The organism is Halorubellus litoreus, assembly GCF_037081675.1.
Lineage (GTDB): Archaea > Halobacteriota > Halobacteria > Halobacteriales > Natrialbaceae > Halorubellus > Halorubellus litoreus.
The window spans coordinates 1,144,415-1,197,788 of the sequence record NZ_JAZAQL010000002.1; the positions used below are offsets into that span (position 1 = coordinate 1,144,415).

Here is a 53,374-nt window from a genome sequence, read left to right on the forward strand (position 1 = left end):
TCGCGGACGCCGTATGCTCGCGCGGTCAGTTCACGCAGAAACGGCGTCCTCGCGGACGCCGTATGCTCGCGCGGTCAGTTCACGCAGAAACGGCGTCCTCGCGGACGCCGTATGCTCGCGCGGTCAGTTATTCGAACTTCTCGAACGGTTGCTCGCAGCTGTTGCAGTAGTGCATGGAGCGGCACAGCGACGGGCCTTTCGGGTGTTCGCGTTCGGTCTCCGTCGACCCGCAGTACGGGCACTCCGCGCCCTCCATGTCGCCGCTCGTCTGGACTGAGGGGTCGAGTCGTCGACTCATGCTAGACGCTCAGGCCGAAGTCGTTCAGGTCGGCCTTGCCCTGTTCGGTCACCATCTCGAGGCCCCACGGCGGGTTCCACACGAGGCGGAGATTCACGTCGTCGACGCCGTCGACGCTCGCGACGCGCTCCTCGACCTCGCTCATCAGCATCTCGCGAGCCGGACACCCCGAGTACGTCAACGTCATGTCGACCTCCGCGTGGCCGTCCTCCACGGTGACGCCGTACAGCAGGCCGAGGTCGACGATGCTCACGGGCATCTCGGGGTCCTCGATGTCGTAGAGCTCGTCCCAGACCGCGCGCTCGACGCCGTCGGCGTCGGCGCCCGTCGCCGGGAGCTCCTCGGTGGTCGGCGCGTCGACGTACTCGTACTCGGTGTACGCGCACGCCGTCGCAGCGGGCTCGTCGCAGTCGTCTGGTGATGCGTCGACGTCCGTCGGGACGTCGCTTGGGTCGTAGGGTACGTCACTATCCATCGTGTGGTATCTCTCTCAGTTGATGACGAGACGTCAGGCCTCGTCGGGGTCCTTCATGATGCGGTTCGCCTCGTGGCGATCGAGCTTCCGGTACGTGTGCGTGAACTCCTCCTGGAGGTCGAACCACGCGTCCGTGTGGGACTGGTCGCGGCCGACGTGCTCGGGGAGTTCGAACTCGCTGTGGTGGACATCGTACTGCTCGGGGAGTTCCGCGTCGTCCACGTTCACGCCGAGGTCCTGGAAGAACGGGACGACGACGTCCAGCCACTCCTCGCGCATGACGTCGAGCGGTTCCGTCCGCAGGCCGAGGTCGTCGATGCGGTCCTCGACTTCCTCGTCCGTCGGCGCGAACAACGTGAGCGCGTACGGGAACAACCGGTCGAACGCCTCCTGGAGTCGCTCCAATCCCTGTTTCTCCTCCGCGAGTCGACTCATCCAGTTCTCGGCGTGCTCGCGGTGATAGTCCTCCTCCTGAACGATCTTCGGGACGCGGTCGCGGATGCGCGGGTACGACGACTCCTCGAGCGCCTCCAGGCGGATGTACTCCGCCTGGTCGTAGAGGTACGACCGGACGATGGCGTCCGCCCAGTCGCCCTCCGCGAACGGCTGCTCGACGAGCGTACTGTGACGCCACTCGCCGGGGTCGCGCTCCCAGACGAGCTCGCTCTCCGTGTACCCGAAGTCCTCGAGGAGGTCGTACCAGAGGCGGGCGTGCCCGAGTTCGTCCTGCGCGATGTTCGACAGCGCCAGGTCCGACTCCAGCGTCGGGGACCGCACCTGCCACTCCGTGTACCGCTCCGCGATCACGAACTCGTCGTCCGCGAGCCGATAGAGGAGGTGCTCGACGGCCTCCTGTTGCTCGTCACTCAACTCGTCGGGCGCCGGCAGTGACTCTTTGACCGCCATCAGTCACCACCTTGCGCTTCCTGCTTCTCCTGCTGGACCTTCCGACGGCGCTCCGCTTCGACCTGCTCGTCGGTGGACTCCGCGACCTCCGACGCCGCCGCCTCGAAGTCGTACGTGGACGCCCACCGGTAGGACTTGTCGGTCGTCCCGCCGAACTTCGCGTCCTCCGTGTCGACCTCGCCGATCTCGTCCTTCGGCGCGACCCACAGGCTGTTCGTCGGCTTCCGTCGTGCGTGCTGGACCTCCGCGAACATGAGCGCCATCTGTCGGTCGGGCGCGTGCACGTTCCCGCAGTGCTCGTGGTAGTCGCCAGCGTTCTCCTGGCGGAATACTTCCCAGATCATGGTCTTAATCAGCCGCCTGCTGTTGCGTGCCACCGAACTCGCGAGCCTCGTGCTCGTCGAGGACCTCGCGGACCCAGTCGACGGCCTCCTGTGCGGCCTGCCGGCCGTTTATCTGCTGGTGGCTGCCGTCGTAGTCGTTCTTCGCGATGGTGAAGAACTCGTCCCAGTCCAGGTCCTCCTCGACGACCTCGTACGTGCCGTCGTCGTTCTCGCGGATACGCGGCTCGTCGGGGATCTCGAGGCCGTACTTCTTCGCCTTCGGGATGTACGCGTTCAGGAACGCGTTCCGGAGCTCGTCGTTCCCCATCTGCTTGAGGCCGACCTCGCTCGCGAACCCGTGGTGCGTGGACTTGTCGTTCGTCGGCCCGAAGAACTGGATGATGCGCGGCCACCACTCCTCGAAGGCCTCCTGGGTCATCTCCTGCTCCTTCTTCGAGCCCGTCATGAGCTCGTGGAGGATGGCTTCGCCGTGCTTGACGTGGAAGCCCTCCTCGAAGCAGACCTTGTCCATCGCGTGGGCGTACGGCTCCCAGCTCGTGCGCTTGAGCGTCGCCTGGCGTCGCATCGCGGCGCCGTCGACGAAGAACGCGATCATCGGCGTCTCGACCCAGTCGTCCATCGGGTAGTGGAAGCAGTTCAGGAACTTCCCTTCGCCGTTGGCGAGCTCGTCGAGCATCTCGTCGCGCGTCTTCAGGCCGAGGGACTCGGCCGCTCGGTAGAGGAGTTGGCCGTGCCCGATCTCGTCCTGGACCTTCGCGCTGCACGCGAGCTTGCGGTCGAGGCTGGGGGCTTCGCGGATGAAGGGGCGTTCGAGGTACGCGCCCATGATCTCGGAGTTCGCGTGGAACTGGATCATGCGGGTCGCGGCTTTCCGGTACTCCTCTGGCAGGTCGTCTTTGGGGCTGAACTCGCGCGGGCCCGCTCGACGTTTGACCTCCTCGATGTCCATAATGGTTCATCATCACGTAGCACGTCCAGCGACAAACGAGTACACCACCACATGTACGGGCCTTAAGTACCCGTGGGTGGTAGTGGCTGTCGTGATGGTCGCGTGATAGAGGAGTGTCTCGTCGTCGAGTTCCGCGTCACCGGCGACGACTGCCCGCTCGCCGCCGCCACGCGCGAGACGGAGACCACCGTGGACGCGAACCCGCCGCAGTTACGCCAGGACGGGAACGTGCTCCTGCAGTGCTCGGCGAGCGCGAGCGATGCGGACGCGCTCGCGGACGTCCTCGACACCGACGACCGCCTCCGGTATCTGCACGCGGCGCGCGTCGACGAGCGCGTCAACTTCCGGTGTCTCTCGAAGCACCCGTGCGTCGTCCAGCGACTCACCGACGCGGGGTTCATGGTGGAGTCGCTGCGGTACGACGAGGGCGAGGAGCGTTACACGGGCGCGGTCGTCGGCCGGGACGTCCTCGAGGGGGTGATGGCGGCCGCGGGCGAGACCGTCGGCGTGACGCTCCAGCGCATCTACCCGCTCGGCTCAGAGGACGACCAGGCGGTCGCGGAACGCTGGCCGTTCACGACCGCACAGGAGGAGGCGATGCGGACCGCGTACGACCTCGGGTACTTCGAGGTCCCGCGGCGCGTGGACGCGGGCGAGGTCGCCGACGCGCTCGGCGTCAGCAAGTCCGCGTTCCTCGAACGCCTCCGCCGCGGGCAGGCCGCGGTCTTCGACCAGCTGTTCGGGTGAACTCGCGGCCGCTCCCGGAGAGTTCAGTCGTCCGCCTTTTCCCCGGTCACGTCGCTCGGCGCGCCCGACGCCGCGCGGTCCCGCTCGCCGGCGACGGCGACGACGAAGCGCGCGCCGCCGGCGTCGCTCTCGGTGACAGCCACCGACCAGTCGTGCGCGTTCGCGATGGTCTCGACGATCGCGAGCCCGAACCCGGTCCCGTCCTGTCGGGACGTGACGCCGGATTCGAACACCGAGTCGCGTTCGGCCGGCGGGATGCCGTCGCCGTCGTCACCCACGGCGAACGCGACGACCGCCCGGTCCTCGGGCGTGTCCGAAGCGTCGCCGTCGTCTTCGTACTCGACGTCGACGGTCACCGAGACGTCGCGACCGCCGTGCTCCACGGCGTTCCGGAACAGGTTCTCGAGGAGTCGCTGGAGCCGCGACCGGTCGGCTTCGATGGTCGCGCCCGTGCTGGCGTCGAGCGTCGCCTCGGCGGTCGCGACCGAATCCCAGGCGTCCTCGACGACCGAATCGAGCGACACCGTCGTCACGCCTTCGACGGAATCGCCTTCCCGAGCCAACGCGAGCGCGTCGTCGATGATCCGCTCCATGCGTTCGTGCGCGGCCGCGACCTCGTCGAGCGCGTCGAGGTCGCCGTCGCGCGCCATCTCGAGGTAGCCGTTCCCGACAGTCAGCGGATTCCGGAGGTCGTGACTGACGACGCTCGCGAACTCGTCCAGGCGCTCGTTCGTGCGTTCGAGTTCGCGCTCCCGGCGGTTGCGCTCGGTGACGTCCCGCGAGTTCAGGACGACGCCGTCGACGACCGGGTCGTGGACGAGGTTCGACGCGAACGTCTCGAACACGCGATACGAGCCGTCGGCGTGCCGGATGCGGTACTCGACGCGCGTCTCGTACCCCGGGTCGTCGACGCCGTTGCGGAACTCGGCGACGATGCGGTCGCGGTCGTCGGGATGCAATCGCTCCCGGCCCTCGCGTCCGACCCACTCGTCCTGGTCGTACCCGAGGAGGGACTCGATGGCGGGGCTGTCGTACTTGATTGTGCCGTCCGCGGCGAGGACGGTTATCATGTCCGAGGAGTTCTCGATGAGCCGCTGGTAGCGTTCCTCGACGCGACGACGCTCGGTGACGTCGCGGAGGAGGACGAGCCGCGTCCCGTGGTCGGCGTCCGAGAGCGACTGCACGTTCACGTCGAAGTGCTTCGTGTCCTCGCCCGCGTCGACGGTCACCTCGTCCGGCGTCTTCACGGCGGGGGAGACGGCGGGTTCGAGGAACGGGAACGCGTTCGTCGCGTTCTTCCCCACGAGTTCGGAGACGTCCGGCGTGCCGAGCGTGGCGACCGCGGGGTTCGCGTCGACGATGTGGTCGGTGTCGTCGACGACGACGACCGCGTCCTGCATGTCCTCGATGACGGTGTCGCGAGCGACCGGCGAGATACGCAGCAGGTCGTGCCGGGAGACCGCGTACCAGAGCGGGAAGACGGCGAACCCGAACCCGACGACGGTGAGGTCGACGTTGTTCTGCGGTCCTTGTCCGAGGAACCAGACGACGTTCATGAGGAACGGGAGGGTGACGCCGACGACGACGGCGAGCGATTGCGCGCGGAAGAGACTCTCCGACCGGATCGCCTTGCGAACGAGGAGGCTGATGGACGTCACGATGACGAGGTAGGAGACGAGCACGTGTGCGCGAGCGGCCGGTCCGAGCGACCGTTCGAGTTGAACGACGCCCGCGATGGTCTGGGTGTCGACGGCGACGACGTAGAGCTGGTGGTACCGCGGGCTCGTTAGGAGTAACGCGAAGATGGCGATGGCTTCGACGACGAGCGGACCGAACGTCCACCGGTTCACCCAGCGGTCGTTGTCGGTGTACGCGAGCGCGAACGCGAGCAACCCGAGGGTGCCGCCGGCAGCACCGACGTACTGGACGGCGAGGAACGCTCGCTTCGCGGCGAGCGTCGTCGCGCTGAGCTGGAGGACGTCACCGAACCCCCACGCCGCGATGGAGAGCGTCAGGAGGACGAACGCGCGGACGACCAGCAGATCGAGTTTCCGTCGACGGATCGTGACGATGTACGCGAACAGCGCGAACGAGAGCGTCGCGGAGACGGCGGTCGGGATGACGTACGGCGTGAACTGCCAGGCCATGGCGACGAGTATAGATGGAAACGTCGCTGCGCGTTCTTTAGTGTGATGGGCACAAGGGCGGTCATCGCCGACGGTGCTCGTCGTTCGCCGTGGTTCGGTGGGTCGAGGGGCGCCGTCACCGTTCGAGCGACGGCGAACCGATACCGGTCGTTATCCAGTCTTGTAGACGCTGCGGATAGGCGAGCATCCGGCGGCCTCCAGGCCGCCGGTTCCGTTATCCAGTCTTGTAGACGCTGCGGATAGGCGAGCATCCGGCGGCCTCCAGGCCGCCGGTTCCGTTATCCAGTCTTGTAGACGCCGCGGGCGTCGGCGACGAGGGTGTCGTCCTCGACGGCGAAGACTTCGACGTCGACGGTGCCGACGTCGCCGCCGACGCGGACGACGTCCGCTTCCGCGCGCAGGTCGCCGGTGCCGGCGTCGAGGTAGTCGATGCGCATGTCGATGGTGGGGACGGGCTGGTCGACTTCAGAGACGAGCGCGGCGCCGCCGACGGTGTCGGCGAGCGTGAACGTCACGCCGCCGTGGGCCATCAGGCGGTCGGCGTTCCACGACAGGTCCTCGCGCATCTCCAGGTATCCTTCGGCGTGGCCGTCCGCTGCTTCGGTCACGTCCACGCCGAGCAGGTCGGCGAACGGCATCTCCTCGAAGAACGCTTCGATGTCCATACCGGCCCTCCGGCCGGCGGCGAGATAAAACGTGGTGGGTCGGCGCGGTGACTGACGTACCGAGTGGTGGACGGCCGCTGGTCTATCGCGTCGCGGGTTCGGCCTGCGTGCTGCCGTCGCCGTATGCCTCGACGAGCGCGACGACCGCGTAGACGAACGGCGTGTCGACGAGTGCGACGAGGAGCTTGAAGACGTACTGGCCGACGATGAGCGAGAGGATGACGTTCGTCGGTGTGGCCCCGCCGGTGCCGAGGACGGCGGGCGCGATGGCGAACGCCACCGTCACGAAGATGACGGTGTCGAGGAACTGGCTCGTGGCGGTCGACCCGATGTTGCGGAGCCAGAGCTTCTCGCCGTCGGTGTAATCGCGGATGCGGTGGAAGACGTAGACGTCCCAGTTCTGGCTGACGACGTACGCGAGCAGCGACCCGAGGACGATGTTCGTGCTCGCGCCGAGGACGGTCGCGAACGTCGACGGGTCGATGGGCTGGTCGGGGAGCGCCGGCGCGTTGATCGTCGACCAGACCAGCAGGAGGACGACGAAGTTCATCGCGAACCCGACGTTCACCATCACGGTCGCCGCCTTGCGGCCGTAGAGTTCGGCGTAGCAGTCGCTCGCGAAGAACGTGAGGGCGTACGCGAGCGCCGCACCCGGGAGGATGATGGCGGCGCCGGTGACGGGGAGCGAGAGCGGGAGGCCGAACATGAGGAGTTTGCTTGCGGTGAGCTGTGCGGTCGCGAGTGCCGTGACGAAGAGTCCGATGAGCGCGACCTGTCCGATGGCGGCCGCGTCTCCGGCCCGAGGCGCCCGTGTTGCCATGTCGGATAGCCGTGCGCTCGGGAAGGTTTTGAGGGTTTCCATCCGGTACGGCCGAATCCGGTGAGAGCACCCCGTCGGTTCGTCGAGTCGTACCGAACGAGCCCTCGGGGGTGGTCGCGGTCTTCCTCGAAGGCTACCGGCGTGGTCCGGGCGCCGGTCGTCGGGACGGTGACTCCCGTGGTGACCCCCGAACAATTAAGCACCAATGGAGAGTTCAACGAGGTATGCGAGTAGCAGACGAAGACGGCGTGCGGACGATAACGTTCGACCGACCGGGGATGATGAACGCGATGGACATCGAGGTGGCGGAGGAACTCGCGGACGCGGTCGACGAGGCGTCCGTCGAGGAGCACGACGCGGTCGTCATCACGGGCGACGACCCGGCGTTCTCCGCGGGCGGGGACATCCAGGCGATGAAGCAACGCGAAGAGGGCCCCCACGAGGCCTACGAGCGCGTCGCGGACTCGTTCAACCGCGCGGCGGCGACGATCATGCAGTCGCAGGTGCCGGTGGTGGCGAAGGTGAACGGCGACTGCGTCGGTGCGGGCCTGGCCATCGTCGCGGCCGCGGACTTCGCGTACACCGTCCCGGACGCGACGTTCTCGTGTGCGTTCATCCGCATCGGTCTCATCCCGGACACGGGCGCGACGTTCACGCTCCCGAAGCTCCTCGGGCTCCGGACCGCGAAGCGACTGACGATGACCGGCGAGTTCTTCGACGGCGAGGAGGCCGAACGCATCGACCTCGTGAACGAGGCGGTCGACCCCGAGGACCTCGACGAGGCGGTCGACGCCATCTGCGGGAAGCTCGGCCGACGGCCGACGCGGACCGTCGGGATGACGAAGCAAGCGATCCACGAGAACCTCGACAACGACTGGCGGAAGGCCCTGGACTACGAGAACCACATGCAGGTGCAAGCGTACATGATGGACGAGCACGAGGAGGGCGTGGACGCGTTCCTCGAGGGCCGCGACCCCGAGTGGGACTGAACGACGGGGTATCTACGCGTCCGCGGTGAGGAACCGACGGATCGCGCCGTCGAACGCTTCGGGGTGTTCGATGACCGCGTCGTGCCCGACGCCGTCGAGGAGCGCGAGCCGGCCGTCCGGGAGGCGGCGGGTGGCGTCGCGGAACCCGCGCTCGTCGAAGAACGGGTCGTCGGTGCCGCCGACGACGAGCGTCGGGACGGGCACGTCGTGGAGGGCGTCCCGGCCGTCGTGCGCGAGACTGGCGTCGACGGACGCCGTGAAGTCGCTCGGATGCCTGGGAGTCGCGAGCAGGTCGTAGCCCGCGCTCCCCGCCTGGAGGAGTTTCGCGCGCAATCCGGTGGCGACGAGTCCGTACGCGTCCCGGTAGATCGGCCCCCAGCGTTCCCCTCTGGCGAGTGCACGCCAGCGCTGGAGCCTGGTCTCGCCCGCGGTCGACAGCTCGGTGCCGGCGAGGCCGAGTATCGCGCGGTCGACGCGGTCCGGGCGGTCCGCGGCGAGGTGCTGGACGACGAACCCGCCGAGCGACAGCCCCAGGAGGTCGACGCGCTCGACGCCCTCCGCGGTCGCGAGCGCGTCGAGCGCCGTCGCGTAGTGCCCGGCCATCTCGCGGGTCGTTCGCGCACCGGCGAGTCCCGGCGGTCGCGACAACATGTAGACCGTGCGGGCGTCCCGGTATCGACGCAGATAGAGCGCCATGAGTCCCGCGAACCAGCGGGCATCGCCGACGCGCTTCAATGGGTCGTTCAACCCGGGGACGACGACGAGGACGCCGTCGGCGTCGCCGCCACCCTGGACGCGAACGTACGAATGGCCGTGTATCGACCCGGTGGCGACGACTCCCATCACGCTCCCGGTAGCGAGCGCACGGAGAAAAGGCGGTCGACTTCCCCGCGTCCACGGCCGGTCGGCGACGACGCCGTCGTCGGCGAGGAGGACGAGGCGCTCGCGAGCGCGTCAGCCCTGGCCGACCATCGACTCCTCGCCGTCCCACTCCCGCTGCCGGAGCTCGTACTTCTGGACCTTCCCGGTCGCGGTCTCGGGGAGTTCCTCGACGAACTCGACGCGCGTGATCCGTTTGAAGCTCGCGACGCGGTCGGCGACGAAGTCCTTCAGGCCGTCCGCGTCCACGCTCGCGTCCGGAGCGAGCACCACGAACGCCTTCGGCGTCTCACCCCACCGGTCGCTCGGCGCGGGGATGACCGCGGCCTTGGACACCTCGGGGTGCTCGTAGAGGACGTCCTCGAGTTCGATGGTGGAGATGTTCTCGCCGCCGGAGATGATGATGTCCTTCTTGCGGTCCTGGATGGCGACGAACCCGTTCTCGTCCCACGTCGCCAGGTCGCCCATGTGGTAGTAGCCCTCGCGGCGTTCGCTGAACGCCTCCTCGGTCGCCTCTGGCTTGTTCCAGTACTTCTCCATCACCTGGTTCCCGCGGACGACGATCTCGCCGATGGTCGACCCGTCCCGCGGGACGTCCTCGCCGTCCTCGTCGACGACGCGGACTTCGGTTCCGAGGTACCCGATGCCCTGGCGTTTCATGAGGCCGAACCGCTCGTCGTCGGACTTGTCCGCGAAGTGCCGCGGCGCGTGCGAGGTCGTGATGAGCGGCCCGGTCTCGGTCGCGCCGTAGACGTGCATGAGCGTCCACCCGAACTCGCCCTCGACGGTGCGGAGCGTGGACTCCGGCGGGGCGGCGCCCGCGGTCGCGGCGCGCACGGGGTTCGCGCCCGTCGTCGCGACGTCGCCGTCGTGCTGGTCGTAGTAGTCCATGAGCATGTTCAGGACCGTGGGGGCCGCGCAGAGGTACGAGACGTCCTCGGTCTGGATGGCGTCGAAGACGTCGGCGGCGTCGACGCCGCGCGTGCAGACGTGCGTCGCGCCGTTGCCCGTGATGGAGTAGATGTGCCCCCAGCCGTTGACGTGGAACATCGGGAGCGTCCACAGGTAGACGTCGTCGTCCGATATCTCCTGGTGGGCGGTGACGAGGTACGAGTGGAGGGTCTCCGCCCGGTGCGTGCGGCAGACGCCCTTCGGGTCGCCCGTGGTGCCCGAGGTGTAGTTGATGGTGACGACGTCGTCCTCGGCCATCTCCGGGCGCTCGTAGTCGGCGCCGGCACCGTCGGCGTCGAGGCGTGCGTCGAGTTCGGTCTCGACGTCGCGCCAGTCGCCGTCGACGGCGTCCGGGTCGTCCGTCACGAACAACTCGGTGGGGACGTCGTCGCGGACGGCCTGTATCTTCTCGGCGTACTCGTGGTCCGCGTAGACGACGTCGACGCCGGCGTCCTCGAGGATGTACGCGTAGTCGTCGGGCGTGAGCCGGTAGTTCAGGGGCGTGTGGACGGCGCCGAGCTGCATGATTCCGTACGCGGCTTCGAGCTGGTAGTGCGTGTTCGGGTCGAGGACGGCGACGCGGTCGCCCTTCGCGACCCCTTCGGTCTGGAGGAACGCGGAGAACGCGTCGGCGCGCGCGCCGAGTTCGCGGTACGTGTAGCGGTCGCCCGTCGTCGCGACGACGGCCGTCTCGTCGGCGTAGTGCCGGCGGGCTCGGTCGAGGAAGTCCGTGACCAGTAGCGGCTTGTGCATCAACGATGATTACGTTCAGGGGCGTTCAATAATCCCGGGTTGATTCAATAGTTACCGGAATTCCGAGCCGAGCGAATCGTCGCCCGACGCCCCCTCTCTGCATATTCGTGACGCTTCCCGAAACAGTGACGCGTGCCTCAGAGCCCGAGGAACTCCTCGGCGTTCTCCCAGAGGAGCTTTCGCTGGACCTCCTCGCTGTACTCGAGGTTCGCGAACTGCTCCATCCACTTCTGGGGGTCGAGCATCGGGTAGTCGGTGCCGAACATCACCTTGTCCTTGAGGACGGTCTTCGCGTAGTGCAGGACCTGGTCGTCGATGTACTTCGGCATCCACCCGGAGAGGTCCATGTAGACGTTGCCCTTCTGCTGGCAGATGGCGAGTTGCTCCTTCTCCCAGGGGAACGCGGGGTGCGCGATGAGCATCTGGAGGTCGGGGTGGTCGGCGGCGACGTCGTCGAGCAGCATCGGGTTCCCGTACTTGATCTTCAGGCCACGGCCACCGGGCGCGCACGCGCCGAGCGTCGAGTTCCCGCCGTGGAAGACGCAGGGCACGCCGAGGTCCTCGATGGTGTTCCAGAGGTCCTCGTGCTCGGGGTCGCTCGGGTCGAACCCCTGCGCGATCTGCTGGAACTTGAACCCGGAGAGGTCGAGGTCCTCGACGCAGCGGATGGCTTCCTCGACGCAGTCGTCCTTCAGGGGGTCGACGCTCCCGAACCCGACGAAGAAGTCGTCGTGCTCGTCCCGAACCTCGGCGACGTAGTCGTTCGGGACCGGCGGATTCCCGGTGTTCGTCTCCGCGTCCCACCCGAGCAGGACCGCTTTCGCGATACCGGCGCGCTCGTACTCCTCGCGCATCTGCTCGTAGTCGTTCGGCACCATCTCCTTCCCGAAGCGCTCCGCGGCGTCCTGCATCATCTCGCCGCCGGCGGTGAACAGGAACTCCTCGGTCGGCTGGTGGGCGTGCGTGTCGATAGCCCGCGGTTCGTCCGCGAGCACGTCCGGGAGACTCATACGTTGGCCTGGTACTGCCACTCGCAAAAACGTACCCATCGCTGGACCCGCGACGGGTCGCGGTCAGAACGCGAGCGCGGCGAACGCGACGAGCGCGACGCCGACACGTCCGCAACGCCGACGCGTCGGCGACGACGCCCGCGTTGCCGTTGGACTCAGCCGACGAGGAACCAGTTCGCCGGAATCGCCGAGAGTCCCGCGACGACGAGAGCCACGCCCAGCAGGACGTAGAGCCGCCAGGGTCCGCCGCCCGCGTCGACGGCTTCGGGGGCGGCCGTGGAAACGACCGCGGGGCCGTCTCCGGTGACGACGAGGTCGCCGTCGCGGCGCTCGGCGGTGCCGAGGACGTACACCTCCTCGTCGGGCGTGACGAGGCCCTCGCTGTACCGGCGCGTGCCGTCCCTCCGCTCGGTATCGAGCACGTTCAGGTTCGACCCTCGCTGTTCGGGGATGCCGTCGGTCTTCGTCTCGAAGACCTTCACGGCTCGCGGCGGCGAGTCGTCGGGCGCGACCTCGTGTCGTTCCCGCATCCGGTCCGGGTCCACGGTGACGTCCGCGTCCTCCGAGAAGTCGATGGCGACGGTTCCGGTGTCGTCCTCGAGGACGAACGGCACGGCCTCGTGGCCGGTAGCGAGCGTCGACCACCGACTGCCGCTGTCGCTCTCTCGCCACTCCTCGACCGTCCACCCGGCGACGAGGTAGCTCCGCGCGGAGAACGGGGCGCGGTTCCCGGTGAAGTCGGGTTTGCGTGCGACGCCGTGCAGGGCGACGGGCCCGGGTTCGGTGAGCGCCTCGACGTCCGACACCGGCGTGTTCGACAGGGCTCGGGCCGTGACCCCGGACCGCCATCCGTACCCCGCGACGAGCGCACCGAGGACGACGGCCAGGCCAGCGACGGGCATAGGCACGGCCATACTTGGTTTCACTCCTGTCCGCCTGGACACAAGGTCGTTCCGGTTGCGGTCGGGTCGGCAGTACCGACGCGAGCGCGGCCGAGGACGGCCCGTCGCGGTCAGAACGCGAGCGCGGCGAACGCGACGAGTGCAACGCCGACGACCGCCGCGGGGAACGCGAACCCGGAGTGAACGAGGAGTTCGGTGCGGCCGCGGTCCGAGAGCACGAACGGCCCGGAGTCGCGAGCGACGACCGTTCGCTCGCTGCGGGCGTCGGTGTCGACGTCCACAGCCGTCCGGGTCACCTCGCCGAGCACGAAGACGTCGTCGCCGGGTTCGAGCGTCGCCTCCTCGTGCTCGCGCTCGCCGTCCTCGGCGCCGGGCGAGAACGGGACCTCGATGCTCTCCTGTTGGCCGCTCGCACCGGCGGCCTCGGCGGCGGTGACGTCGAACGACTTCGGCGTGTGCGCCTCGAACGACGAGAACGACACGACCGTCTCGCCGTCCGTGACGCTGTTCCCGAGCGTTCCGGTGGCCGCGACGCCAGCGGGTTCGTTCCTGACGTTCGCGCCCGCGTCGACGAGCACACGTCCCGTGTCGTCGCGAACGTAGAACGGCGTGGAGCGATACCCCGTGGAGACCTCCTCCCAGTTCTGGCTGAACGTCTGCCCGTCGTCGACGACGTCCGTCGGACTATCGGTGTGCTGGCGGTGCGTGCGGAACTCCTCGGTTCGCCAGGCCGCGACGACGGCGTCGTCGTCCTGGAACTCCGGGCGGACGACCGCGTCGTCGTCGACCAGTTCGACGGTGCCGGAGACCGCGACCCGGTCGCCCGGCTGGGCGTCGGCCGCGTCCACGACCGGCGTGCCTCTGATGAGCGAGAACATCGCGCGGCGGCGGAGCGCCCACGCGACGGCGAGGACGCCGACGCCCGCGATGGCGAGCCGAAGCCAGAGCGTGTACGCCATATCGTTCCAGAACTCACGCAGCCGTACAAAGTCCTGCCGGTCAGATAACTCGTTTCGCCGGGGTGAGCCAGTGACGCCGTTCGGGATTCCCGGAACCGGTCAGTCGGAGCCCTCGACGTCCGTGGACGAGGGATCTTCCTCGCCGCCAGTTCCGGCCTCGGCCGATTCGAGCGAGCGCGAGGCAGCCGAGAGCAAGAGTTCGACGACGAGGAACGCGCCCACGGCAGCCCAGAACTCGTCGAGGACGGTGCTCGTCGCGACGTGCGCGACGAGGACGACGACGAGCGCGGCCGCACACGCGCCGACGGCCCACGCGACGCCGTGCCAGCGCGCGTCGTGCTCCGGCCACGACCGCGAGTACGTCCGCGGCACCGACACCCCGAGAACGAACATCGTCAGGAACCCCAGTGACTCGTTCCCGACGAGGTCGGTGACGAAGTAGCCGGTTGGGATGGCGACCGCGATAGCGGTGACGACGACGACGAATCGCGTCGACGAGAGGTACGACCGAACGTCCATGCGCCGTACTCCCCGGCGCGGACGCAAAACGCTTCGCACTCGCTGTAACCCTGCTTCCAGGAGCGAACGATCAGAGGCCGACCGCGTAGAGCACGCTCGCGGCCATCACCATCGCACCGACCACCATCGCGGGGAGTCCGTACCGGGCTTTGCTCAGTAACTCGTCCTCGCTGCGCGTCGACAGGATGAACTCGTCGTCGCCGGCGGGCGTCACGACCGCGTCCTCGGGCCGCAGCCGTCGGTCGGGGTGCGCGTCCCCGTCCGTCGGTTCGACCGTCCCGAGGAGGTACACGCTATCACCGGGCTCGACGACGCCTTCGCTGTACTTGCGTTCGCCGTGCGCGTTCCCGAAGTCGATCGCGTTGAACATCGACCCCGTCTGCTCGTCGATACCGGGTGCGCGAAGCTCGAACTCCTCGACGCGCGCGGGCTTCGGGTCGTCGGGTGCGACCTGATGGCGGACGCCGAGCGTCTGGAAGTCGAGCGTCTTCCCGTCGACGGAGACGCTGTGGTCGAGGTCACCCAGCGAGACGTTCGACGTCCAACTGCTCGAATCGGCGTCGGCACCGGGTTCGACGCGTATCTCTGCACTTCCGTCGTCGACGCGGAACGGCACGGAGTCGTAGCCTTCGGCGATGGTCCGCCAATCGCTGTTGTCGCCGGTCTCGTCCCACTCCTCGACCTCCCAGCCGGCGGCGACGCAGGCCGTTCCGGAAAGTGGTGCCTGGAGTTTCGAGTTCCCGTCCGCTGCCTCGACGACCTCGCCCTTTACCTCGACGAGTCCGGGTTCGTCGACGTCGAGGATTCGCGACGTCGGCGTCCCCGCGATGGCCTGATGGTAGGCCCGACGCTTGTACCCCCACGTGGTCGCGAACCCACCGAGGACGAACGCGATGAGAGCTACTTCAATCGACATATCGCACACACGACGACAGAGTGACAAAAAACCAGACGGTTCGGTTCCCGTCCAACGGGTCGTAGCGCGAGGCGGGGGTCGTCGCCGGAATCGACGCTCAGGGCGAGTCGGGGTCGTCGCCGGAATCGACGCTCAGGGCGAGTCGGGGTCGTCGCCGGAATCGACGCTCAGGGCGAGTCAGGGTCGTCCTCGTACGCGGAACGCTTCTTGAACATGAACTTCATGTCGCCCTCGAGGAGGACCTCGTCGTCCTGATTCCACGTGGTGCCGTCGATGACGACGAGGCCGGCGTCCTCGCGGCTCTCGAAGTCCTGTTTGTCCGTCACCTCGAACTCGGCGTTGATGGTGTCGCCGATGGTGAGGGGGTTCGGGACGTCCATGTAGTTCATGCCGAGGAACGCGATGACGGTGCGTTCGACGAACCCGCAGCGCTGGACCATCCCGGTGGTGAGGATGAACGTCATCGGACCGTGCCCGATGCGTTCGCCGAACGGGCCGTCCTCGCTGTACTCTGCGTTCGTGTGGAGTTCCGTCCAGTCGTCGGCGAACATCGAGTGGAAGACGAAGTCCGATTCGGTGACGGTGCGTCCAGCGCTCTCGAACGTCTTCCCGACCTCCATGTCCTCGAAGTAGTGGGGTTCGTAGCTGTAAGCCATACCGGGCCTTCGCAGGGTGTCAGTAAAAACGATGGTGGTCGTCCGAGTGGGTCAGTACTCGGTTCGGTCGTCGCGCTCCCGAGCGAACGCGTCGTCGCGTTCGTCGTCGCCTTTGTCGTCGGCGTGGTCGTCGACGTGGTCGGGTTCGCCGTCGTGGGACCCGGTTCGCTCGGTCGGGCGCGGGGTGGTGTCGAACCGACGGTCGTCTCTCGCGGCGAGTTCCGCGCCGAGCCAGCCGCCGAGCGCGCTGAGCACGACGTGGTAGAGGACGGCGACGACGACGACGAACGCGACGACGATCCACGCGAACACCGGGAGGCCGAGCGCGACGCCGGGGCCGCCGCCGCTCGAGGCGACGAGACCGACCCAGCCGACGGTGAACAGGGACCCGACGAGGCCGATGACGAGGAGTGCGGGTATCGCGGCGAGCAGGCCGGCGAGCGCGCCGACGCGGATGCCGCGCCGCGAGACCGACCGCGTCGCGTCGCGTTCCCCGGCTTCGAGGTAGCCCGAGAGCGCGCCGCCGACGACGGGCACGAACGGAATCCAGCTGAAGACGACCATGACGACGGCGCCCAGGAGGGCGTTGACGAACCCGCTACGGGACCGGCCGGCGTCCGGGGTCGTCGAGTACTCGTTCATACACCTCCTACGACGGCGGAGATAGTAAACCAGTCCCCGCGTCTCACGGGCTGAGAACACTGTTTTGGTGCGTTCGGTCGTCGGTATCCGTCTCGGCGTACGCTCGGGCGGTCGTTTCAGCATAATTCAAGGTGGAGCCTCCGACCTCAAGGAGCGAGCGTAGCGAGCGAGTAGGTCGGAGAGGAAACCGACACGGGACGACACTACCTACGCTCGATGGGTGGCCGACTCCCCCACTGAATCGTCACTAATATAAAAACATAGGTCTACATCTGAAGTACGGATGGAGGTACGGCGCACTGTTCCGGTCAAACTCGACGTAACCGACAGCGACGCTGCCAGCCTCCACGAGACCATCTCCGAGTTCCTGTGGGCCGCAAACTACGTCGTCGACCACGCCTGGCAAGGCGAGTACAAGACCACGAGCAAAGCCGAACTCCAACGCGAAACCTACGACGACGTGCGAGCCGAGACGCGGCTCCAAGCGAATCTCGTCCAGAACGCCCGCAACAAGGCCGCCGACGCCGTCCAGAGCGTCGTCGCACGCTGGAAGCAAGGCGACCACGCGGGGAAACCACGGTTCACAGCCCCGACGCTCGTCTACGACAAGCGGTGCGCGACGTTCAACGACGACCACGCGACGCTCTCGACCGTCGACGAACGCATCACCGCCGAGTACGTTCTTCCCGACGAGAGCCGCGAGACGCCACACTCGGAGTATCTCTTCGACGACGACTACGAAGTGACGGGCGCGGAACTGCACTACCGCGACGGCGAGTTCTACCTTCACGTCCGAACAAAGGCGGACGTGGAGTTCGAGACTGCCGACGACGGCAACGACGAGCACAGCACAGTCCTCGGCGTTGACCTCGGCATCGAGAACGTCGCCGTCACATCCACAGGCGAGTTCTGGAGTGGGTCAGAGTTGAACCACTGGCACCGCGAGTTCGAGAAGCGACGCGGGTCGCTCCAACAGCGTGGCACGCGGGCTGCCCACGAAACCATCCAGTCGGTCGGACGTACCGAGACGGGACGCTACGACCACTTCTTACACACTGTCTCGAAGGAACTCGTCGCGGAAGCCGTCGAACACGACTGCGACGTGATAGCGTTCGAGAACCTGACTGGGATTCGTGAGCGGATGCCTCGCGCCAAGCAGTTCCACGCATGGGCGTTCCGACGCCTGTTCGAGTACGTCGAGTACAAGGCTGAGATAGTCGGTATCTCGATTGAAGAGGTGAATCCCGAGTACACCTCTCAACGGTGTTCGAAGTGCGGGACGACACTCCGAGAGAACCGCCAGACCCAAGAGCGGTTCTGTTGCCAGAAGTGTGGGTACGAAGTGAACGCCGACTACAACGCGGCGAAGAACATCGGTCTGAAGCAGCTCCGCTCGGCGCAAAAGTCGTCGAGCGGAGGCGCACCCGTAAACGTGCGCTTGAATCGCGGGACGTTGAACGTGAATGGCGATTACGAGCCTGCCGCTGACGGCGGCCAGAACGGGAGTCCACGCGAAAGCCCTACCCTCAACGAAGCGAACGGCGATAGCGCGGAACGAAGTTCCGCGGACCATTCGAGCGGGCCTTCGGCCCGCGAGAAGAAGCCGTGAGCGAGTAGGGTAGGGTAGTTTACAACTGGGTGTCGTCGAACTGGTCGTCGCGCGTTCGCTGACCGTAGCTGTCGCCGGTCGTCGACGGCTCCTGCGTGCGCTGGTACGCGACGACGCCGAGGTAGCCGCCGAGCGCGCCGAGCCCGAGCGTGTACGCGACGCCAGCGAGCCCGAAGAGGACGACGACGAACCCGAACGCGGCGGGGATGGCGCCGAGGAGCGTCACGCCGAGCGCGACGGTGAATATCGCCCAGAGGACGAGTACCGTCGGGAGCGAGAACAGGAAGCCGGCGAGTGCGCCAGCGAGTGCGCCGCGGCGCCCGTTCTCGCGGAGGAGCCACCCGGCGACGGCACCGCCGAGGAGCGGGGACCCGGGGACGAAGCCGGTGAGGAACGCGACGAGCGCGCCGACGACGCTGACGGCGGGGAGACTGGTGCCGGTGGCGTCTCGAAGCGGCTGGAGCGGGTCGTCGCGGGAAGAACCTGTTGACATACCGTGTGCTTCCGCGTTCTCGGTGAAAAGTGGTGGGTCGGGCGACGGCCGCGACGACACCTGCTAGCAGTCGATTCACGCGACGACCGCGACGACACCTGCTAGCAGTCGATTCACGCGACGACCGCGACGACACCCGCTAGCACTCGATTCACGCGACGACCGCGACGACACCCGCTAGCACTCGATTCACGCGACGACCGCGGCGACGCCGGCGAGCATGGACGCGCCGAACCCGAGGAGCGCGAAGACGCCAGTACCGGTGACGAGCGACAGGGTGCCGAGGAGGACGGCGAAGAACGCGGCGACGAGCCCGACGAAGAGCGTGCGATAGCGCGAGATGGTGCTGACACCGGCGAGCTGTGCGAGGACGGCGCTGACGACGGCGAGCGGGCCGACGCCGAGCAACAGGACGCTCCCGATGGAGCGCAGCGTCGCGCTCAACACGACCGCGAGCGCGAGCAGGCCGACCACCCAGAGCCCCAGGACGACCCGTCCCTCCAATCGTTCGTACTGCAGCAACCCGATCCCCATGCACTCTCGAACGGGATGAAATAATGTCAAGGTTCCTCTTCGGCCAGCGGTTCCCGGAGTCGTCCGACCGCTGCCGCGAGCGGTTCCCTGAATTATATGCGCGCCGCCAACGCAGGTCGGAGTATGCGCGATGCTTACGTGGTCGGTGCGGGCCAGTCCGACTTCGGCTCGTTCCCGGAGGAGAGCTACCGGTCGCTGTTCGCGACCGCGTACGAGGCTGCCGTCGAGTCCGTGGACGGCGAGTTCGACCCGGATGCGGTCGACGAGGCGGTTCTCGGGACGCTCGGCGTCGGCGGCCGCCAGATCGGGCTGTCGGGACCGGCGGTCACCGAGCACGTCGGGTTGCACGGCGTGCCGACGACGCGCGTGGAGAACGCGTGCGCGGCGTCGGGCTACGCGGTCCGGCAGGCGGTGCAAGCCGTGAAGTCGGGGATGGCGGACCTCGTGCTCGCTGGCGGGTACGAGGTGATGACGGACGCGTCCGGTGACGCGACGCGGTACTGGCTGGGCGTCTCGGGGGAGACGGAGTGGGAGCGATTGTCGGGGACGACGTTCGCTGGCGTGTACGCGCAGATGGCGAGCGCGCACGTCGCCGAGTACGGTACGGACCCCGACGCGCTATCGGAGGTCGCGGTGAAGAACCACAGTCACGGTGCGCTGAATCCCCACGCGCAGCTCGGGTTCGAGTGCACGCTCGAGGACGCGCGGGACGCGCCCGTCGTCGCGGACCCGCTCACGCTCTATCACTGCTGTCCGACGACGGACGGCGCGGCCGCAGTCCTCGTGGCGAGCGAGGACGTCGCGAGCGAACTCAGCGAGGACCCGGTCCGGGTCGCGGGCGTCGGTGCGGCGTCGGACGCGGTCGGGCTCTTCCAGCGGGACACGTACGCGGGGGTACCGGCGTCGGCGATGGCGGCAGAGCGTGCGTACGACCGCGCTGGCATCGACGCGGACGAGGCGGGCGCGGTCACCGACGCGCTGGACTTCGCGGAGGTCCACGACTGCTTCGCCATCGCGGAACTCATGGCGTACGCGGACCTCGGGTTCTGCGCCCCAGAGGACGCCGGGGCGTTCGTGGCGGACGGCCGGAGCGACCACGGTGGCGACGTGGTCGTGAACTCCTCCGGCGGCTTGAAGTCGAAGGGCCATCCCATCGGGGCGACCGGCGCGGGGCAGGTCGTGGAGGCGTACAAGCAACTTCGCGGGGAAGCGGGCGAGCGACAGGTCGCGGACGCCGCGCGCGGCGTGACGCATAACGTCGGCGGGAGTGGTGGTGCGGCCGTCGTGCACGTCCTGGAGCGGGCCACGGAGGTGAGCGCGCGATGAGCGACGAGTCGCCGAGCGTCGACGGTGGTGCGGCCGCGGGTGCGTCGAACGGGATCCGTGCAGTGGGTGCGTACGCCCCCCGGAATCGCCTGCCTGCGAGCGAGGTGGAGGCGGCGTGGGGGTCGGTGCAGGCGTCGGGCGTCGGCGAGAAGGCGGTGCCGGGTGCGGACGAGGACGCGCTGACGATGGCTCACGAGGCGGCGACGAACGCGCTGCACGCGGACGGAACGGACGCGAGTTCGATAGGGCTGCTGGCGTTCGCGTCCACAACGCCGCCCGTCGAGGAGGAGGACGTCTCGGTCCGGCTCGGGTCGACGCTCGGCGTCCCCGAGACCGCGCGCCACGAGTCCTTCGGTGGGAGTACGCGCGCCGGAACGCGCGCGCTCGCTGCGGGATTCGACGCCGACCTCGCCGACGGCGAACTGGCGCTCGTCGTCGCGAGCGACTGCCCCAAGGGCGAGCCAGCGGGCGAACGCGACCAGACCGCGGGCGCCGGTGCGGTGGCGTTCCTCGTCGTGAACGACGGCCCCGCGAAGGCGCTCGCTCGCGGCACGTACGCGCGCGCCAGTCCGGGAACGCGGTTCCGCGAGCGCGGGAGCGAGCGCGTCGACGGCCTCGGCGTCACGTCCTACGACCGGGCGACGTTCACGGAGACGCTCGCCGGCGCCGTCGACGACCTCGACGCCGGAGTTAGCGACGAAGACGCGGACGACGAGGCCGCGGGCGACGACGGCCTGGACGTGGACGCGGCGGCCGTGCAGGCGCCAGACGGCGCGATGCCGTACCGGACGACGGGCGCGCTCGGCGTGGATACGGAAGCGATACAGCGTGTCGCGACGGTCCACGACCTCGGCGATACCGGCGCGGCGAGCGCGCTCCTGGGGCTCGCGCGAGCGCTCGACGACCCGGACGTCGGGCGCGTGCTCGTCGCGGGATACGGGAGCGGCGCGGGCGCCGACGCGTTCGTCGTCGACACGACCGGCGCGGTGCCTGCGGCGCTCGTCCTGGAGCGCGACGACGAGCGCACGCTCTCGTACGCCGAGTACCTCCGCCTCCGCGACGAGGTCGTCCCGGAACCCCCAGAGGGCGGTGGTGCGTACGTGAGCGTGCCGTCGTGGCGGCGGACGCTCCCGCAGCGGCACCGCCTCGTCGCGGGGCGGTGCGGCGAGTGCGGGTCGTTCGCGTTCCCGCCGGAGGGTGCGTGCGGCGACTGCGGCGCGATGGCGGCGTACGAGGACGTCCAGTTGCCGGGGACGGGCCGGATCGAGGCGGCGACGACGATCTCGCAGGGCGGGGCGCCGCCGGAGTTCGCGCAGCAACAACAGCGCGACGGTGACTTCGACGTGGTCGTGGTCGCGTTCGACGCACCGACTGGCGACGGGACCGTGAGCGCGCCCGCGCAGGTGACCGACGCCGACGGTGGCGCCGTCGACGTCGGCGACGACATCGTCGCGACCGTCCGCCGGATCTACACGCAGGAAGGCGTCACGCGGTACGGGTTCAAGGTCCGACCCGCCGGGCGGCGCTGAACGCATCGACGACGCCTCCGTTCTCGGCACCGTCGTCGTCCCGAGAGCTTCAGACGAGAAGGTCGGGTGCGTCTCCGGGGACGACCGCGAGACAGATGGCGGCGACGACGACGTGCATCGTGACGAGCGCGAGCACGCCGAGTACCGTCGCGGCCGGGTCGAAGACGAGGAGCGCGAGGTCCGGAACGAACGAGACGGCGAGGACGGCGAGCGCGACGGTCCTGAACAGGTCGTCGCCGGCGTCGGTGCGCTGGTCGAGGAACGCGTACACCAGTCCCGCGCCGACGACGCCGAGTACCGTCAGGAAGACGATGGGGGCGACCGAGAGCGGTCGGAATCCCGGTGCGAACTCGAGCAGGAGGGCGACCGCGAGGACGAGGAGGTTCGCGGCGCTCGCCGCGACGGCCGCGGCGGCGACGCGGACGCGGAACGGCTTGCTGGCGACCCCTTCGACCGACGCTGCGACCGTCGACGACACAGACATACACCACCGTACGCGATGAGAGATGGTAACTGTTGGCGGTCCGGGGTCGGGGAGATGCCGGCAAGACGGCCAGAACGGGCAACGCTTACCTGCCAGGCCGTCGCGCGTTCTGGTATGCGAATCTGCGTACTCGGAGCTGGCACGATGGGTCACGGCATCGCGCAAGTGAGCGCGATGGCCGGCCACGACGTCGCGATGCGCGACATCGACGAGGACGTCCTCGCGGACGGCCTCGACGCCATCGCTGACAACCTCCAGGGTGGCGTCGACCGCGACAAGGTCACGCCCGACGAGAAGGAGGCGACGCTCGACCGCATCGCGACGACCACCGACCTCGACGCCGCGGCGGCGGACGCGGACCTCGTCGTCGAAGCGGTTCCCGAGAGCATGGACCTCAAGCAGTCGACGTTCGAGGACGTCGAGGCGGTCGTCGACGACGACGCCATCGTCGCGTCGAACACGTCCTCGCTCTCGGTCACCGAGATAGCGAGCGTCCTCGACGACCCGTCGCGCGCCGTCGGCCTGCACTTCTTCAATCCCGTGCACATCATGGGGCTCGTCGAGGTCGTCGTCCCAGAGCAGGCCAGCGAGCGCACCGTGCGGTTCGCGACGGACTTCGCGGAGGACCTCGACAAGGAAGCGGTCGTCGTCCGGGACTCCGCGGGGTTCGCGACGTCGCGGCTCGGCGTCACGCTCGGCGTGGAGGCGATGCGGATGGTCGAGGAAGGGGTCGCGAGCCCGCGCGACATCGACACGGCGATGGAGCTCGGGTACAACCACCCGATGGGCCCCATCGAGCTCGGTGACGTCGTCGGCCTGGACGTCCGCCTGGACATCCTCGAGCACCTCCGCGAGGAGCTCGGCGAGCGCTTCAAGCCGCCGCAGAGCCTCCGGCGGAAGGTCCGCGCCGGGAAGCTCGGGAAGAAGACCGGCGAAGGGTTCTACGTCTGGGAGGACGGCGAGATCGTGGGCGTGAGCGAGGACGCCGCCGCGGTCGGCCAGGGCGACCGGGACGACGAGGAGGGACCGATATGGGAGTAATCGAGACCGCGAGCGAGTGCGACCTCGTCTCGGCGTCGGTCGGCGAGCACGCCGAGTACGTCGCGACCGTGACGCTCGAACGCCCCGACAAGCGGAACGCGCTGAACGCGCAGGTCCGTCGGGAACTCAAGGACGTCCTGGACGCGGTCGAGGACGACGACGACGTGCGCGTCGTCGTGCTCACGGGGTCCGACGAGTCGTCCGCGTTCGTCGCGGGCGCGGACGTGTCGGAGCTCCGCGAGCGGAACGCGGTCGAGCAGCGCGAGGCGTCGAAGCGCCCGCGCGTGTACGAGTACGTCGACGACCTGGAGAAACCGGTCGTCGCGCGCATCAACGGACACTGTCTCGGTGGCGGGAACGAACTGGCGCTCGGGTGTGACGTCCGCATCGCGAGCGCGGACGCGAAGCTCGGCCAGCCGGAGATCAACCTCGGCATCATGCCGGGCGGGGGTGCCACCCAGCGGCTCCCGCGGCTCGTCGGTGAGGGACAGGCGATGCGCTTGATACTCTCGGGCGAACTCGTCGACGCCGAGGAGGCTGCTGACATCGGACTCGTGGACGAGGTCTGCGAGCCCGAGGCGTTGGACGAGCGCGTGTACGAGCTCGCCGGGCGGATGGCCGAGAAGAGTCCGCTCGCGCTGGAACTCGCGAAGGACGCGGTGAAGGCCGGGTCGCGCATGGACCTCGAACAGGGTATCGAGTACGAGGCCGAGCTGTTCGCGCTCCTGTTCTCGTCGGCTGACAAGGACGAGGGCATCGACGCGTTCTTCGAGGACCGGGACCCCGAGTGGACCGGATACTGACCGGTTCCTGCCGTTCAGGCACCGATTGAAGACGCGTTGTCGTCGTCAAGCACCCATTTCTATCCGTCTGCTTTACAATTCAGGCCTTGAATCCTTCGGCCGCAGTTTCCAATAGCGATATCCACAGGCTAAGCAAAGCCGAGAACGGCTTTAGAGCCATTTCAAAAATCCTTCTACGCCAGATATCGTAGTACTATCCAACTAGAACACTATTTTTTCTTTGGTTCCAACGCACCTTTACGTCATACATTTGGTAAGGGACGCTTTCTAGGGGAGTAATGAAACGTCGATCCCCTCGGGGCAGGGATACGGACGTCAGTCGTCGCGAGGTGGCTCGCTGTGGCGACTGACGAGCGGAGAATGGTGACCATACGCGACGACGACGACGGGGCATCCTCCGTTCTCGCCGTGGTCCTAATGATGGGTTTCGTCGCCGCGGCGTCGGTCTCGCTGTTCGTCGTCGGGACCGCGACCGTCGACCAGACCAGAGACACCGCGCAAGAGAATCAGGTCGAGAACACGTTCCGACAGTTCAACAAGGACGTCTCCAGCGTCGCGTTCGGCCGCCAGAAGTACCGGTCGATGGAGTTCGACATCCAGGACCAGACTGCCGCGTTCCGCCAGGAGAACACGGGCCAGATCCGCGTGGTCGTCGACGGCACCGAGATCGTGAACAAACAGGTCGGGTCGCTCGTCTACGAGAAGAGCGGTGAGACCATCGCGTACCAGGCGGGCGGCGTCTGGCGCGGTACCGGCGAGGAGTCTCGGATGGTGTCGCGACCCCCGGTCGAGTACCAGAACGGCTCGCTCACGTTCCCGATACCCGCGCTCGACGGCGACGAATCCGTGCAGGCCGGGCAGGTCGACATCAACAAGATGAAGACCGAATCCCCGATCAACAACGTCGGGTTCGTCGAAGGGAAACTCGTCACGCTCTACATCACGAGCAAGTACTACCAGGGCTGGGCGCAGTACTTCCGCACGCAGACGAACGACGTCGCCGTCGAGGTCGACCACTCGCCGGCCGGCGACGTGGGGACGGTGAAGGTGAAACTCGGAAAACCGGTCGCGAACGGCGACTTCGAGGACGGCGTCATGGCGACCGGTGGCGATGACGGCGACATCTCCATGGGTAACGGGGACCCCGGCATCAACGGTCCCGTTGCCGCAACCGGCGACATCGACGACCCCGGTAACGACATCTCAGGAACGAAGACCCCGAACAAGGAGTCGGACCTCTACGAGCTCGACGAAGCTATCGACCGGAAGGTCGACGAGGTGTCATCCGACGGCTCGGTCATCACCGTCAACCCCGAGAGCGGTGGCGCGTCGCTCGGCGGCGGGAACACGTACTACGACCCGAACGGGTTCTCGCTCAGCGACAGCGGCGACGACATCGTCGTCGACCTCTCCAGTGGGAACGTGACGCTCGTCGTCGACGGCGACATGGAACTCACCGACGGCGACATCAAGGTCAAGAACGCCGGCGGCACCGACTACGCGTTCCGAATCTACTCGACCGGTGACTTCGGGATGAAGAACGCGTTCGCGGGCGACTACCGCGATGAGACCTCGGGTCACTCCGCGTCGAGCGCACAGCACTTCCAAGTGTACGGGACCAGCGAGATGCTCGTCGGCCTTCAGGGCGGGAGCACGCGATTCGTCGGCACCATCTACGCCCCGCGGAACGAACCGGCTCTCGAAGACGACGAAGGCAACCACGCGCTCCCCAGTAGCGAGGATGACTGCGAGGGCTGGGACGTCTGCGTCTACAAGGGCAGTTCCGCCGTGAAGGGCGCGATCGTCGCCGGCCCGACGAAGTTCGAGCAGAGCGCGGGCATGACCTACGATACCTCCCTTACCGACATCCAGCCGACGCTGGAGCTCGACGACGGCGTGCTGCCGCCGCCGATCACGTTCCTGAAGGTGAGCGTGCACACGGTCGGCGTGAACAACAGCGGTGCAGGCAATCTCGCGCCGGCTGGCGGTCTCGGTGCGTCTGCGAGCGTCGCGTCGCCGCCGACGACCGCGACCGGGTTCGCGACGGTCACTGCACCCTCGGGCGTGGTGGCCGCGCCGGCCGTGCGCGCGGAGACCGGTTTCGACCGCTGACGGCACACGGAGTCGCCCCTTCCCGCAGTCGCCCTGTTCTTCCGTCCGCTGTACGCGCCGTGAGCGCTGCTATCGTATCGGCGCCCGTAGCGCCAGCACGCGCCAGGACCACGGCGCGCGCATCGCCGGCATCGGACGCCCCGTCGCGCATCGCGCTCGCCGAACGGCACTCCTCGTCGCGGTGGGTGAGCGAGCGAGTGCGGCCGCTATCGGTCGGGTGCGCTGTCGGAGAAGTGAGTGAACGCGGTTCGCTTACTCGTCGGTCGCGTTCGTCGGGTGCTCGATGTTCCGCATGAGTTCCTTGACGGTCTCGTACTCGCCGTCCATCGCCTGCGGGTACACCGCCATCGTGACGACGTAGTCGCCCTCGTGCTTCACGGGTTCGCTGACGACGACGTAGACGTCGACGTCCTGGCCGTTGAACGTCGCAGTGCCCTCGAACTGCGAGACGTTCGTGGACTCACCGGCGACCGCGACGGTGGTCTTGTCGACCTCCTCGCCGACCGTGAGGCCCTGGTACTGGCCCTGCATGCGCTTCGCGAAGTCCTTCGTGCTGAGTTTCGAGAGCGGGTTGAACGACTGACCGAACACGCTCACCTCGGGGGACGTGAACGTCGCGAACACCGCCGCCTTCTGGTCGGCGAGCGGCCCGATGCCGACGGTCTTGTGGTACTCGACCGCCCAGTTCGTCACCTTCACCGTGCGTTCCTGGTCGGCCGCGCTGAACGTCCGGTTGACGCTCAGGTCGCGCGTCTCCGCTTTCTCGTAGTCACTGCTGCTGGCGGTGTCCTCGGCGACGATAGCGGGGGACGCCTCGACCGACGTCGTCCCAGAGAGGAAGCCCAGGCAGCCGGCCGTCGCGAGCGTCACGGCGAGCGCAAGCGCGACCAGCGTGCGGTTATCGAGTTGCATACCCGACTGGAACCGGTCACGAACCATAAAACACCCGTCAACGGGATTCGGTCGAGTAGCTGCCGGCGGCGACCTGCCGGACCGCGTCGGGACCGATGCTCGTCGTCAATCGGTAGTCAGAGCCGGTACGTGGGGCCGTCGTCGGTGTCCTGGACCTCGACGCCGAGCGCCACCAGTTCGTCGCGGAGTTCGTCGGCGCGCTCGTAGTTCCCTGCCTCGCGTTCGGCCTCGCGGACCCGGAGGACGAGGTCGACGACCTCGCCCGCGACCTCGGCGTCGCCGTCGGGCGTGGCGTCGAACGCGAATCCGAGGACGTCCCCGCCGAGTTCCTCGTACGCGTCGACGGCGTCGTGGAGCGCGCGGTAATCGTACGTCTCGCGGTCGTCGACGTGCCGGTTCACGGCCGCGGTGAGGTCCATGAGCGCGGTCACCGCCTGCCGCGTGTTGAAGTCGTCGTTCATCCCGGCCGCGAAGTCCTCGCGAGCGCTCGCGACGGCGTCCCGGAGGGCCTCGTCGGTGACCTTCGTCCGCGCCGCTTCGCTGTCGCACGCCTCGACGGCGGTCTCGTACCCGCGCTCCAGGCGCTCGAAGCGCTCCTCGGCCTCCGCGAGCGTCTCCTCGCTGTACACCGCCTCGTTGTGGTACGCCGTCGAGACGAGGAACGACCGGAGGACGTTCCCACCGACGGCGTCGAGTGCGTCGCCGACCGACCAGTAGTTCCCGAGACTGCTGCTCATCTTCTCGCCTTTCGTCTGGAGGAGGCGGACGTGCAGCCAGTAGTTCGCGAACCGCTCGCCGGTCGCCGCCTCGCTCTGCGCGATCTCGTTCTCGTGATGCGGGAAGACGAGGTCCTGGCCGCCGACGTGCACGTCGATGGTCGAATCGAGGTGGGTCATGCTCATCGCCGAGCATTCGATGTGCCAGCCCGGTCGGCCCTCGCCCCACGGCGACTCCCAGGTCTGTCCCGACGGCAGGTCGGCGTCCGCATCGCCGTCGCCCGCGTGCGGGTGGTCGTCGTGGCGGTGCTCGCGGACCGCGTCCGCGCTCACGCCGTCGGCCTTCCAGAGCGCGAAGTCCGCCGGATGCCGTTTCTCCGCGAGCTCGTCGGGCTCGCCTTGCTCCTCGATGTCCTCGACCTGCTGGTTCGAGAGCTTCCCGTACTCCTCGAAGCTCGTCACGTCGAAGTACACCGAGCCGTTCGCCTCGTACGCGTACCCCTTCTCGACGAGCGTCTCCACGAGGTCGACGATCTCGGGGACGTGCTCGCTGACGCGCGGGTACACCTCGGCCCGCTTGAGGTTGAGGGCGCGCATCTCCGCGAGGAGCTCCTGGATGTAGTGACTCGCGACCGCGGCCTCGTCGTCGCCGAGGTCGGGGTCGCCGGCGCGTGCGACGATCTTCTCGTTGACGTCCGTGAAGTTCTCGACGTGCCGGACGTCGTAGCCCTCGTGTTCGAGCCAGCGGTGCATGACGTCGGCGGCCACCCAGAGGCGCGCGTGCCCGAGGTGCGCGGGGTCGCTGGTCGTGAGCCCGCAGACGTAGAGCAGGACCTCCTCGGGGTCCTGGGGCTCGAAGACCTCGCGGTCGCCCGTCAACGTGTTCGAGACGTGCAGGGTCATTGCCCGCCTCTACCCCGGGAGCGAAAGAAAAAGCCTCGGTCTCGCCCGCTGGGAGTGGTTTCGTCAGAGCGGTCAGCGGCGGTCGGTTCTCGCGGGCCCGCTGGGGACGGCGTCGAACGCGCGTTCGACGGCGCGGAGGGCGTTCGCGGCGTCGAGTCGCGGGACGACGACGACGAGGGCGTCGTCGGCGTGCGCGAGTGCGTCGACGGCGACGTCGTCGACGGCGAGCGCGTCGAGGGCGGCGCGGACGCCGTGGAGGTCGACCTCGCCGGTCGCGAGGACGGCGGTCTTCCCGTCGTCCGCGGCGGCGAACGCGGTGCCGGAGACGGCGAGGAGGACCTCGCGCGCGTCGGCGTTCGCGGGGTCGGGGAGCCGGCCGACGCCGCGTTCCATCGTCACGCGGACCTCCCGTGCGGCCGGGTCGCGGTCGGGGAGGTCGTCGGCGAACCGCCTGAGGCCGGTCGCGACCGCGTCCGGGTCGCCGTCGACGTCGAGGAAGCGAGCGGCGGCGGAGTAGTTCGCGACGCCCGCGCGGAGGGCGTCGACGAGGAACGGGTGCTCGCGGGCGGCGTCGCGAGTGCGTTCGGCGAGACTCATGCTCGAACGCCCGTCCGCCGGCGAGAAAAGTACCGCGGTCGCCCGCGTCGACCGGTGTGGGTTCCCCGGAGCGCTCGTTCGCGTCGACGCGACCGCCGGGTCGCGGTATGGGTCGGTTTCTCGGTTGGAAGCCGACGACCGCGATTTAAGTCAATCCGGTGGGACGATGCGGGTGTGCCGGAGGACGTCGACGTGCGGACGGTCGTCGGGCTGCTCGACGACGACTACGCCAGAGACATCCTCGCGGCAGCGAGCGAGGAGACGCGCTCCGCGAAGGAGCTGGCCGAGGCCATCGACGCGTCGCTCCCGACGGTGTACCGGCGCGTCGACGACCTCGTCGACGCCGGCCTGCTCGCGGAGGAGACCGAACTGCGGAGCGACGGCAACCACCACAGCGTGTACGTCACGACGCTCTCGCGCGTCGAACTGGCGCTCTCAGAGGGGACATTCGAGATGCAACTTGAAACGAAGACGGACGTCGCGGACAGGTTCACGGACATGTTCGAGCGCCTCTAACCATGCTCGGGGCACTACCACCACCCGGCGCGGTCGGGCACGTGCTCGCGAGCGCTGGCGAGGTCCTGGCGGACGCGCCCCTGCTCCAGGCCGCCGTGAGCGGCCTCGACCCGCTCCAGGTGCTGTTGCTCGCGATGGCGGCCGCGTCGACCGCGCTCGGCCTGTACGTCGGCTACCAGGCGTACCGCGGGTTCCGGCGGAACGACAGTACGCCGATGAAGTTCCTGTCGCTCGGGCTCGTCCTGCTGACGGCGGTGACGTTCGGCCTGAGCTTCGGCGGGAGTCTCGCGTTCCAGTACGACGTCGCGCCCGAGGTGCTGCGGCCGGCGTGGCAGGTCGCCGTCCGTGGGTCCCAGCTCGCGGGGCTCGCGTGCATCGTGTACGCGCTCCACCGCCGTCCCTGACTACGGTCGCGTCGCGTCCACGTCCCCTCGGACGCCGCGCGCACCATCGAGATCGGCGTCACGGAGACCGCTCGGTGCCCCCGGTTGCGTTCCATACCCCGTCCCCTCGGCGTCGCCACAGTCGAGCGACGCGGCGAACGCGACGAGCGCGTCCCGCGGATACGGACCGATGCTGGCAGCGGAGACGACGTAGTCGTCGCAGTACACGTAGACGGCTTTGGTCCGTCCGAGGTCGACGTAGAGGGCGCTGTGGCCGTCGACAGTGAGGTTCTCCGCGACGCCGCGCTCGCGGGACCGGACGATGTCGTCGCTCAGGTAGCGGCCGGCGACGAGTACGGTCGACTCGTTCGAGTACAGGACCTGGCCGCCGGTCGCGTTCAGGTCGATGCCGGCCGCGTACGCGAACTCGAACCCGTCGGGGACGCTGGGGTCGGGGACGGGAACGGTCGTGTTCGCCGCGAGCGCGGCGACCGTCGGGAACCGGACGACGCCGGTCGCGTAGTCGACGACCTCCGTGCGCTCGCCCGGTTCGTACCGATAGGTGGACGCGGAGACGTTCGCGCCGTAGTTCAGGTTCGAGAACGTCATCACGTGCGACCAGCGTTCGCCGTCGACGGTCGCGCGACGCTCGACGCGCACCGGGAAGAACCGCTCCTGGTCGACGTAGTACGTGATGGTGAGGTTCCGCGCCGCGGTCGCGTCCGGGTCCGCGGGTTCGACGACGAGGACGTGCGTGCGTTCGTCCGCGACGGTCTCCGTGCCCCCGTAGGTGACGACGAACGCGCTGACGTTCGCGGACGGCGCGGGCGCCGACGCCTCGCCGTCGTCGCCGCTGACGACGGTCGGGGCCGGGCCGACGCCGACGCTCGGGAGGCTAGAGACCGTGCCGTCGCTCTCGTTCGCGGCGTCGAACGCGGCCGCGAGGAACGCGCCGAAGTCGCCGTCGTCGCCCGTGCCGAACGTCGAGTTGAACGTCGCCGCGGTGTGCGCGTACCGCTGTGCGACGTCCGCCGACGCGTTGTACTGCCAGTAGTACGCGTCGTTGGAGACGAAACGGTTCCCGCGATGCGTGGCGGGGGCGGTGACGCGCTGGCGAGCGTTCCGCGTGCCGACCTCCGCGGCGAACCGGAGCGTCGACCGGTTCGTGCGGTCGCCGGAGACCACCTCGACCTGGAGGTCGCCGGTGACGTTCCCGAGCGCCCGGTACGTCGAGGCGGCGTCGTCGCCGTCCGGGACCGGCGGAACGCCACCGTCGCCGGCCCCGCCAGGGCCGAACGAGCACCCGGCGAGGGCGACGGCGAACGCGACCGCGGCGAGGACGAGGACCGTACGCGTTCGTGTCATCTCGATTGTTCGTTCGCGGAGCGTGCACGTTAGGCGTTGCGGTCGCCCGCAGCGGCCGTGGAACGAACACCCTCGGTGCAGGGCCCGGTGACGATGGCACTAAGACGGTTCGGGCCGGACGCCGAGGTATGCAAGCGCTGGTCATCGTCGCACACGGCTCGCACCTCAACCCGGAGTCGAGCACGCCGACGTACGCGCACGCCGACACCATCCGGGAGACGGCGGCGTTCGACGAGGTTCGCGAGGCGTTCTGGAAGGAGGAACCGCACTTCCGGGAGGTCCTGCGGACGCTCGAGAGCGAGGAGGTGTACATCGTCCCGCTGTTCATCTCGGAGGGGTACTTCACGGAGGACGTCATCCCGCGCGAACTCCGGCTCGACGACTGGGATCCCGAGGCGTGGGAGTCCAACGGCACGAGCGCCACGCACGTGACGCTCGACGCGGGAGACGTGGAGAAGACGGTGCACTACTGTGGCCCGGTCGGCACCCACGATGCGATGAGCGACGTCATCGTTCGGCGCGCGGAGACGGTCACGGGCGACCCCGAGGTCGGCGAGGGGTTCGGGCTCGCGGTCGTCGGCCACGGCACGAAGCGCAACGAGAACTCCGCGAAGGCTATCGAGTACCACGCCGACCGGATCCGCGACATGGGGCGGTTCGACGAGGTGCAGGCGCTGTTCATGGACGAGGACCCCGAGGTCGACGACGTCACGGACTTCTTCGAGAGCGAAGATATCGTGGTCGTCCCGCTGTTCGTCGCGGACGGCTACCACACGCAGGAGGACATCCCCGAGGACATGGGACTCACCGACGACTACCGCGACGGCTGGGAGACGCCCGCGAAGGTCGACGGCCACTACCTCTGGTACGCGGGCGCCGTCGGCACGGAACCGCTGATGGCGGACGTCGTCCTCGAACGCGCGCTGGACGCCGGCGCGGACGTCGCCGACGCCGTCGAGTACGTCAAAGAGCACACGCGCGACGCCGCGGTCACGGAGGCCTGAGAGCATGGACGACGAGCAACTCGCGGCGCTGTCGGCGGCGGTCACCATCGAGGACGACGTCGCGTTCGACGGCCTGCACGTCACGCGGACCGAGGACGGCTATCGGTTCGAGCTCCCGGACCTGGAACGCGGCGGGCTCTCGGAGGACGAACTGCATCGGGTGGCGCGCGCGAACCCCGAGCACGTCTCGAACTGGTACTTCTGGCACGACGTCGCGCCCACCGAGGGGTCCGCGCGGTTCGACTTCCTCCGGTACCTGGAGCGCGTCGCCGATCACGACGCGCCGACGGAGACGCGCGGGCACGGCGGCGACGCGACCCACGGGACGACGTACGAGCCCACGGACATCTTGGACCGGTACGACGCGCTCGAACGTGGCATCGAACGCCAGTGGGGCCAGCTCCTCGTCACCGTCGAGCTCGCCGACGACGGCTACCGGCGGTACGAGGTCCGGCACGTCGACGACGCCGACGCCGACGCCGACGACCTCGACGCGCACCGCGACGTCCGGGACGCGAGAGACGTCGCGAAGTTCGACGAGAAGGGACGCTACCGGCCGTTGAAGGCCGCGCCGACACTCGTCGACGGCTGGCGGTTCCCGGAGCTGACGAGCGCGGCGGTCGTCGACGTCGTCGAGACGATCTATCCCGCGACGGTCGCGAACTGGCATCGGGAGCGCGAGGGGAACCTCGACGTCGACCACTGGGAGCCCACGATGGAACGCCAGTCCGGCATCTACGGCGTCGTCCAGACGTGGAACCGCGGCGAAGGGAAAGAGCACGTCGAGCGCGTCGCGGAGGCGTGCTGTGCGGACTCGGAGTGCCTGAAGCGCCGCGAGTGGCAGTACGACGAGGACACCGACCTCGAAGCGGACGGTGGCGTGGGCGCGTTCCCGTGCCGCGAGCCGTGCTCGATGGTCGTCTCCGCCGCCCGTCAATGGACGAAACTCGAAGGGGAGGACTCGCAGTCCTACGAGTTCGAGCTGACGCCCAGTGAGAAGGAACAGCTCGAGGCCATCATCGACACCGTCGCCGACGGCGACGTCGACGAGGTCCGCGAGGCGGACTTCCGGCACGACGCGAACCGCTGGCGGACGCGGTATCTCCGCGAGAAACGCATGGACGACGACGGGAACCTCTGCGGCGTCCCAACCGACGGCGACGACTAGTCGACGTTCAGCGGGCCTCGAACCCGAGTGTCGAGGTCCACGGGTCGGTACCAGTGGGGGCGTCTCACTCGCTGACGAGCGCGTACATCGCTGCGAGGACGCCGGCGACGACGACGAGCGCGCCGACGGCGACGACGAGGTCGCCGAACGCGAACGCCGCCCCGACTGCGACGAGGACCGCGACGACGCCGAGGCCGAGAACCGGCAGGCTCTCCTCGGCGAGCAACCGGTCGAGCGCGCTCCCCGTGTCGTCGGTCGTCGCGGGTTCGGCGAGCGTCTCGTCCACCGGGAGGTCCGGCTCGGGTTGTTCGACGATGCCGACGTCGACGGACGACCCGGTTGCGCCGTAGCCCGCCGAGATCTCGAGCGCGCCACGTAACGGCCGCGGGCCATCGGGGACCTCGACCTGAACGACGCGCGTCGAGTCCGTCTCCACGTAGAGGTTCGTCTCGTCGAGGTGGACGCCGCGAGCGAGCGCGTCGTCCGGATGTACGTGGACGTGACTGGCGCGACCGTGATTGACGAGTTCGAGCTCGAACGTCCCCCCGGTCTCGAAGTCGGCGGTCGCTGGCGCGACCTCGTGGAGTTCCCCGCGACTCAGGTGGACGGTGAGCGTGTCGACCACGAATCTACCTCACGAGCGAGTGTAAAAAAGGTTCAGGCGGGGACGTCGTCGCGCATGTCCGGCGGGAGGAGGTTCGGGATGCCGTCCTCGATGGGGTAGCGTTCCCCGCACTCCGTGCAGACGAGCGTGCCGGCGAGGACCTCCTCGTCGTCGGCGCGGTCGTCGACCTCCAGTTCGAGTTCTGACTTGTCCATCGGGCAGCAGAGAACGTCCATCAGCGACTCCTTCATACCCGGAGCGTCGGGGACGGACAGCAAAAGGCTTCGGGAACGCGGCGACGGGACGACCGTCACGTGCGATGGCGGAGAGTCAGGACTGTGCGCTCGGACCCGAACGTGTTCTTTGGTTAGATTCTTCCGTGGGTCGCGTGAACGCAAGCGTCATGAGCGAGGAGACGCTCTACGAGCGATTGGGTGAACGGGAGGCTATCGAGGCGGTCGTCGACGAGTTCTACGACCGCGTGCTCGCGGACGACGAACTCGTCGCGTACTTCGAGGATTCGGATCCCGCGGACCTCAGACGGCATCAGACGCAGTTCCTGTCGCACGTCACGGGCGGGCCCGTGCAGTGGGACGGCGACGACATGGCGACGGCGCACGACCACCTCGGGGTGACGCCCGCGGACTTCGGGCGCGTCGCCGAGCACCTGGACGACGCGCTCGGCGAGTTCGACGTCCCGGACGCGGAGCGCGAGGAGGTGATGGACGCGGTGGCGTCCCTCGAAGGTGCGGTCGTGTCGGCGGACGACTGACCGCCACCGGTCGCTGCTCGCGCGGTCGATGGGAGTCGGTCAGACCGGGTTCTCGCGGTCGAACGCGGCAGCGACGCGTTCCCGGTCGGAGTCGCGGATGGGAACGACGCCGTCGATGACGTCGTCGACCAGTTCGCGGCGGATCTCGAACCCGTCGGCCTCGGGCGCGAGGGTCCCGGTCGCGTCCGCGTAGTCGAGGGCGTACGTCGCGAAGTGGAACGCGACCGCGTCGGTCTCGGCGTGGTACACGGTGACCAGCGAGAGCGCGTCTGAGGTCGCGGCGAGCGCGGTCTCCTCCTGGAGTTCGCGGAGCACGGCCTCGCGCGGCCCTTCGTCGTGGTGGGCGTGCCCGCCGGGGAGACTCAGGACGCCGTCGTGCTGGGGGATGGGTTCGTCGAGCAGGAGGACGTGGTCGTCGTCGCGGACGACCACGTGCACCGCCGAGACCGGCGTCCGAGCGAACACCATCTCGCAGTCGCCACACCAGTCCATCGGGCCGCCGTCGAACTCGCGCGAACCGACCTCGCTCCCGCACTGCGGGCAGTACTCGGGGTCGACGGCGACCGAGTAGATGCGGAACTCGTCGTAGTCCTCCATGCGTCGTGGTACCGTCGAACGCGATGAAAACGTTGGGACGTCAGGAACGAGCGTGCAGGTTGGCGCTGACGCGACCGGGCGAGGTGTCCGACGCCGGAGCGGTCACTCCTGGTCGAGTTCCGCGGCCTGCTCCTGCACGTCCGCGATGGCGGCCTCCTGCTCGCCGCGGGTCAGCCCACCGGATTCGGCGTGCCGACCGTCGTACTGCGACCCCGGAATCGCCTCCCAGACGTCGCCGTCGTCGTCGCTTGCTGGCCAGTACGACCTGACGAGCGCGCGGAGTCGTCGGAACATGCTCGAATCAACGCGCCGACGTGTTAAGAAAGTTACCGTACTGGAGTCAGTCGTCGTACGGCGATTCGAGGACGACGGTCTGGTCGCGGTCCGGGCCGACGCCGACCGCGTAGATGTCCGTCTCGAGCTCGTCGCTGACGTACTCGAGGTACGCGCGAGCGTTCTCCGGGAGGTCCGCGTAGTCGTCGACGTCGTCCCAGTCGACCTCCGGCCAGCCGTCGAACGTCCGCAGGTTCGCCTCGCACTCAGCCCACTTCTCGGTCGTCGACGGCAGCGTCTCGATCTCCTCGCCGTCCAGGGTATAGGAGTCGCCGACCTTCACCTCGTCGAGCCCCGCGAGCACGTCGACGTGATTCACCGCGAGGCCGGTGAAGCCGTTGACGCGCGTCGAGTGCCGGAGCATCGGGAGGTCGAGCCAGCCGACGCGACGCGGCCGGCCCGTGACGGTACCGTACTCGCCGCCCTCGTCGCGGATGTACGTCGCGAGCTCCTCCTCGTCGTCGCCAGCGTGCCCGTCGTAGCCCGGCGTCTGGCCCTCGACGCCCGCGAGTTCCGTCGGGAGCGGCCCACGACCGACGCGAGTGAGGTACGCCTTCACGATACCGACGACCTCGCCCTGTCCGATGACGGTCGGCGCGAGCCCCGACCCCGTCGCCGCGCCGCCAGCGGTCGGGTTCGAGGACGTCACGTACGGGTAGTTCCCGTGGTCGATGTCGATGACCGTGCCCTGTGCGCCCTCGAGCATCACGTTCTCGCCGTTCGCGCGCTTCTCCGCGAGGAAGTTCCCCGCGTCGACGGTCATGTCCTCCGCGGCGAGACGCTCGCCGTACTCCCGCGCCGTCTCGAACACCGCGTCCACGTCGAAGGCGTCCGGATTCTCGAGGTCGTCCACGTCGACGCCGTAGACGTCCTCGACGAGCGCGCGCTTCTGCGGGACGACGTACTCGATGCGGTCGCGAAGCACGTCCTCGTCGAGCAGGTCACCGACGCGAACCCCGCGTCGACCGGCCTTGTCCTCGTACGTCGGCCCGATGCCGCGTCCGGTGGTGCCGACCGCGCTGTCGGTCTCGCTCTTGACGTCCTCCTCGATACCGTCCAGGACGCGATGATACGGGAGGATGACGTGCGCGCGCTCGGCGACGCGAACGTCCGGCTCCAGGCCGCGCTCGCGGAGCCCGTCCATCTCCTCGAAGAGCGTGGCGGGATTGACGACGCAGCCGTTCCCCAGAACGCCGACCTTCCCGCGGACGGCGCCGCTCGGGACGAGCGAGAGCTTGTACTCGGTTCCGTCCTCGACGACGGTGTGACCGGCGTTGTCGCCGCCCTGGTAGCGGACGACGACGTCCGCGGGGTCGCCGTAGAGGTCGACGACGCCGCCCTTCCCCTCGTCTCCGAGTTGGGAACCGACGATGGTAACAGTCATTTACACGGGGGGTTTCACGAGGCCCCGATAAACCGATTTCGATACCGTCGGTCGTTGGTCGCTCCTCGTGGACCGTGGCCGGGGGCACGCGCGAGCCAGCGGGCCGCGGTGACAGGCGGAACCCACCGAGGGTATTCCGATACCGACCAGAAGACCTATGTAGTACGTCTGTCAACCTCAGACACTGTTCTGGGCAACCATGCCAATGGGAGAGTAAGGTTTAAAACCCCGAACGACAAGTTAACAAATGCCATGATAGACCGACTTGAGAAGGAAGTCGACATGCTGGAGCGGCATCTGCAGGTCCTGAAGATGGTCATCGAGAACGAACCCATCGGGATCGTCAAGATGTCCAACGAGACGGGTTACCCGCATCACAAGGTTCGCTACTCGCTGCGCGTCCTCGAGGAGGAGAACCTCATCGAGCCCTCGAGCCAGGGCGCCATCACCACCGACCACACGTCGGAGTTCGTGGACGACCTCGACGAGAAGATCGACGAGATCGTCGACAAGATGGACAACATGAAGATCGACAACGCGGCGGAAGTCGAGAACTAGACCCTCGTTCTTCTCTCGTTCCACCGACGACACGTAGCGACGGCGTCGCCGAACCGACCCGCCTCGACGTAGCGACCACCGCGTACCGGGCTCGAAGGCGCGCGCGGTCAGAGTTCCGGGACGTTCACGTGGAACTCGCCGTTACGCGTCTCGACGAGACACAGGTGGTAGCCGCGTTTCCGCGACAGCTTGACGTAGGACTTCTTCGAGTCGCGACTCAGGATACCGCCGCTGGTCGCCTCGTTCGCGATCTCGAGCGCCTCCGGCGCGAAGAAGCTCGCGGTCACCATGAACGCGCCGGCGAGCGCGTCACTCGTCCGTTTGACGCGCGTACCGCGCTCCTGGAGGTCCACCATCATCTCCTCGGTCGCCGGGTCCCGCGACGCGTTGACGTTCGCGACCGCTAACGGGTTCCCCATCCGGTCGCGGACGACGACGTCGAACGTCGTCTGCTCGCGGTGTTCCTCGCCGTCCTCCTCGTAGCGGAGCGAGACGTCACCGTAGAGTTCGACGCGGTCGACCTTCGGGAACGCCTCGTAGAGGTCGCCGAGGTCGTTCTCGTTCCCCGTGTCGCGGATCTCGAAGACGAGGTCGTACACGAACCACTCCACGAACTGGTACGGCGTGGATTCGTAGAGGAACTCGTCGTAGGCCTTCCCGTCGATGACCGCGTTCTCCGCGTCGAAACTCGTGTGGTACTCGAGGCGGAGGTTCGCTTCCAGGTCGGCGATCCCGACGTCGCTGTCGTGGACGTCCTCGAGCGTCGTCGCGCTCTTGGAGCCGTATCGAACGAAGAGGTTCGTGCCTTCGAGCGCTTCTCGCGGCGAGAGTTCGACGACGTCCTCGCCGGGCGTCTCCGCTTCGAGTCGTTCGCGCGCCGCCGCGAGGTCGCTTTCGAGTGCCGCGACCTCGTCTTCGAGGTCGTCGACGCGCGCCTGCAGTTCGTCGTTCCGTTCGGCGAGCCGGTCGCGTTCGGCTTCGAGGTCGTTGCGTTCGGCCGCGATCCGGTCGCGTTCCTCGCGGACGCTCTCGAGCTCCTCGGAGAGTTCGGTGACGCGATCGGGGTCCGCGCCGCCGGCCGCTGCACCGTTCGGGGACGCGCCCCGGTTCCCGTTCGCTCCCTGCCGCCCAGTGGCGTGGTCGTCGGTGCGCGACGACCGCGAGTTCGGAGGGCCGGGGTCGCGGTCGGTCGTCGACCGGGCGTCTGACGTCGTTCCGGTCGGCTCGCTGGTGCCCGCCGCGAGCGGGTCCGGGTCGTCGTCCTCGACCGTCCGGTCGGGGTTGATGGAGGGGATGGTCGTGGTCTCGCGCCACGCGACCTCGTCGTCGACCTCGCTCGCTCTCGCCTCGTCCTCGACCTCGGCCATCACTTCGTCGGGGACCTCCGCCATCGCACCGCCGGTCGAGTCGTCGCTCGGCACCGCTCGTGCGTCGGACTCGGACGTCGAGTCCGGTGTCTCCGCCGCGGTCCGTCCGGGGGCGTTCCGGCCGCTCGACGTCTCCGTCTCGCTTCGCGCGCGACGCCCGGTCGTCGACGGCGCGTCATCGCTCCCGGCGGATTCGTCTCGGGTCACGGCGTCGCCGTCGTCGACCGGGCGCTCGCTCCGCCGTTCGTCGTCGCGCTCACCGCGTCGTGGGGTCGGATCGGACGCCGGTTCCGCCTCCCCGACGACGGGGTCCTCGTCGACCGTCGGCTCCGCGTCGTCGATCGGCGGTGCCGCGACCGCGTCCTCCGCACCACCGCCCGTCGACTCGCGGCCGGCGACCTCGTCGTCGCCCACCGCGGTCGACGGGTCCTCGGCCGCGGCGGCGGGAGTGTCGTCGACGCGTTCGTCGGGCGAACCGCCACCGCCGGCGCCGGCGCCCACACCGCCAACGCCCGCATCCGTATCGGCGCCACTGCCAGCACCGCCAGTGCCGGCATCCGCAACGGCACCACCGCCAGCACTGCCAGCGCCAGCACCCGCAGCGGCGTCATCGTCCGGCTCCTCGTCGGCCGGGATGTCCTGCACCTCGATGTCGACGTCCCAGACCGTGTAGATGCCGACCTCGTCGTCCGCGCGGTCGAACGCCTCGTCGTCCGTGATCAGCTTCTCCTGATTCCCGACGAACGCGCAACTCATCGACCGACCGCCGTAGTAAACCACGTAGTAATCGCCCGACAGGACGTTCTCGGACAACTCCACGTAGCCCGTGAACGACCCGGAGGACAGCGTTCCGTCCGCCTCCGATATCGGGGTGTCGTTCGTGTAGTACTTCGCGCGCTCCTCGCCACCCTGCTCGCGCATCGCGAACAGGAGCGGGAGACTCGGATGGGGTGCCTCGTAGATCGTGCCCGACGCGCCGTCGAACGACTCGACGTCGCCACCGACCACGCCGACGACCTTCCCGTTCAACACGAACGCCGTCGTCGACCCGGTCTCGACCGCTCCCGAGAACTCCGCGTCCGCGAGCTCTCGCAGGTCCTCGTAGCCGTCAGAGAACGGACGCGAATCCCAGTCCTTGACGCGCGCTTCCGTTCGGGAGTCCATGTACTGCCTTTCGCCCCACACGGACCAAATAGGTTCCGCCGTCGTGACTCGGTCGCGCGAGCGGTGTCGCCGCCCGACGTCGTCACTGGATGACTAGGCGACGACAGGAACGACGCGCGTTCAGATCTTGGATTCCGCGTCCTCGGCGAGTTCCTTCATGCGCTTGCCGATACGGCCGGCGCTCGAGAACTCGTCCTCGCTCATCGCGTTCGCGAGCGAGTTCCCGAGCACGAACACCGCGTGCTTGTGTTCGCTCTTGGACTTGTGGACGTCCGACGGGTCGATGTCGAGTTCGCGGTACGTCGAGAACAGGCCGTCAGGGACCTCGTCCTGGTCGGAGAAGTTCTCCATTATCGTCACCATGTGCTCGTGGAGCTCGAGGAGTTCGTCCTTGTGCATGCCCGTTCGTATGCGTTCGCCGAGATTTAAGGGTTTGGCCCGGCTCGTGCGAACGTTCTCCACGGCGAGGGCTCGATGTCTTGCGCCACGATTTATAGTGGGGACGGTCGTAGCCGACGGTGATGCCCGAGATACGCCTCGAACTGTCCGCCGAGGACGTCCGGAAGCTCGACACCGAGGTCGACCTCCTGGGGTTCGAGGACCGCGGCGAGTACCTGCGTTGGATCATCGGGAACCGCGCCGCAATCGAGCAGGGCACCGAACGCGACCAGTTGCTGACGGAGTACCAGGCGCGCGTCGACGAACTGGAGGCGCAGCTCTCGGCGCACGACGGGAACCGTGGTGGCGACGGCGGTGCTGCGGCCGATGCGACTCGCGAGCCGCGAGCGGGAGCCGAGAGCGGAAGCGACGACGGGCGTGCACGGGCGACCGACGGGAGCGGGACGCTGTCGACGGCCGAGTCGCGGGCGACGTCGTCGTCCACGCCCGCGGAGCCACGAACCACGGTCGAACCCCAGACCACGAGTGACGTGGACGAGTCCACCAGCGACGGAGCCAGCCGACCGCGGTCGTCGCGGAGCGACGACGTCGGCGACGAGTCGAACGACCCCGTGGAAATCGGCGGGAACTTCGCGCCGGAGCGCGTCGAGCGCTTCGAGGACGAATCCCTCGGGTCGCACGCGAACCAGCTGAAGGGCGTCGAGGGCGAGCGCCTCGACGAGTTCGCGCGACGAGCGGTCGCGAAGACGCGCGAACGCCTCGGTCGGGAGCCCTCGACCGGGCTCGAGTATCGGTCCGGGACGCGCATCGCGCGCTCCAGTCCGGACGTCCGCCCGGGCGAGGACCTCGTCGACCTGGACGCGCTCGACGTTCCCGGTCGGTCCGAGTCGACGTGCGCGCCCCGACGGGAGGCCGTGGGCGCGGCGCTCGCGTACCTCCGCGACGTGGACCGCGCGAAGCGCGGTGACTTCGTCGAGGAACTCTACGAAGAGTACCCGGCGGGCTACGACAGCGAGTCCGGGTGGTGGCGGTGCATCAAGCGCGGCCTCAAGGACGCCCCGGTCGTCGAGGGCGGCGACGGGGCGCGCGTCTGGACGTACGTCGCGCCGGGGAGCCGCGAGGGCGAACTCGTCGGCTCCGGCCCGAAGCGCGTCGTCGACCCCGAGTGACCGCCGGCGTCGAGTCCGCCCGCGAGCACTGCGGTGAACTACGCGAGCGGTTCGTCGAACTACGCGAGCAGTTCCTTGAACCGGTTCGTTCCCGCGTCCGTCCCGGCGACGATGAGGTCGTCCTCCGCGCGGATCTCCGTGTCCGGCCCGACGTCCGTGTGGAGCTCGCCGTCCCGTTCCAATGCGACGACGGTACACCCGGTTCGTGACCGGACGAGCGCGTCCGCCAGCGTCTGGCCCGCCAGCCCCGGCGCTTTCGTCCGCACGACCTCTATCTGCGTGTTCAGGGAGATGACGTCCTCCTCGAGGACTTCCGAGGCGACCATCCGGCCGGTGACGGTTGCGAGCGAGAGCACGTAGTCCGCGCCGGCGCGGTACATCTTCTTCGTCGTCTCCACCTCCTCGGCGCGACAGAGGATCTCCACGGAGTCGCTGCGGTCGCGCGCGACGAGCGTCGCGAACTCCGCGGCGGTGTCGTCCGGGAGCGCGAGGATGAGCGACCGTGCGTCGTGGATACCCGCACGCTCCAGGGCCTCGGCGTCCGTTGCGTCACCGACGACGTCAACGCCCTCCTTGTCCTCGACGTCGAGGACGGTGTACGAGAGGCCGGCGTCGTCGAACGCGGCCGCGATCCGCTGGCCGACCTCGCCGTAGCCGGCGACGATGGTCTCGCCGTGCTCGACGCGCCGCGACTCGGTGAGCGTCAGCTCCTTCGCTCGTTCGAGCGCGCGCTCCTCGCCGGAGACCAGGAGGACGGTCCCGGATTCGATGCGGCGCTGGGGGTCCGGCGGTGATTCGAAGTCGCCGTCGAACCACGCGCCGATGACGTTCACGCCCGCTTGCTCGCGGAGCCCGCTCTCCGCGAGGGTCTTCCCGACGATCTCGCTCCCGCGATGGATGGGGAACTCGACGATGTCGAACTGGTCGCCGATCTCGATGGCGGCGCCGACGTCCGCGGTGAGCGCGGCCGCGACCTTGTTCGCGAGGCTCTCCCCGAGGATGGCGCGGGGCGACAGGACGACGTCGGCGCCGGCGAGCTCGTGGTAGCGGACGCTCTCGGGTTCCTCGACGATGCTGACGAGCGGCACGTCCTCGGAGATGTCGCGCGCGCCGAGGACGATGCTGGCGTCGACCTGGTCGGAGACGTCCGCGACGAGTGCGCGTGCGTCGGCGAGGTTCGCCGCGCGGAGTCCGCGCTCGGTGTCGGGGTCGTCGTGGATGACGTCGTAGCCGCCTTCGACGAGCGCCTGGGCGTTCTCGCGGTCCGGTTCGACGATGACGTAGGGTACGTCGACGGCGTCGAGTTCGGCGACGAGCGGGTCGACGCGCGTCGTGTACGTGCAGATGACGACGTGGTCGGTGACGTCGTCCGGGAGCGTGGTCGGAACGCTCGTGGAGATGGCTTCCTCGAACAGCGGGAACACGAGGACGGGGAGTGCGAGGAAGATGAGGACGACCCCGGTGAGGTCCATGACGATGACGAGGACGTTCATCTCGGGGGTCTGCCACGGCGAGTCCGACCCGAACCCGGTCGTGGTGAACGTCTCGACGACGACCTGGAGCGCGTGGAGGAACGTCCGGGGACGGCCCTCTATCGCGTTCATCCCGTAGTAGTAGAGGCCGGCGTACGCGAGCATGACGGCGGCCAGCCCGACGAGGTAGTACGCGGTTCGTTGCCGCCAGGTGTCCATGGTGAGTGTACCAGACGGCGTCGCCTAAACGGTTCCGGGAGATGTCCCGGTCACGGCACCGAGTCGAGTCGCGTCGCTGTCAGAAGCCGCGGAGTTTTCGGGTGGCGAGCCAGATGGCCCAGCCGCCGAGCGCGAGCGCGCCGACGAACTCGGGGACGGCGAAGTACGTCCACGTGTCGCCGTCGCCCGTGAACACCATCGCCTCGAGGATGATCCAGACGACCCACTGGACGGCGTACAGGTTCGCGAGCCACATCGTCAGGACGCCCGCCCGCTTGTCGTCCGCGAGCGCCATGCCGGAGCCGTGAATCCAGGGGGCGATGGCGATGGAGAAGAACAGGAGGACGGCGAACAGGAAGTGGAACTGGTCGAACGGTGCGGCGGCGGCGTCGGATTCGAGGAACGCGACGCCGACGCCGGACATGCAGACGAGCGCGAACCCGAACCAGCCTGCGCCGACGCGTTCGAGCGTGTTCCGGGCGTCCATCCAGAGGAGTGCGACGAACGGGAGCCCGAGGATGCCGCCGGCGAACAGGCCGCCGTTGAACAGCAGCCACGCGAGCTGGTTCGAGGACCCGAGCGCGAGGAGGCCGAGTCCGGTCGATTCGCCCATGCTCGAGAGCGAGCGCGTCGCCCACGAGTACTTGGGGTCGACGAGCGTCGCGAGGAACACGAGACCGATAGATGCGGCAGGTGCCGCGAAGCCAAAGTACGCGAGGGTTCGACGAAGACGTGTCATCGACTCTCCGTTGAGCCCGGACTGGGAAAAAGTTGATTGCCGACAGTCGGTAAGAATTACGTTCAATGCGCGTCGAATGCCAGAATCGAAATCGCGGCGTGTCGACGCTGGGGCGGGTCGTCGCAGCGGCGACCCTCACTGTCTAGGATGCCCGTCGAAGACCGTCTGCGGGCACGGTTCGGGTGTCATGGACGAAGCACTTGAGGTCGTCGAACTGGTCGCAGATTCGGGACTCGAAGAGGCGTTCGCGTGGGTGCTACGCATCGTCGGCATCCTCTGTCTGCTCGCCGGCCTCGGCCTCTGGCTCGGCGGGTTCATGAACCTCCTCTGGATGCCCGCACTCCTCATCGCGCTCGGGGTGTTCCTGCTCGTCGCCCCGCAGGTCCTGCTGTTCGTCGCCGAACTCACCGGCTGACGGCAGGACGGCCGACCGATACCCACATCGCGCGCTGACGGCAGGACGGCTGACCGATACCCACATCGCGCGCTGACGGCAGCTCGTCCCTGCGGCACCGGCAGTCGGTTCCCGGTACGCGAACGTCTTTGGTCGTGGTCCTCGGACCCGTCGGTATGTCCGGAATCGTGTTCTTCGGGTGCGAGGACTACGAGTCGACCGCCGAGTTCTACGTCGAGGAGGTCGGCGCCGAGGTGTGGCTGGAGCAGTCCGCGTGCACCATCCTGCGGTACGACAACCTCCTGTTCGGGTTCTGTGCGAGCGACGAGACGGAGACCGACGGTGTCCTGACGTTCGTGACCGAGGACCGCGAGGGCGTCGACGCGTTCTACGAGCGGTTCGCGGACCGTGCGCGCGGCGAACCGGAGGTCAACGAGGCGTTCGACATCTACCAGTTCTTCGCGACGGACCCCGATGGACGGAAGATGGAGTTCCAGACGTTCCTGCACGAGACGGACCCGGTCTGAGGGCCACCCTCGGAGTTTTTGGTAAGCCTAAAGTCGGCGCGCAGGCTAGCCGAGGCCATGACAGACAGCGACGACGCGGCCGAGGACGCGACAGCGAGTACGGACGACGCGACCACCGACGACGCCGGCCACGAGTCGGCGCCGTACACGTTCGACGACCTGGCGGTCGTGATGGGGACGTACAACGAGGAGGCCGCCATCGGCACCGTGCTCGACGACATCGACCGCGTGACCGACGGGAAGGCGGAGGTCGTCTGCGTGGACGGCTCGGACGACCGCACGCCCGAGATAGCGCGCGAGAAGGGCGCGACCGTCATCGAGCAGGAACCGCAGGGGTACGGCGTCGCGGTCCGCGAAGCCGTCCTGACGCCGAACCGTCCGGTCGTCGTCACGACCGACTGCGACGACACGTACCCGATGGACGCCCTCCCGCGGTTCCTCGAGAAAGTGAACGAGGGCTACGACGTCGTCTCCGGCGATCGCCTCTATCACGGCGCGGACGCGATGCCGGCGTTCAACCGCTTCGGGAACCACGCGTTCGCCGTGCTCGCGAGCGTCCTGATGGGGACGCGCGTCCACGACACCACGACCGGGATGCGCGCGTACCGCCGCGACGTCCTCCAGGACATCGTCTGGACGACGAACACGGCGCTCTCCGCGGAACTCCTCATCCGGCCCGCGATGCGCGGCTACGACGTCGTCGAGATACCCATCACGTACGGCGAGCGCGCCGGCGAGACGAAACTCGACCCCATCCAGGGCGGGTGGGAGATCGGCACCGGCATCCTCAGGGTGTGCCTGGAGGAACGGAGCCGCCGGCTGTTCGACTGAGACGCGTCGGTTGGAAGACGGGAGAATCGAGGGGGTTCGGGGGTCGGGGATGAAGCGAATGCTACTGCCGCGTCGCGTCAGCGTTCGACGATGGTGCCGCCGGCGCCGACCGCCACCGCGGACTCGCCGCCGAGCAGGACCACTGCTTTCAGGTTCTGGCCCGTCGGCGTCGCGTCCGCCGTCCACTTCTCGGCGTCGCGGTCGTAGACCTTCCCGCCGCCGCCGACGACGTACCCGGTGTCGGTGCCGGCGACCTCGATGTCGCGCTGACCCGCGTCGCCCGTATCCGAGCGAATCCACTCCGAGCCGTTCCAGTGGAAGATGGTGCCGCCGCCGCCGGAGACCCAGACGTCGTCGAAGCCGTCGGAGTCGACGCCGTAGAAGTTGTGGTTCGCGTTCTCGATGCCGAGCTTGTCCCACGTCGCGCCGTCGCGCGTGTACAGCACCGTCTGGTTCCCGTCGACGATGTGTCCGGACGTGGCGTCGTGGAAGTCCACCGCGTTGATCGCCGACCCGGACGCGGGCGTCGTGTACTCCCAGGTCTGAGATTCGCCGTTCTCGAAGCTGTAGTACAGCTTCCCGCTATCGCCCGCGACGTAGACGTTCGCCTCGCCCGCGCGGCCGGTGACGGAGACGTCGTTGAAGTTGTTCGTGACGTCCATCGGCGCGGAGTGGCTCTGGAGCGTGCCGGTCTCGACGTCGTACTCGCCGATGGCACCGCTGGAACCGACGAACCAGAGGCGCTTCCCGTCGTCCGTGACGTCCGCGCCGTACAGCGAGTTCCCGTTCCCCGTCGGGCCGCCGTCGAGCACCTTCACGTAGCCCTTCGGCGTGCGTTCGAGCACGACCCCGCCCGCGCCGACCGCGTACACGCCCGCGGCGGTCTCCTCCACGTCGTACAGCGTGCTGCCCGTCGGCGACTCTCGCATCGCCCACCCGGACTCGGGGCCCTCGCTGTCGGCTGCGCTCGCGGCGCCCGCGAACGTCGCGGAGGCGACCGCGGCACCGAGCGTCTTCAGCGCGCTACGTCGCGTGAGGGTACGTTCCGTCATCGGAGTTCACCCGGTCGCCCGTGAGTGGCGGGAGGAGGATTAAATCCCGAGACAGATTGCGGGAATTTACGACAATTAGTTCGTTTTATCACCGTTCCGTCCCTCGTTTTACTTCGTTCACGACCGTTCAACGCGTGAACTCGCGTGGACGGTCTCGACGGTTCATATGGGTCCGACCAGTAGGAGGGACCGGAGGCGGAAGCCTCCCCCCACGGAGCGGTCGTCCACTCCCCCCGGGCGACCGCACGTCAGAGGCACCCCGCTCAGGGCACGCCCTCCACTCCCCCCTCATCCACCCCTCTCCCACTGGCGACCGCGCCAGGATTCCCCCCTCTCGTCGCACACCTCGGAAGCGACAGCGCTCGCGACCGCAGGACTCAGTCGTCGGGACCGGCGCTCGCGAGCCCGACGAGGTGCCCGAGGACGGCCACGAGCAGCGTGATGCCGGTCGTCGCCGCGGACTCGCTCCCCGGGAGGACGACGACGACCGCCTCGTCGACGGTGCCGGCGGTCGCGCGCGAGAGCATCCCCATCTCGCCGACCGCGTCGACCGACCGCCGTCGGAACTCCTCGCCGAACCCGGTGAGGTGCTTGTCGAACAGCGGTTCGACCGCCTCCGGCGTCACGTCGTCCGGCGTCACGCCCGTCCCGCCGGTGGTGACGACGACGTCGACGTCGTCCCGGTTCACGAGGCGGGCGACCGCTCCCTGCACGCCGTCGAAGTCGTCGCGGACGAGCTCTCGCGTCGCGACCTCGTGGCCGTCGTCTTCGAGTGCGGTCGCGATGGCGTCGCCACTCGGGTCGTCGTCGAGGTTCCGGGACGACGACACCGTCACGACCGCCGCCCCGACGCCCGTCGCATCGTCAGCGTGGTGGCCGTGGTCGCTGGCGTGGTCGTGGCCGTGGTCGTCGTCCGCGGCGTGGTCGCTGGCGTGGTCGTGGCCGCGTTCGTCGTCCGCGGCGTGGTCGTCGTCCGCGGCGTGGTCGTGGCCGCGTTCGCTGTCCGCGACGTGGTCACCGGCGTGCTCGCCGTCGCCGCCCGTCGACGTCGGTTCCTGGCCGCGTTCACCGTCGGTCATGTCTCGCGCGTTCCCCGCGGACCGACGTAAGCCCTCCGCCAAGACCGGGTGTGCATCGGCGACGGGATGCTGCCGGGGTCGGAACGTTCTTGCATCGACCGCGTGACGCTCCGCGCATGAAGGCGGTCCAGTTCACCGAGCACGGCGACCGCGACGTCATCGAGTACGGCGAGTTCCCCGACCCCGAGGTCGGCCCCGAGGACGTCCTCGTGGACGTGAAGGCGGGGGCGCTGAATCATCTGGACGTGTGGACGCGCCAGGGCCTCGGCGCGACCGGGCGCCTCGACCTGGAGATGCCGCACGTGCCGGGGAGCGACATGGCGGGCGTCGTCGAAGCGGTCGGCGACGACGTCACGCGCTTCTCTCCGGGCGACCACGTCGCGCTGCTGGCGGGCGTCTCGTGCGGGACGTGCGAGTTCTGTCGCCGCGGCGAGCCGACGCTCTGCGAGACGTATCACGTCATCGGCGAGCACACCCAGGGCGTGCACGCCGAGCAGGCCGCGGTCCACGAGGACCAGCTCGCGCCCGTCCCCGACCACGTGGACTTCGCGACGGCGGCCGCGGCACCGCTCGTCTTCCAGACGGCGTGGCGGATGCTCCTCGAGCGCGGCGAGCTCCAGTCCGGCGAGCGCGTGCTCGTCCTCGGCGCGTCGGGCGGCGTCGGGCACGCCGCGGTCCAGGTCGCGGCGGACGCGGGCGCGGAGGTGTACGCGACCGCCTCGACCGACGAGAAGCTGGAGTACGCTCGCGACTGTGGCGCGGACCACGTCGTGAACTACGAGGAGGAGTCGTTCTCCGAGGCGATCCGCGAGCAGACCGGGGAGCGTGGCGTCGACGTCGTCGTCGACCACATCGGCGCGGCGACGTGGTACGACTCCCTGAAGAGCCTCGCGAAGGGCGGCCGCATCGTGACGTGTGGTGCGACCACGGGCCCGCGCCCGGAGACGCACATCGGCCGCATCTTCTGGAACCAGCTGGACGTGCGTGGGTCGACGATGGCGAGTCACGGGAGCGCGGAGCGCGCGCTCTCGAAGGTGTGGGACGGGACGTTCGAACCGCGGGTCCGGGAGACGCTCCCGATGAGCGAGACGGCGCGAGCGCACGAGCTCCTCGAGAACCGTGAGGGCTTTGGCAAGGTGGTCGTAATCCCGGATAGTGAGCGCTGACGACGACGGGTACACGCACCGGCCGGGTGCGGCCCGTGAATCCGACGACGACGGCGACCGCGGCGAGGACCTGCAGGGCGCGCATCCGGAGGCCGCGGACCGGAGCGTCGGCTCCCGCGGATGGGTCCTCCTGGGCGTGCTCGCGTTCTCCCTCATCGGCGCGCCGCTACTCATCCTCTTCCGGCCGCCGTCGCTGCCGTACTGGGCGGCGTTGCTCGCGCTCCCGATGCTCCCCGCGATACTGCTGGGTGCGGTCGGCGTGTGGGCGACGACGCGACCGTGAGCGGGTCTCGCATGGTCGGAACTCGTCGGTTTCGTCGAACGGGTAGGGGTGAGAGAGGGGAGTCGCCGTTGTGGGATGACAGCGACGGGTGCGGTGAGGTCCGGTCTCGCTAGCAGAGTGCGGCCGGTGGGCCGTCGAACTCGCGTTCGATGCGGTCGACGATCGCCACGGAGAGGGCGACGTCGGCGTCCGGCGTCCCGTCCTCGCCCGCGTAGTCCAGGAGGGCGCAGCGCAGCCGCCAGGCTTCGAACGCTGTGAACCGCGCGTCGTCTCCTTCGAGCTTTTCGGCGGCCTCGAGCGCCCACCACGGCTGTTCGTCGGCGTCGGCGTCCTCGTCGAGGAGGTGCGCGAGCACGACGTGGTGGACGACCCAGGCTTCGGCTCGCGAGAGCACGAGACGGTTCGTCGGCGGTTGGTTCGGGACGGTATCAGTCGACACTTGCTGTCACGAGGCCGTGGGCCTCACGTGTCAGTACGACGGACACCCTCATAAGCATTGGTATGTGTTAACAAGCCACGCACAACCGGGATGGAGTTATCTACCCCCGCCCCCGACCGTCGGGTCGACTGAGACGCCTGCGTACGATTCACGTGGGATTATCGACGCCCAGGACGCGTCGCGAATCCGGAACCGCCCGGCGAACGCGAACGCAGTCGCTCCAGCGGACAGGTCACCCTCGGAGAACGAACGGAAGGAAGCAGTTATTCGACCGACACAGACCACTTCCCCCGACAGTCGACTACTCGACCAGACGAGACCGATCTCGCACAGTCGACTACTCGACGTCGCGACGCATCGCGATCTCGAACCACGGGCAGAGCCGGAGCTGGCGGTAGAACTCGGGTTCCTCGTGGAGGCGCTCGTACGGCACCCACATGAGGCCGCCGACCTCCTCGGGGTTCGGGTCGAGTTCGGTGTCGTGCAGCGTCGCCTGCAGGACCGCGCAGACCTCGTGCTCGACGCCCGCGTTCTCGAAGTAGCGCTTGTACTCGAAGCGGTCGGTGACGCGGAGGTCGTCGTACTGGTCGGGCGTGATACCGAGTTCGTCGTCGAGCCGCTGGCGGGTCGCCTCCTCCTGGGTCTCGCCCTCGCGAGGATGGGAGGCGACGGTGCCGTCCCACCACGTCCCCCACAGGCGCTTGCCGGGGGCGCGCTGCGCGAGGAGGATGCGGTCGTTCTCGTCGAACAGGAGCGCCGTGAACGCGCGATGCCGGATGCCGTCGCCAGTGTGCGCGTCCAGGCGGTTGACGAGGCCCTGCGGTTCGTCGTCGGCGTCGACCGCGATGACGTCCTGCGAGGCGTTCTCGTGCTCGAGGTCCCCGCCGGCAGCGTCGGCGGGCGAATCGGGTGCGCTCATACCTGGCAGGACGCGAACCGAAGTGAAACCACCTTCGAATCTCGACCACCTTTTTCCTGCGGAGGGTGTGCTCGCTTCGTCGCCGGCGCGCAGCGCCGGCTTCCAGCGAGACCTTCGGTCCCGCTTGACTTGGAAAAACGTGGGCGAAGAACACCCGAGCGCTCCCTTCGGTCGCGCTCGGTGGGTGCGCTGGACCCGACCGCACCCGCAACCGCACCCGCCACCGCAACCGCAACCGCACCCGCCACCGCAACCGCAACCGCACCGTGACCGCACTGCGACCGCACCGTGACCACACCGCGACCGCACCGCGACCGCACGGCACCCCGCCCTCCCCTGCTCGCGGCGCGCGCAGTCCCGCACGCGCCGGCGACCGAGCGCGACCGACCCGGGTTTACGTCTCACGTAAACCCCTCGCTGCAGTCGACCGAACCCGTTCCAGCGACCGCCCAGTCCACGACCGGCGGATCAGCGGGCGCACGCTGGACGCCCGACGCGGACTGGACCGTGCTCCTCAATCTGAACGAGCACCTGCAGCGGACGACGACCACGGAACTGCGCGAAGCCGCAGCCGACGAGGGCTACGAACTCGGCGTCGACTTCGCGGCGTACCGACCCTGACGCCACGAACCGCGTTTCGAGTCTCGAAGACGCCCCCGCCCAGCAGGTCCTCGACCGCGTACCCGGGGAGTCGTCGCCCGGGCCGCGCTACCAGAGCGTCGACTCACCCGAGGCGTTCGTCGAGGATGAGGCGGGTCTTCGTCGCGTCGACCTCCTCGAGCTCGCGCGCCTGCGTGATGAGTTCGTTCACGCCCTGCGTGTCCGCGGCGTCGACGACGAGCACGATGTCCTCCTCGCCGGACACCATCCAGACGAAGTCGACCTCGTCCCAGTCGGCCATGCGGTCCGCGACCTCGCCCGTGGCGACGTCGACGGCGACGCCGACCTCTATCATCGCCTTCACGTTCCCCGTGCGCGTGGACACGGTGAACCGTTCGATGACGTCGTCCTCGGTCATGCGTTCGACGCGATTCCGGACCGTTCCCTCGCTCGTGCCGACCTCCTCGGCGATCTCGGTGTACGGCGTGCGAGCGTCTCGCCGGAGGATGTTGAGGATGCGGCGGTCGAGTTCGTCCATGATGATTCGGACGTACACCACCCCCAACCTAAACGATTGCGAAATTCGTAACGATGCTACGAAAGCAACGCTTATGGGGCCGGGGTCGGTACGTATCTCGTAACGATGGACGCCTACGTAGCCATCGAGGGCGGACACGTGATCGAAGCACGTGGTCGCGCTCCAGGAACGACGAACGGCGAACTGGTCTTCACAACAGCGTACACGGGATACGAGGAGAGCCTCACCGACCCGTCCTACGAGGAACAGATCCTCACCTTCGCGTACCCCCTCATCGGTAACTACGGCGTACGCGAGGAGCGCTTCGAGTCCGACCGCGTCCACCCGAACGCCGCGGTCGCCCGCGAGCTCACCGACGACGTCGCCGAGTGGCTCACCGAGGAGGGCGTGCCCGCGGTCGACCAGATCGACACGCGCGACCTCGTCACGGACGTCCGCGAGGACGGCGCCATGGCGTGCGGTATCGCCGTCGGCGACGACGTGACGCCCGAGGACGCGCTCGCGGAACTCGAGGACTGCACGGCGATGAGCGACCACACCGACATCGGCGCGCAGGTCTCCGTCGACGAGGTCGAGGTCACCGAGGGCGACGCCGACGGCGAGACCGTCGCGCTCATCGACTGCGGCGCGAAGCAGGCGATCGTCGATTCGCTGAACGAGCGCGGCGCGACCGTCCACCGCATGCCCTACGATACGACGCCCGCGGAGGTCGAGGCCGTCGACCCCGACGTCCTCTTCGTCTCGAAC

60 protein-coding genes (1 of these 60 only partly in view) are annotated in these 53,374 nt (G+C 68.4%); 22 read left to right on the forward strand and 38 right to left on the reverse strand.

What is annotated here, in order from left to right; genetic code table 11:
• Positions 1-127 precede the first annotated feature (127 nt).
• The 5 genes from paaE to paaA are packed head-to-tail and all read right to left on the reverse strand — an operon-like array spanning position 128 to position 2,972.
• A complete protein-coding gene (gene paaE / locus VYJ16_RS13155; RefSeq protein WP_227130773.1) occupies positions 128-298 on the reverse strand; it encodes a 1,2-phenylacetyl-CoA epoxidase subunit PaaE in 171 nt (56 codons plus the stop codon).
• Position 299: 1 nt separating this feature from the next.
• Entirely contained in the window at positions 300-773 is a 474-nt protein-coding gene (gene paaD / locus VYJ16_RS13160; RefSeq protein WP_336350764.1) for a 1,2-phenylacetyl-CoA epoxidase subunit PaaD, read from the reverse strand.
• A gap of 33 nt (positions 774-806) precedes the next feature.
• On the reverse strand, positions 807-1,679 hold the full coding sequence (paaC, locus tag VYJ16_RS13165; RefSeq protein WP_336350765.1) for a 1,2-phenylacetyl-CoA epoxidase subunit PaaC: 873 nt from the start codon (positions 1,677-1,679) through the stop codon (positions 807-809).
• A complete protein-coding gene (gene paaB, locus VYJ16_RS13170) occupies positions 1,679-2,023 on the reverse strand; it encodes a 1,2-phenylacetyl-CoA epoxidase subunit PaaB (RefSeq protein WP_336350766.1) in 345 nt (114 codons plus the stop codon). The genes paaC and paaB overlap by 1 nt, the downstream gene beginning before the upstream one ends.
• 4 nt (positions 2,024-2,027) lie before the next feature.
• The gene (gene paaA / locus VYJ16_RS13175) at positions 2,028-2,972 is read right to left on the reverse strand and encodes a 1,2-phenylacetyl-CoA epoxidase subunit PaaA (protein ID WP_336350767.1); all 945 of its coding nucleotides are present in this window, start codon (positions 2,970-2,972) and stop codon (positions 2,028-2,030) included.
• A 102-nt stretch (positions 2,973-3,074) separates the two neighbouring features.
• On the opposite strand from paaA, the gene VYJ16_RS13180 reads away from it, so the two are divergent.
• The gene (locus tag VYJ16_RS13180; RefSeq protein WP_336350768.1) at positions 3,075-3,719 is read left to right on the forward strand and encodes a helix-turn-helix domain-containing protein; all 645 of its coding nucleotides are present in this window, start codon (positions 3,075-3,077) and stop codon (positions 3,717-3,719) included.
• Positions 3,720-3,742: 23 nt separating this feature from the next.
• Here the strand turns inward: VYJ16_RS13180 and VYJ16_RS13185 are convergent, their stop codons facing one another.
• The 3 genes from VYJ16_RS13185 to VYJ16_RS13195 form a co-directional block, all read right to left on the reverse strand.
• Positions 3,743-5,866 carry a sensor histidine kinase gene (locus VYJ16_RS13185; protein ID WP_336350769.1) on the reverse strand — a complete coding sequence of 708 codons (2,124 nt, stop codon included), beginning with the start codon at positions 5,864-5,866 and terminating at the stop codon, positions 3,743-3,745.
• Between the two features lie 278 nt (positions 5,867-6,144).
• On the reverse strand, positions 6,145-6,531 hold the full coding sequence (locus VYJ16_RS13190; protein WP_336350770.1) for a PaaI family thioesterase: 387 nt from the start codon (positions 6,529-6,531) through the stop codon (positions 6,145-6,147).
• An 82-nt stretch (positions 6,532-6,613) separates the two neighbouring features.
• Positions 6,614-7,351, reverse strand: a complete 738-nt coding sequence (locus VYJ16_RS13195; RefSeq protein WP_336350771.1) for a queuosine precursor transporter — start codon at positions 7,349-7,351, stop codon at positions 6,614-6,616.
• Between the two features lie 224 nt (positions 7,352-7,575).
• Here VYJ16_RS13195 and VYJ16_RS13200 point away from each other — a divergent pair, with 224 nt between their 5' ends.
• On the forward strand, positions 7,576-8,340 hold the full coding sequence (locus VYJ16_RS13200) for an enoyl-CoA hydratase/isomerase family protein (RefSeq protein WP_336350772.1): 765 nt from the start codon (positions 7,576-7,578) through the stop codon (positions 8,338-8,340).
• Positions 8,341-8,352: 12 nt separating this feature from the next.
• Here the strand turns inward: VYJ16_RS13200 and VYJ16_RS13205 are convergent, their stop codons facing one another.
• From VYJ16_RS13205 to VYJ16_RS13245, 9 genes are all read right to left on the reverse strand, one after another.
• Positions 8,353-9,183: an alpha/beta fold hydrolase gene (locus VYJ16_RS13205; protein WP_336350773.1), complete on the reverse strand. Its 831-nt coding sequence runs from the start codon at positions 9,181-9,183 to the stop codon at positions 8,353-8,355.
• A gap of 111 nt (positions 9,184-9,294) precedes the next feature.
• Positions 9,295-10,923 (reverse strand): long-chain-fatty-acid--CoA ligase, encoded by a 1,629-nt coding sequence (locus VYJ16_RS13210; RefSeq protein WP_336350774.1) that lies wholly within the window; start codon positions 10,921-10,923, stop codon positions 9,295-9,297.
• A gap of 137 nt (positions 10,924-11,060) precedes the next feature.
• Positions 11,061-11,933 carry an amidohydrolase family protein gene (locus VYJ16_RS13215; RefSeq protein ID WP_336350775.1) on the reverse strand — a complete coding sequence of 291 codons (873 nt, stop codon included), beginning with the start codon at positions 11,931-11,933 and terminating at the stop codon, positions 11,061-11,063.
• A 155-nt stretch (positions 11,934-12,088) separates the two neighbouring features.
• Positions 12,089-12,847 carry a GIDE domain-containing protein gene (locus tag VYJ16_RS13220; RefSeq protein WP_336350776.1) on the reverse strand — a complete coding sequence of 253 codons (759 nt, stop codon included), beginning with the start codon at positions 12,845-12,847 and terminating at the stop codon, positions 12,089-12,091.
• 98 nt (positions 12,848-12,945) lie between these two features.
• Positions 12,946-13,794 (reverse strand): GIDE domain-containing protein, encoded by an 849-nt coding sequence (locus VYJ16_RS13225; protein WP_336350777.1) that lies wholly within the window; start codon positions 13,792-13,794, stop codon positions 12,946-12,948.
• 99 nt (positions 13,795-13,893) lie between these two features.
• On the reverse strand, positions 13,894-14,313 hold the full coding sequence (locus tag VYJ16_RS13230) for a hypothetical protein (protein ID WP_336350778.1): 420 nt from the start codon (positions 14,311-14,313) through the stop codon (positions 13,894-13,896).
• A 70-nt stretch (positions 14,314-14,383) separates the two neighbouring features.
• Positions 14,384-15,229: a hypothetical protein gene (locus tag VYJ16_RS13235; protein WP_336350779.1), complete on the reverse strand. Its 846-nt coding sequence runs from the start codon at positions 15,227-15,229 to the stop codon at positions 14,384-14,386.
• A gap of 167 nt (positions 15,230-15,396) precedes the next feature.
• Entirely contained in the window at positions 15,397-15,885 is a 489-nt protein-coding gene (locus VYJ16_RS13240; protein WP_336350780.1) for a MaoC/PaaZ C-terminal domain-containing protein, read from the reverse strand.
• A gap of 51 nt (positions 15,886-15,936) precedes the next feature.
• Positions 15,937-16,527 carry a DUF5518 domain-containing protein gene (locus VYJ16_RS13245; protein WP_336350781.1) on the reverse strand — a complete coding sequence of 197 codons (591 nt, stop codon included), beginning with the start codon at positions 16,525-16,527 and terminating at the stop codon, positions 15,937-15,939.
• Positions 16,528-16,810: 283 nt separating this feature from the next.
• Between VYJ16_RS13245 and VYJ16_RS13250 the strand changes: the two genes are divergently transcribed.
• Positions 16,811-18,136, forward strand: a complete 1,326-nt coding sequence (locus tag VYJ16_RS13250; protein WP_336350782.1) for an RNA-guided endonuclease InsQ/TnpB family protein — start codon at positions 16,811-16,813, stop codon at positions 18,134-18,136.
• A 19-nt stretch (positions 18,137-18,155) separates the two neighbouring features.
• On the opposite strand, the gene VYJ16_RS13255 is transcribed toward VYJ16_RS13250, so the two are convergent.
• A complete protein-coding gene (locus tag VYJ16_RS13255; protein ID WP_336350783.1) occupies positions 18,156-18,629 on the reverse strand; it encodes a DUF5518 domain-containing protein in 474 nt (157 codons plus the stop codon).
• 189 nt (positions 18,630-18,818) lie between these two features.
• The gene (locus VYJ16_RS13260) at positions 18,819-19,163 is read right to left on the reverse strand and encodes a hypothetical protein (protein WP_336350784.1); all 345 of its coding nucleotides are present in this window, start codon (positions 19,161-19,163) and stop codon (positions 18,819-18,821) included.
• 123 nt (positions 19,164-19,286) lie between these two features.
• Between VYJ16_RS13260 and VYJ16_RS13265 the strand changes: the two genes are divergently transcribed.
• Positions 19,287-20,489: a thiolase C-terminal domain-containing protein gene (locus VYJ16_RS13265; RefSeq protein ID WP_336350785.1), complete on the forward strand. Its 1,203-nt coding sequence runs from the start codon at positions 19,287-19,289 to the stop codon at positions 20,487-20,489.
• Positions 20,486-22,018 carry a zinc ribbon domain-containing protein gene (locus VYJ16_RS13270; protein ID WP_336350786.1) on the forward strand — a complete coding sequence of 511 codons (1,533 nt, stop codon included), beginning with the start codon at positions 20,486-20,488 and terminating at the stop codon, positions 22,016-22,018. Before VYJ16_RS13265 ends, VYJ16_RS13270 begins: the two co-directional genes overlap by 4 nt.
• A 49-nt stretch (positions 22,019-22,067) precedes the next feature.
• Here VYJ16_RS13270 and VYJ16_RS13275 read toward each other — a convergent pair whose 3' ends face one another.
• On the reverse strand, positions 22,068-22,502 hold the full coding sequence (locus VYJ16_RS13275; RefSeq protein WP_336350787.1) for a DUF6069 family protein: 435 nt from the start codon (positions 22,500-22,502) through the stop codon (positions 22,068-22,070).
• A 114-nt stretch (positions 22,503-22,616) separates the two neighbouring features.
• Between VYJ16_RS13275 and VYJ16_RS13280 the strand changes: the two genes are divergently transcribed.
• From VYJ16_RS13280 to VYJ16_RS13290, 3 genes are all read left to right on the forward strand, one after another.
• Entirely contained in the window at positions 22,617-23,543 is a 927-nt protein-coding gene (locus tag VYJ16_RS13280) for a 3-hydroxyacyl-CoA dehydrogenase family protein (RefSeq protein ID WP_336350788.1), read from the forward strand.
• Positions 23,534-24,346: an enoyl-CoA hydratase/isomerase family protein gene (locus VYJ16_RS13285; protein WP_336350789.1), complete on the forward strand. Its 813-nt coding sequence runs from the start codon at positions 23,534-23,536 to the stop codon at positions 24,344-24,346. Before VYJ16_RS13280 ends, VYJ16_RS13285 begins: the two co-directional genes overlap by 10 nt.
• A 360-nt stretch (positions 24,347-24,706) precedes the next feature.
• Entirely contained in the window at positions 24,707-26,458 is a 1,752-nt protein-coding gene (locus VYJ16_RS13290; RefSeq protein ID WP_418934294.1) for a DUF7289 family protein, read from the forward strand.
• Between the two features lie 252 nt (positions 26,459-26,710).
• Here VYJ16_RS13290 and VYJ16_RS13295 read toward each other — a convergent pair whose 3' ends face one another.
• The 3 genes from VYJ16_RS13295 to VYJ16_RS13305 all read right to left on the reverse strand — a co-directional run bounded on the left by VYJ16_RS13295 (position 26,711) and on the right by VYJ16_RS13305 (position 29,586).
• The gene (locus tag VYJ16_RS13295; protein ID WP_336350791.1) at positions 26,711-27,370 is read right to left on the reverse strand and encodes a DUF6517 family protein; all 660 of its coding nucleotides are present in this window, start codon (positions 27,368-27,370) and stop codon (positions 26,711-26,713) included.
• Between the two features lie 116 nt (positions 27,371-27,486).
• Positions 27,487-28,989: a cysteine--tRNA ligase gene (locus VYJ16_RS13300; protein ID WP_336350792.1), complete on the reverse strand. Its 1,503-nt coding sequence runs from the start codon at positions 28,987-28,989 to the stop codon at positions 27,487-27,489.
• Between the two features lie 72 nt (positions 28,990-29,061).
• Positions 29,062-29,586, reverse strand: coding sequence for a DUF7523 family protein (locus VYJ16_RS13305; protein ID WP_336350793.1), 525 nt, complete (start codon positions 29,584-29,586; stop codon positions 29,062-29,064).
• A gap of 174 nt (positions 29,587-29,760) precedes the next feature.
• On the opposite strand from VYJ16_RS13305, the gene VYJ16_RS13310 reads away from it, so the two are divergent.
• Complete coding sequence (locus tag VYJ16_RS13310) at positions 29,761-30,102, forward strand: ArsR/SmtB family transcription factor (protein ID WP_336350794.1); 342 nt, start codon at positions 29,761-29,763, stop codon at positions 30,100-30,102.
• A gap of 2 nt (positions 30,103-30,104) precedes the next feature.
• Positions 30,105-30,506: a DUF7521 family protein gene (locus tag VYJ16_RS13315; protein WP_336350795.1), complete on the forward strand. Its 402-nt coding sequence runs from the start codon at positions 30,105-30,107 to the stop codon at positions 30,504-30,506.
• On the opposite strand, the gene VYJ16_RS13320 is transcribed toward VYJ16_RS13315, so the two are convergent.
• The gene (locus tag VYJ16_RS13320; RefSeq protein WP_336350796.1) at positions 30,507-31,850 is read right to left on the reverse strand and encodes a LolA family protein; all 1,344 of its coding nucleotides are present in this window, start codon (positions 31,848-31,850) and stop codon (positions 30,507-30,509) included.
• Between the two features lie 128 nt (positions 31,851-31,978).
• Between VYJ16_RS13320 and VYJ16_RS13325 the strand changes: the two genes are divergently transcribed.
• Positions 31,979-32,854 carry a CbiX/SirB N-terminal domain-containing protein gene (locus VYJ16_RS13325; RefSeq protein ID WP_336350797.1) on the forward strand — a complete coding sequence of 292 codons (876 nt, stop codon included), beginning with the start codon at positions 31,979-31,981 and terminating at the stop codon, positions 32,852-32,854.
• A 4-nt stretch (positions 32,855-32,858) separates the two neighbouring features.
• The gene (locus VYJ16_RS13330; protein WP_336350798.1) at positions 32,859-34,022 is read left to right on the forward strand and encodes a DR2241 family protein; all 1,164 of its coding nucleotides are present in this window, start codon (positions 32,859-32,861) and stop codon (positions 34,020-34,022) included.
• Positions 34,023-34,086: 64 nt separating this feature from the next.
• Here the strand turns inward: VYJ16_RS13330 and VYJ16_RS13335 are convergent, their stop codons facing one another.
• Together VYJ16_RS13335 and VYJ16_RS13340 are read right to left on the reverse strand one after the other, a co-directional pair.
• Entirely contained in the window at positions 34,087-34,647 is a 561-nt protein-coding gene (locus tag VYJ16_RS13335; protein ID WP_336350799.1) for a DUF7524 family protein, read from the reverse strand.
• A 32-nt stretch (positions 34,648-34,679) separates the two neighbouring features.
• Complete coding sequence (locus VYJ16_RS13340; RefSeq protein WP_336350800.1) at positions 34,680-34,877, reverse strand: methytransferase partner Trm112; 198 nt, start codon at positions 34,875-34,877, stop codon at positions 34,680-34,682.
• Positions 34,878-35,029: 152 nt separating this feature from the next.
• On the opposite strand from VYJ16_RS13340, the gene VYJ16_RS13345 reads away from it, so the two are divergent.
• Positions 35,030-35,398 carry a group I truncated hemoglobin gene (locus VYJ16_RS13345; protein ID WP_336350801.1) on the forward strand — a complete coding sequence of 123 codons (369 nt, stop codon included), beginning with the start codon at positions 35,030-35,032 and terminating at the stop codon, positions 35,396-35,398.
• A 39-nt stretch (positions 35,399-35,437) separates the two neighbouring features.
• Here the strand turns inward: VYJ16_RS13345 and VYJ16_RS13350 are convergent, their stop codons facing one another.
• The 3 genes from VYJ16_RS13350 to VYJ16_RS13360 all read right to left on the reverse strand — a co-directional run bounded on the left by VYJ16_RS13350 (position 35,438) and on the right by VYJ16_RS13360 (position 37,712).
• Complete coding sequence (locus VYJ16_RS13350; RefSeq protein WP_336350802.1) at positions 35,438-35,995, reverse strand: NUDIX hydrolase; 558 nt, start codon at positions 35,993-35,995, stop codon at positions 35,438-35,440.
• A gap of 102 nt (positions 35,996-36,097) precedes the next feature.
• Positions 36,098-36,289 carry a hypothetical protein gene (locus VYJ16_RS13355; RefSeq protein WP_336350803.1) on the reverse strand — a complete coding sequence of 64 codons (192 nt, stop codon included), beginning with the start codon at positions 36,287-36,289 and terminating at the stop codon, positions 36,098-36,100.
• Between the two features lie 46 nt (positions 36,290-36,335).
• Entirely contained in the window at positions 36,336-37,712 is a 1,377-nt protein-coding gene (locus tag VYJ16_RS13360) for an adenylosuccinate synthase (RefSeq protein ID WP_336350804.1), read from the reverse strand.
• Between the two features lie 252 nt (positions 37,713-37,964).
• Here VYJ16_RS13360 and VYJ16_RS13365 point away from each other — a divergent pair, with 252 nt between their 5' ends.
• Entirely contained in the window at positions 37,965-38,270 is a 306-nt protein-coding gene (locus VYJ16_RS13365; protein ID WP_227130735.1) for a hypothetical protein, read from the forward strand.
• 107 nt (positions 38,271-38,377) lie between these two features.
• Here VYJ16_RS13365 and VYJ16_RS13370 read toward each other — a convergent pair whose 3' ends face one another.
• Positions 38,378-40,801 carry a DUF7527 domain-containing protein gene (locus tag VYJ16_RS13370; protein WP_336350805.1) on the reverse strand — a complete coding sequence of 808 codons (2,424 nt, stop codon included), beginning with the start codon at positions 40,799-40,801 and terminating at the stop codon, positions 38,378-38,380.
• A gap of 120 nt (positions 40,802-40,921) precedes the next feature.
• Entirely contained in the window at positions 40,922-41,200 is a 279-nt protein-coding gene (locus tag VYJ16_RS13375; protein ID WP_336350806.1) for a UPF0058 family protein, read from the reverse strand.
• Between the two features lie 122 nt (positions 41,201-41,322).
• Here VYJ16_RS13375 and VYJ16_RS13380 point away from each other — a divergent pair, with 122 nt between their 5' ends.
• A complete protein-coding gene (locus VYJ16_RS13380) occupies positions 41,323-42,369 on the forward strand; it encodes a hypothetical protein (protein WP_336350807.1) in 1,047 nt (348 codons plus the stop codon).
• Between the two features lie 59 nt (positions 42,370-42,428).
• Here VYJ16_RS13380 and VYJ16_RS13385 read toward each other — a convergent pair whose 3' ends face one another.
• Positions 42,429-44,060, reverse strand: coding sequence for a potassium channel family protein (locus VYJ16_RS13385; RefSeq protein WP_336350808.1), 1,632 nt, complete (start codon positions 44,058-44,060; stop codon positions 42,429-42,431).
• Positions 44,061-44,139: 79 nt separating this feature from the next.
• Complete coding sequence (locus VYJ16_RS13390; protein ID WP_336350809.1) at positions 44,140-44,799, reverse strand: DUF998 domain-containing protein; 660 nt, start codon at positions 44,797-44,799, stop codon at positions 44,140-44,142.
• 187 nt (positions 44,800-44,986) lie between these two features.
• Between VYJ16_RS13390 and VYJ16_RS13395 the strand changes: the two genes are divergently transcribed.
• The 3 genes from VYJ16_RS13395 (at position 44,987) to VYJ16_RS13405 (ending at position 46,551) form a co-directional block, all read left to right on the forward strand.
• Positions 44,987-45,214: a hypothetical protein gene (locus VYJ16_RS13395; RefSeq protein WP_336350810.1), complete on the forward strand. Its 228-nt coding sequence runs from the start codon at positions 44,987-44,989 to the stop codon at positions 45,212-45,214.
• 155 nt (positions 45,215-45,369) lie between these two features.
• Positions 45,370-45,720 (forward strand): VOC family protein, encoded by a 351-nt coding sequence (locus tag VYJ16_RS13400; protein WP_336350811.1) that lies wholly within the window; start codon positions 45,370-45,372, stop codon positions 45,718-45,720.
• 171 nt (positions 45,721-45,891) lie between these two features.
• Positions 45,892-46,551, forward strand: coding sequence for a dolichyl-phosphate hexose transferase (locus VYJ16_RS13405; protein WP_379762544.1), 660 nt, complete (start codon positions 45,892-45,894; stop codon positions 46,549-46,551).
• Between the two features lie 77 nt (positions 46,552-46,628).
• Here VYJ16_RS13405 and VYJ16_RS13410 read toward each other — a convergent pair whose 3' ends face one another.
• Together VYJ16_RS13410 and VYJ16_RS13415 are read right to left on the reverse strand one after the other, a co-directional pair.
• The gene (locus VYJ16_RS13410; RefSeq protein ID WP_336350813.1) at positions 46,629-47,603 is read right to left on the reverse strand and encodes a WD40/YVTN/BNR-like repeat-containing protein; all 975 of its coding nucleotides are present in this window, start codon (positions 47,601-47,603) and stop codon (positions 46,629-46,631) included.
• A gap of 377 nt (positions 47,604-47,980) precedes the next feature.
• A complete protein-coding gene (locus VYJ16_RS13415; protein ID WP_336350814.1) occupies positions 47,981-48,682 on the reverse strand; it encodes a MogA/MoaB family molybdenum cofactor biosynthesis protein in 702 nt (233 codons plus the stop codon).
• 116 nt (positions 48,683-48,798) lie between these two features.
• Between VYJ16_RS13415 and VYJ16_RS13420 the strand changes: the two genes are divergently transcribed.
• Both VYJ16_RS13420 and VYJ16_RS13425 read left to right on the forward strand, forming a co-directional pair.
• Positions 48,799-49,848, forward strand: coding sequence for a zinc-binding dehydrogenase (locus VYJ16_RS13420; protein WP_336350815.1), 1,050 nt, complete (start codon positions 48,799-48,801; stop codon positions 49,846-49,848).
• Complete coding sequence (locus VYJ16_RS13425; protein ID WP_336350816.1) at positions 49,838-50,131, forward strand: DUF7977 family protein; 294 nt, start codon at positions 49,838-49,840, stop codon at positions 50,129-50,131. The genes VYJ16_RS13420 and VYJ16_RS13425 overlap by 11 nt, the downstream gene beginning before the upstream one ends.
• 109 nt (positions 50,132-50,240) lie before the next feature.
• Here the strand turns inward: VYJ16_RS13425 and VYJ16_RS13430 are convergent, their stop codons facing one another.
• Both VYJ16_RS13430 and idi read right to left on the reverse strand, forming a co-directional pair.
• On the reverse strand, positions 50,241-50,570 hold the full coding sequence (locus VYJ16_RS13430) for a DUF7853 family protein (protein WP_336350817.1): 330 nt from the start codon (positions 50,568-50,570) through the stop codon (positions 50,241-50,243).
• A gap of 337 nt (positions 50,571-50,907) precedes the next feature.
• Positions 50,908-51,489 (reverse strand): isopentenyl-diphosphate Delta-isomerase, encoded by a 582-nt coding sequence (gene idi, locus VYJ16_RS13435; protein ID WP_336350818.1) that lies wholly within the window; start codon positions 51,487-51,489, stop codon positions 50,908-50,910.
• 288 nt (positions 51,490-51,777) lie between these two features.
• On the opposite strand from idi, the gene VYJ16_RS13440 reads away from it, so the two are divergent.
• Complete coding sequence (locus tag VYJ16_RS13440) at positions 51,778-52,110, forward strand: hypothetical protein (RefSeq protein WP_336350819.1); 333 nt, start codon at positions 51,778-51,780, stop codon at positions 52,108-52,110.
• 103 nt (positions 52,111-52,213) lie between these two features.
• Here the strand turns inward: VYJ16_RS13440 and VYJ16_RS13445 are convergent, their stop codons facing one another.
• Positions 52,214-52,627: an Lrp/AsnC family transcriptional regulator gene (locus tag VYJ16_RS13445; RefSeq protein ID WP_227133482.1), complete on the reverse strand. Its 414-nt coding sequence runs from the start codon at positions 52,625-52,627 to the stop codon at positions 52,214-52,216.
• A gap of 105 nt (positions 52,628-52,732) precedes the next feature.
• Between VYJ16_RS13445 and carA the strand changes: the two genes are divergently transcribed.
• A protein-coding gene (gene carA, locus VYJ16_RS13450; RefSeq protein ID WP_336350820.1) for a glutamine-hydrolyzing carbamoyl-phosphate synthase small subunit crosses the window boundary here: on the forward strand, positions 52,733-53,374 show its 5' portion. 423 nt of this gene lie beyond the right edge of the window; 642 of the gene's 1,065 nt are visible here — the first part of the coding sequence; its start codon is at positions 52,733-52,735; the stop codon falls past the right edge of the window.

What these genes read in the sequence shown, in the direction of transcription:
- paaE (WP_227130773.1), bottom strand. Translation starts at nt 298, where the DNA reads ATGAGTCGACGACTCGACCCCTCAGTCCAGACGAGCGGCGACATGGAG.
- paaD (WP_336350764.1), bottom strand. Translation starts at nt 773, where the DNA reads ATGGATAGTGACGTACCCTACGACCCAAGCGACGTCCCGACGGACGTC.
- paaC (WP_336350765.1), bottom strand. Translation starts at nt 1,679, where the DNA reads ATGGCGGTCAAAGAGTCACTGCCGGCGCCCGACGAGTTGAGTGACGAG.
- paaB (WP_336350766.1), bottom strand. Translation starts at nt 2,023, where the DNA reads ATGATCTGGGAAGTATTCCGCCAGGAGAACGCTGGCGACTACCACGAG.
- paaA (WP_336350767.1), bottom strand. Translation starts at nt 2,972, where the DNA reads ATGGACATCGAGGAGGTCAAACGTCGAGCGGGCCCGCGCGAGTTCAGC.
- VYJ16_RS13185 (WP_336350769.1), bottom strand. Translation starts at nt 5,866, where the DNA reads ATGGCCTGGCAGTTCACGCCGTACGTCATCCCGACCGCCGTCTCCGCG.
- VYJ16_RS13190 (WP_336350770.1), bottom strand. Translation starts at nt 6,531, where the DNA reads ATGGACATCGAAGCGTTCTTCGAGGAGATGCCGTTCGCCGACCTGCTC.
- VYJ16_RS13195 (WP_336350771.1), bottom strand. Translation starts at nt 7,351, where the DNA reads ATGGCAACACGGGCGCCTCGGGCCGGAGACGCGGCCGCCATCGGACAG.
- VYJ16_RS13200 (WP_336350772.1), top strand. Translation starts at nt 7,576, where the DNA reads ATGCGAGTAGCAGACGAAGACGGCGTGCGGACGATAACGTTCGACCGA.
- VYJ16_RS13205 (WP_336350773.1), bottom strand. Translation starts at nt 9,183, where the DNA reads ATGGGAGTCGTCGCCACCGGGTCGATACACGGCCATTCGTACGTTCGC.
- VYJ16_RS13210 (WP_336350774.1), bottom strand. Translation starts at nt 10,923, where the DNA reads ATGCACAAGCCGCTACTGGTCACGGACTTCCTCGACCGAGCCCGCCGG.
- VYJ16_RS13215 (WP_336350775.1), bottom strand. Translation starts at nt 11,933, where the DNA reads ATGAGTCTCCCGGACGTGCTCGCGGACGAACCGCGGGCTATCGACACG.
- VYJ16_RS13220 (WP_336350776.1), bottom strand. Translation starts at nt 12,847, where the DNA reads ATGGCCGTGCCTATGCCCGTCGCTGGCCTGGCCGTCGTCCTCGGTGCG.
- VYJ16_RS13225 (WP_336350777.1), bottom strand. Translation starts at nt 13,794, where the DNA reads ATGGCGTACACGCTCTGGCTTCGGCTCGCCATCGCGGGCGTCGGCGTC.
- VYJ16_RS13230 (WP_336350778.1), bottom strand. Translation starts at nt 14,313, where the DNA reads ATGGACGTTCGGTCGTACCTCTCGTCGACGCGATTCGTCGTCGTCGTC.
- VYJ16_RS13235 (WP_336350779.1), bottom strand. Translation starts at nt 15,229, where the DNA reads ATGTCGATTGAAGTAGCTCTCATCGCGTTCGTCCTCGGTGGGTTCGCG.
- VYJ16_RS13240 (WP_336350780.1), bottom strand. Translation starts at nt 15,885, where the DNA reads ATGGCTTACAGCTACGAACCCCACTACTTCGAGGACATGGAGGTCGGG.
- VYJ16_RS13245 (WP_336350781.1), bottom strand. Translation starts at nt 16,527, where the DNA reads ATGAACGAGTACTCGACGACCCCGGACGCCGGCCGGTCCCGTAGCGGG.
- VYJ16_RS13250 (WP_336350782.1), top strand. Translation starts at nt 16,811, where the DNA reads ATGGAGGTACGGCGCACTGTTCCGGTCAAACTCGACGTAACCGACAGC.
- VYJ16_RS13255 (WP_336350783.1), bottom strand. Translation starts at nt 18,629, where the DNA reads ATGTCAACAGGTTCTTCCCGCGACGACCCGCTCCAGCCGCTTCGAGAC.
- VYJ16_RS13260 (WP_336350784.1), bottom strand. Translation starts at nt 19,163, where the DNA reads ATGGGGATCGGGTTGCTGCAGTACGAACGATTGGAGGGACGGGTCGTC.
- VYJ16_RS13265 (WP_336350785.1), top strand. Translation starts at nt 19,287, where the DNA reads ATGCGCGATGCTTACGTGGTCGGTGCGGGCCAGTCCGACTTCGGCTCG.
- VYJ16_RS13270 (WP_336350786.1), top strand. Translation starts at nt 20,486, where the DNA reads ATGAGCGACGAGTCGCCGAGCGTCGACGGTGGTGCGGCCGCGGGTGCG.
- VYJ16_RS13275 (WP_336350787.1), bottom strand. Translation starts at nt 22,502, where the DNA reads ATGTCTGTGTCGTCGACGGTCGCAGCGTCGGTCGAAGGGGTCGCCAGC.
- VYJ16_RS13280 (WP_336350788.1), top strand. Translation starts at nt 22,617, where the DNA reads ATGCGAATCTGCGTACTCGGAGCTGGCACGATGGGTCACGGCATCGCG.
- VYJ16_RS13285 (WP_336350789.1), top strand. Translation starts at nt 23,534, where the DNA reads ATGGGAGTAATCGAGACCGCGAGCGAGTGCGACCTCGTCTCGGCGTCG.
- VYJ16_RS13290 (WP_418934294.1), top strand. Translation starts at nt 24,707, where the DNA reads ATGGTGACCATACGCGACGACGACGACGGGGCATCCTCCGTTCTCGCC.
- VYJ16_RS13295 (WP_336350791.1), bottom strand. Translation starts at nt 27,370, where the DNA reads ATGCAACTCGATAACCGCACGCTGGTCGCGCTTGCGCTCGCCGTGACG.
- VYJ16_RS13300 (WP_336350792.1), bottom strand. Translation starts at nt 28,989, where the DNA reads ATGACCCTGCACGTCTCGAACACGTTGACGGGCGACCGCGAGGTCTTC.
- VYJ16_RS13305 (WP_336350793.1), bottom strand. Translation starts at nt 29,586, where the DNA reads ATGAGTCTCGCCGAACGCACTCGCGACGCCGCCCGCGAGCACCCGTTC.
- VYJ16_RS13315 (WP_336350795.1), top strand. Translation starts at nt 30,105, where the DNA reads ATGCTCGGGGCACTACCACCACCCGGCGCGGTCGGGCACGTGCTCGCG.
- VYJ16_RS13320 (WP_336350796.1), bottom strand. Translation starts at nt 31,850, where the DNA reads ATGACACGAACGCGTACGGTCCTCGTCCTCGCCGCGGTCGCGTTCGCC.
- VYJ16_RS13325 (WP_336350797.1), top strand. Translation starts at nt 31,979, where the DNA reads ATGCAAGCGCTGGTCATCGTCGCACACGGCTCGCACCTCAACCCGGAG.
- VYJ16_RS13330 (WP_336350798.1), top strand. Translation starts at nt 32,859, where the DNA reads ATGGACGACGAGCAACTCGCGGCGCTGTCGGCGGCGGTCACCATCGAG.
- VYJ16_RS13340 (WP_336350800.1), bottom strand. Translation starts at nt 34,877, where the DNA reads ATGAAGGAGTCGCTGATGGACGTTCTCTGCTGCCCGATGGACAAGTCA.
- VYJ16_RS13345 (WP_336350801.1), top strand. Translation starts at nt 35,030, where the DNA reads ATGAGCGAGGAGACGCTCTACGAGCGATTGGGTGAACGGGAGGCTATC.
- VYJ16_RS13350 (WP_336350802.1), bottom strand. Translation starts at nt 35,995, where the DNA reads ATGGAGGACTACGACGAGTTCCGCATCTACTCGGTCGCCGTCGACCCC.
- VYJ16_RS13355 (WP_336350803.1), bottom strand. Translation starts at nt 36,289, where the DNA reads ATGTTCCGACGACTCCGCGCGCTCGTCAGGTCGTACTGGCCAGCAAGC.
- VYJ16_RS13360 (WP_336350804.1), bottom strand. Translation starts at nt 37,712, where the DNA reads ATGACTGTTACCATCGTCGGTTCCCAACTCGGAGACGAGGGGAAGGGC.
- VYJ16_RS13365 (WP_227130735.1), top strand. Translation starts at nt 37,965, where the DNA reads ATGATAGACCGACTTGAGAAGGAAGTCGACATGCTGGAGCGGCATCTG.
- VYJ16_RS13370 (WP_336350805.1), bottom strand. Translation starts at nt 40,801, where the DNA reads ATGGACTCCCGAACGGAAGCGCGCGTCAAGGACTGGGATTCGCGTCCG.
- VYJ16_RS13375 (WP_336350806.1), bottom strand. Translation starts at nt 41,200, where the DNA reads ATGCACAAGGACGAACTCCTCGAGCTCCACGAGCACATGGTGACGATA.
- VYJ16_RS13380 (WP_336350807.1), top strand. Translation starts at nt 41,323, where the DNA reads ATGCCCGAGATACGCCTCGAACTGTCCGCCGAGGACGTCCGGAAGCTC.
- VYJ16_RS13385 (WP_336350808.1), bottom strand. Translation starts at nt 44,060, where the DNA reads ATGGACACCTGGCGGCAACGAACCGCGTACTACCTCGTCGGGCTGGCC.
- VYJ16_RS13390 (WP_336350809.1), bottom strand. Translation starts at nt 44,799, where the DNA reads ATGACACGTCTTCGTCGAACCCTCGCGTACTTTGGCTTCGCGGCACCT.
- VYJ16_RS13395 (WP_336350810.1), top strand. Translation starts at nt 44,987, where the DNA reads ATGGACGAAGCACTTGAGGTCGTCGAACTGGTCGCAGATTCGGGACTC.
- VYJ16_RS13400 (WP_336350811.1), top strand. Translation starts at nt 45,370, where the DNA reads ATGTCCGGAATCGTGTTCTTCGGGTGCGAGGACTACGAGTCGACCGCC.
- VYJ16_RS13405 (WP_379762544.1), top strand. Translation starts at nt 45,892, where the DNA reads ATGGGGACGTACAACGAGGAGGCCGCCATCGGCACCGTGCTCGACGAC.
- VYJ16_RS13410 (WP_336350813.1), bottom strand. Translation starts at nt 47,603, where the DNA reads ATGACGGAACGTACCCTCACGCGACGTAGCGCGCTGAAGACGCTCGGT.
- VYJ16_RS13415 (WP_336350814.1), bottom strand. Translation starts at nt 48,682, where the DNA reads ATGACCGACGGTGAACGCGGCCAGGAACCGACGTCGACGGGCGGCGAC.
- VYJ16_RS13420 (WP_336350815.1), top strand. Translation starts at nt 48,799, where the DNA reads ATGAAGGCGGTCCAGTTCACCGAGCACGGCGACCGCGACGTCATCGAG.
- idi (WP_336350818.1), bottom strand. Translation starts at nt 51,489, where the DNA reads ATGAGCGCACCCGATTCGCCCGCCGACGCTGCCGGCGGGGACCTCGAG.
- VYJ16_RS13445 (WP_227133482.1), bottom strand. Translation starts at nt 52,627, where the DNA reads ATGGACGAACTCGACCGCCGCATCCTCAACATCCTCCGGCGAGACGCT.